Origin of the sequence: Aliisedimentitalea sp. MJ-SS2, assembly GCF_032586155.1 — a bacterium.
Lineage (GTDB): Bacteria > Pseudomonadota > Alphaproteobacteria > Rhodobacterales > Rhodobacteraceae > JAWHTC01.
In genome coordinates, this window is the sequence record NZ_JAWHTC010000006.1 from 56,894 (window position 1) to 114,160 (window position 57,267).

A 57,267-nucleotide genomic window follows, 5' to 3' on the forward strand; every position below is an offset into this window, starting at 1 on the left:
GATAAAGGACAAGACCATGACCGATCGCCTGCCCCATGAAAAAGGTTTCCATGTCAGCTGGGATCAACTTCACCGCGATGCCCGCGCGCTGGCGTGGCGTTTGGACGGCAAGGGCCCGGACAACGGAGCATGGAAGGCCGTGGTCGCGATCACCCGTGGCGGTATGGCCCCGGCGATGATCGTCAGCCGTGAACTGGATATTCGCATCGTCGATACCGTGTCGGTCAAATCCTACCACTCGGGTGGCGGCAAGGCTGATCAGCGACGCGAAGCACAAGTGCTCAAGGCCCCCGACACCGAGATGATGGGCGACGGCACCGGTGTCCTGATTGTCGATGACCTGGTCGATAGCGGCAAGACCCTGGAACTGGTCCGTGCGCACTATCCCAACGCACATTTCGCCTGTGTCTATGCCAAGCCCGAAGGTGAAAAACAGGCCGATACCTATATCACCTCGGTCAGCCAGGACACCTGGATCTTCTTTCCCTGGGACATGGCCTTGCAATATGTCGAACCCTATCGCGGCGTCGATTGATCCAACCGCTCATCAGAGCGGAGGCGCAATTTGCTGGAGACTGTCATGACCACGCGCACTGCCGCCACCTTCCCGCCCCCGGTGCCAGAGGCGTATCGCTGGCTTGACGGAGTCGAATTTCCCGCCGAACGACCGCTGATCAATGTCAGCCAGGCCGCCCCGGTGGCCCCGCCACCGCCGCCCATGCTCGACGCCATGGCCGAAATCGTCCGCGGCGACCCCGGGGCGCATCTCTACGGTCCCGTGCTCGGCCTGCCCGCCCTACGCGCCGAGGTCGCTTCGCAATGGTCGGCAAACTATGGCGGCTCGATCCGCAACACCCAGGTCGCCATCACCTCAGGCTGCAATCAGGCCTTCTGCGCCGTGATGGAAACTCTAACCGGAGAAGGAGATGAAGTTCTCCTCCCAACTCCTTGGTACTTCAACCATAAAATGTGGTGTGATATGTCCGGCATCACGGCTGTACCGCTGCTTACCGGTACAGGCCTGCTCCCTTATCCGGAGGTTGCCCGCAGCCTGATCACTGACCGCACCCGCGCTGTCGTGCTGGTCACACCCAACAACCCCGGCGGTGTCGAATACCCCGCATCCCTGGTCCGCGGCTTCTATGATCTCGCCCGCGAGTTCGGCCTGAAACTCATCGTCGACGAGACCTATCGCGACTTCCATTCGCAATCCGGTGCGCCGCATGATCTGTTTACCGATCCTGACTGGCATGACACTCTGATCCAGCTCTATTCCTACTCGAAATCCTATCGACTGACCGGCCATCGGGTCGGTGCCGTTGTAGCCTCTCAATCCACCCTCGCCGAGGTTGAAAAATTCCTCGATACCGTCGCAATCTGCCCCAACCAACTGGGTCAACGTGCCGCGCTGTGGGGCATGCAGAACCTGGGCCAATGGCTGGCCGGTGAGCGCGCGGAAATCCTCGACCGCCGCGCCGCCATCGAGGAAAGCTTCCCCCGCCTTGCCGCAAAGGGCTGGGAACTGCTGGGGGTTGGTGCCTATTTTGCCTGTGTCACCCACCCGTTTGACATCCCCTCAAATGAACTGGCGCCACTGTTGGTGAAAGAAGCCGGAATCCTTCTGCTGCCCGGCACCATGTTCCAGCCCGACAGCCATCCGGAAGGCAAGAAACAGCTGCGCATCGCGTTTGCCAATATCGACCGGGCGGGTATCACGGAACTTTTTGACCGGCTGGAACGGCTTGCTTTGTAAACCACCCTGAAACTGCCGCGCTGGCACCGGTTTTCGCGACATTTCGTACTCCACCGCGCTACACGGCTTCGCACGCGGTGAACCAGTCCGCGCAACCACCTGGCGTGGCGACATTAGTGCTTCACCTTGTTTTGGAAACGCTTTAGGTATCAACCGATCAAAAATTACAGGGCCGCCAAGGTCCAGATGAAAGGCCCGTATTCATGGCAAAAGGCAGCACTTCGAAAACCCTGGTCTGGATCCTCATGGCGCTCCTGATCTTCGGGCTTGGCGGCTTTGGCATCACCAATATGTCGGGCAATTTGCGCGTCATCGGCTCCGTCGGTGATCAGGAGATCAGCGTCGCCCGCTACGTCAGCGCCGTGCAGGAGGAAAGCCGCGCCTATGAGGCCCAGACAAAAAGCCCGCCGATCTCGTTTTCCAAAGCCCGCGAGATTCAGTTGGACCAGATCGCCCTGGCAAAACTGATCGCCTTTACCGCGCTCGACAACGAGGCCGCGCAGATGGGTATTTCCGTCGGTGACAAAAACCTTGCCGACGAACTGGCCCAGATTCCCAATTTCCAGGGGCTCGACGGCAAGTTCGACCGAGAGGCCTACAGCTTCTTCCTTGACCGGTCCGGTCGAACCGAGGCGCAGTTCGAATCCGAGGTACGGGCCGAGATGGCGCGCGGCCTGCTGCAACAGGCGGTGTTGACCGGCAACCTGGTGAACCCGACCTATGCCGATACGCTGATCACCTATCTCGGCGAACGCCGCGATTTCACCTGGGGACCGCTTGGCGCCACTGATCTGACCGAGCCCCTGCCCGCGCCCGACGATGTCGCGCTCTCGGCCTATCACAACGACAACGCCGCCCAATTCACCCTGCCCGAGCGCAAGCGCATCACCTATGCCTGGCTGAGCCCGGACATGATTCTCGATCAGGTCGAGGTGGACGAAGAGGTGTTGAAGAAACAGTACGAGGATCGCTCGGCCGAATTCAACCAACCGGAACGCCGACTGGTCGAACGCTTGGTGTTTTCCGATGACGCGGCGGCCGAAGCCGCAAAAGCCTCGATCGAGGCCGGCGAAACCTCCTTCGAAAAGCTGGTGAGCGACCGTGGCCTCGCCCTCGCTGACGTCGATCTCGGCGACGTGCTGCAATCCGACCTCGGGGATGCCGGCCAAGCAGTCTTTGCCGCCGACCCCGGCGCCGTGGTCGGCCCCTTCGCCTCGGGTCTCGGCCCGGCGCTGTTTCGAATGAATACTGTTCTCGCCGCGCGTACGACCAGCTTTGAAGAGGCCCGCGAGGCGCTGCGCGAAGAGCTCGCCCTCGACCGGGCCCGGCGTCAGATCGACACCGCCCGCGAAGACATCGACAACCTGCTGGCCGGCGGTGCAACCCTGGACGAGATCGCCGACGAGACCGACATGCAGCTGGGCCAGGTCGACTGGACCGCCGACAGTTCGGATGGTCCGGCCGGTTATGCCGCATTCCGCGACGAGGCCGCCAAGGTCACGATCGAGGATTTCCCCTCGATCATCGCGCTTGACGACGGCGCCATCGTTGCCCTGCGTCTCGACGAGGTACTGGCCCCGGAACTGCAGCCGCTCGACAGTGTGCGCGAGGCGGTCACCGCAGCCTGGACCCAAGCAGAAACCAGCGCCCGCCTCCAGGCCCTGGCCGAAGACCTGCTGGCCCAGATAACCGCTGACAGCGACATGGCCGCCCTCGGCCTGACTGTCACTCAGGAAAGCGAAGTCACCCGTGGCGGTTTCATTCCCGGCACCACGCCCGAGTTCCTCGACGCGGTCTTTGCGATGCAGCCCGGCGAAGCCCGCAGCCTTGCGACTCCCAGTGGGGCGCTGATTGTGCGGCTCGATGCGGTGCATGATCCCGACATGGAGAATTCCGACATCGCGACCCTGCAAGAGGTGCTGGCGAACCAGGCCAGTTCGTCCCAGTCGCAGGACCTGTTCCAGTATTTCATCAACGACGTGCAATCCCGTGCCGGTCTCCGCCTCGATCAGACCGCGATCAACGCGGTGAATGCCGGCATGCAGTGATAAGGCCCTGACATGGAGCTGACCCCGTCCTTTGACGACTTCGCCCGCGCCTACGAGGTGGGAGAGAACCAGCTGGTCTATACCCGTCTGGCCGCCGATCTCGACACGCCCGTGTCGCTGATGCTGAAGCTCACCGGCGCGGCGCGCGATGCCTTCATGCTCGAATCCGTGACCGGCGGCGAAGTCCGTGGCCGTTATTCGATCATCGGCATGAAACCCGACCTGATCTGGCAATGTCATGGCACACAAAGCCGCCTCAACCGCCATGCCCGTTTCGACAGCAAGGCGTTCGAGGATCAGGACGGCGACCCGCTCGACAATCTGCGCGCCCTGCTGGCGGAATCGAAAATCGATCTGCCCGAGGACCTGCCCGGCGCTGCCGCCGGTCTGTTTGGCTATCTCGGCTATGACATGATACGGCTGGTCGAGCACCTGCCCGATGTGCCGCCCGACCCGCTGGGCCTACCCGATGCGACGCTTCTGCGTCCAACTGTCGTGGCCGTGCTCGACGGGGTCAAAGGTGACGTAACGGTCTGTTCGCCGGCCTGGACCTCGGACGGTCAATCGGCCCGCGCGGCCTATGCCCAGGCGGCTGAACGGGTGATGGACGCTGTGCGCGACATGGAACGCGCTCTGCCGCAACAGGCCCGCGATCTGGGCGAGGCGCATGAAGATGCCCCACCAGTGTCGAACTTTGCCAAGCCCGACTATCTGGCGGCGGTGGAAAAGGCCAAGGACTATATCCGCGCCGGTGACATCTTTCAGGTGGTGCCCAGCCAGCGCTGGACCCAACCGTTCCGCCAGCCGCCCTTTGCGCTTTACCGCTCGCTGCGGCGTACCAACCCATCTCCCTTCATGTTCTATTTCAACTTCGGCGGTTTCCAGGTTGTCGGTGCCAGCCCGGAAATCCTGGTCCGCGTTTTCGATGACGAGGTCACCATACGCCCCATCGCCGGCACCCGCCCGCGTGGTGAAACCCGAGAAGAAGACCTGGCGCTGGAACAGGACCTGCTTGCCGATGAAAAGGAACTGGCCGAACACCTGATGCTGCTGGACTTGGGGCGTAACGACACCGGCAAGGTCAGCAAAATCGGCACCGTGCGTCCGACCGAGAAATTCATCATCGAACGTTACAGCCACGTCATGCATATTGTCTCAAACGTGATCGGTGAGCTCAGCGAAGATCACGACGCGCTTTCAGCGCTTCTGGCTGGCCTTCCGGCGGGCACCGTCTCGGGCGCGCCCAAGGTCCGCGCCATGGAGATCATCGACGAACTCGAGCCGGAAAAACGCGGCGTCTATGGTGGCGGTGTGGGTTATTTCAGCTCGGGCGGCGACATGGATGTCTGCATTGCCCTGCGTACGGCGGTGGTGAAGGACGAGAACCTCTATATCCAGGCCGGTGGCGGCGTCGTCTATGACAGCGACCCCGAGGCCGAGTACCAGGAGACGGTGCACAAATCCAACGCCATCCGCCGCGCTGCTGCGGACGCCGCGCGTTTCACTGGCAATGGCAATGCCTAGTCATGGTGCGTGAAATCACGCACCCTACATTGCGCAACCTCGTAGGGAGTGTGCTTGCACGCACCGTTCCACCATGTCCCGCCTGATCCTGTTCAACAAACCTTACGGCGTGCTGACCCAGTTCACCGACAACAGTGAAACCCCGCGCCCGACCCTGGCGGATTACATCACCGAGGAATCCGTCTATCCCGCCGGGCGTCTTGATCGCGACAGCGAGGGCCTGCTGCTCCTGACCGACAATGGCAGGCTCCAGGCCAGTATCTCACACCCCAGACACAAGATGCCCAAAACCTACCTCGTGCAGGTCGAGGGCACCCCGGACGACGCCGCGCTCTCGGCCCTGCGTCGGGGTGTCACCCTCAAGGACGGTCTCACCAAACGCGCTAAGGCCCGCCTTGTCCCCGAACCCGACTGGCTCTGGCCCCGCAACCCGCCGATCCGGGTACGCAAGTCCATCCCCGACAGCTGGCTCGAGCTGACCATCACCGAAGGCCGTAACCGCCAGGTCCGCCGCATGAGTGCCGCCGTGGGTCACCCCACCCTGCGCCTCATCCGCACCCGTATCGGAGATTGGCAACTGGGCGACCTCGCCCCAGGTGAATATCGCGCGATCACGGTCAAACCGTAGGGTGCGTTTAACTTACGAACCGCACCGCGCGTCGCGTTAAGTTGTTTCTGAATCGAATCTTGCGCCGCCGTTCGCGGGACAGATACCCGACGGATAGCAGACGGATTCCATACACTGCTATTTCACCGAAACTGCCGCGTTAACCTGTTCTCAGGGCTGTACCGTCAGCAACTGGCTTATCGGGGCCAGGGTGATCTGCCGGGCCCGGTCCTCCAACCCCCACAACAAGAGCGCCGTCACCGTGTCTGGTCTGAGTCGCGCCACCATCACCACGCCCCCTTCATTGGCCGCGTTCAGTGCCCCGTAATTGAGGAACCGCCGGATCGCACTGGTTTTCTGACCCTTGCCGTCAACATCGCGGAACACCGCTGCCGAGGGCACGCCGTTCTTGGCCGCCAGCTTCTGCGCCGTATTCAAGCCCTTGGGAAACAACAACAAACCATGGCCACTATCGGACAGGATACGGGCCACCTGATCGCTGACCTTACGGTCGAACTGAATGCCGTCGCCGGGTGCCTCCATAACGCCCACCGCCTCGGGCACCCGGCTTAGAAGCACAGGCATCGCCACCTCGACATCACTGGGCTTTGAGCCCTTTTCCAGCGCAACCATCGCCAGCACCTCGAACCCGGCCGAACGATAGCGTGCCATCACCTCCGCAGCATCGACTCGGCTGGCATCGACGGCAAAACTCAACGGATAGGGAAAGGTCGACAACGCCTCAACCCCGACCGGCCCTTCGCCTTCGTCGATCAGCACGATCGCCATTTTCGGAAGGTCCGCAGGCCCTTGAAAATCAACGGCAAATTTTTTGATTGGCGGCATGGCCGAGGTTTTTTCTCCACCCGATTCTGCGGCTGTAGCACCACCGTTATCCGCAATTCCCGCGCCCAGTGTCGGCAAGCGACGGGTCTGCACCCCGGTATTGCGCTCCAACAGGTTGGTCGCTGGCTTGCCGATACGGATTGTCGCCACCTGTTCGTCTTTCGGCTCGTCCTTAGCCACCGGAAGCGGGCCCGGTTCGGCTTCTGCATCCGGTTGCGATGGAACATCCGGTTCGGCGGTCCCGGAGTCAGGTTCGGCCTCAGCCACTTGCGACGCCGGCGCGGGCGTCGGCTTTACCGTCTGTTCATCTGGCGTCGCTACGGTCCCAGGCGCGGGCACTCCCGTCGCCTGTGGATCGGAACCGGCCACGTCAACCTTGTCGGCCTCAGTATCTTGCGTTGCAGGTTCCGGCTCAACCTCGATCACCGGGTTGTCTTGCACTGCTTTCGCAGGTGCCGGATCAGCAGGCACCACTGCGGTCGTGTCGGGTGTGGGATCGATTGTCGGGGCCGTCGTCTCGACGGGCGTCGTCGGGCTGTCTTCCTGGCCCGTCTGCGGCGCTTGCGGTTCGGCAGGCGCATCGACCTGCACCGCCGGTGCTGGCGCAGTATCTGCGTCCGGCTCGGGCGTCGGTTCGCTTACCTCAACGGGGTCCGGCGTATCGGAAACGGCTGGTTCCGGGTCTGCAGGGGCCGCGAACGCGCTGTCTTGGGTCTCGACCAAAGGCGCCTGAGGTTGCGACGGTTCGGTTGAAATCGACAGTTCCGGCTCCGCTGTTGGCGGCTTCGGCGCGGCATGTTGCGTGCCAGTTTGCACCGGAGCATCACGGGTTGCGGCGGTCACTTGCGGGGCACCCCCTGCATCACCGGTTGGTACACTTGGTGCCTGTCCCACGCTGCCTGGCTGCGGTTGCTCCGATGGCCTTGTATCGGCACCTTCCAGCGAGGCGAGCGTGTCAGGTTCAGGCGCTGTGACACGCGGGGCGCTCCCGGGGGCGGCGACGGGTTCACTGGCCGGCAGGCTGGCCTGTGTATCGTCCCGCGCGCCATTGAATTCAGACCCGGCGGGCACGTCCACCGCCGTTGCTTCCGGTTTTGACCCCCGTATCACCGGGCCACCAGCGATCAGCGACAAGCCAACAGCGCCGCCAACCGCGACGACAAGCCCGAGGGCTGCTCCACCCAGAAATCCCCTAGCCACTGCTTTTTCCTCACTTTTCCTGTCCTTCGGGACAGTGCGCCCCCTTGACGGTGACGGGCAAGCCTGAACATGTATACCGCGACCCGGGCCCCGGCCTCCAGCCCCTCAGTTACGAAAGTCGGCAAGATGCTGCTCTTGATAGATAATTACGACAGTTTCACCTACAACCTCGTGCATTATCTTGGGGAACTAGGTGCCGAAGTGGTGGTTCGGCGCAATGATGCACTGACCGTACAGGATGCAATGGCTATGAAACCCGCCGGTATTCTGCTTTCTCCCGGGCCTTGTGACCCGGATCAGGCAGGAATTTGTCTGGCCATGACCGCCGCAGCGGCTGAAACCAAAACGCCGCTAATGGGTGTTTGCCTGGGACATCAGACCATCGGCCAATCTTTTGGCGGTAACGTCGTGCGCTGTCACGAGATCGTCCATGGCAAGATGGGCCAGATTAGCCATACCGGCAAAGGGGTCTTTGACGGGTTACCCAGCCCGTTCCAAGCCACGCGCTATCATTCGCTGGTCGTCGACCGGGAATCCCTGCCCAGTTGCCTTGAGGTGACCGCCGAGCTGGACGACGGCACCATCATGGGCCTGCAACACCGCGAGTTGCCGATTCATGGCGTGCAGTTCCACCCCGAATCCATCGCGTCCGAGCACGGCCACGCGATGCTGCAGAATTTCCTTAACGAAATGAAGGTGCCGGCATGAGTGATCGCCTGAAACCCCTGATCGGCGCCGCCGCCGACCGCCCCCTGAGTGGTGACGAGGCGACCCAGGCCTTTACCATTCTGTTCAATGGCGAGGCCACGCCAAGCCAGATCGGTGGGTTGTTGATGGCGCTCAGAACCCGCGGTGAAACGGTCGAGGAATATGCCGCCGCCGCTGCCGTAATGCGCTCGAAGTGCCACGCCGTGACCGCGCCTGCGGGTGCGATGGACATCGTCGGCACCGGTGGTGACGGTAAGGGCACGCTCAATATCTCGACTGCCACAGCCTTTGTCGTCGCCGGAGCAGGCGTGCCCATCGCCAAGCATGGAAACCGCAATCTCAGCTCGAAATCCGGCGCGGCGGATGCCTTGGGCGAAATGGGAATCAACGTTATGATCGGCGCGAAAGTCGTTGAAAAAGCAATGGAAAGCTGCGGTATTGCCTTCATGATGGCGCCCATGCACCACCCCGCCATGGCCCATGTCGGTCCCACGAGGGCCGAGCTTGGCACCCGTACAATTTTCAACATCCTCGGCCCCCTGACCAACCCTGCGGGCGTCAAGCGCCAACTGACCGGTGCGTTTTCCCGCGATCTGATCCGTCCCATGGCGGAAACCCTTGGTCAGTTGGGATCCGAGCGCGCCTGGTTGGTGCATGGCTCCGATGGCACCGACGAGATGACCATAACCGGCGCCACCTGGCTGGCCGCGCTGGAGGAGGATGGCAGCGTGCGCGAGGCTGAATTACATCCCGAGGATTTCGGCCTGCCGGTACATCCGTTCGAAGACATCCTTGGCGGTACTCCTGCCGAAAACGCTGAAGCGTTCCGCGCTCTTCTGGACGGCGCCCCCTCGGCCTATCGCGACGCGGTTCTATTGAATGCTGCGGCCGCGCTGAACGTGGCGGGTAAAGTCGATGATCTACGTGACGGAGTTGCCATAGCCCGCGAAAGCATTGATTCCGGCGCGGCCAAGGCCAAGGTCGAGTGCCTGGCCCAAGCGACGCAAAGCGTCTGATGCAATTCGACGTCAGCCGTCTGGGCGATTGGGCCGATTTGTCCTTCTTTGCCGATGATCTGCCTGCCATTGAGGCAACACTGGCGCGGGAAGACGATCCGATCTACCCGCCCGCAGATCGGGTTTTTGCCGCGCTGGAACACACGCCACCTGACGCGGTCAAGGTGTTGATCTTGGGCCAGGACCCCTATCATACACCCGGCAAGGCCGACGGGTTGGCCTTTTCAATCCCCTCGGAATTTGGCGGAAATCTTGCAAGCTTAGGGAGCATTTTCAAGGAGTTGCGTAGCGACCTTAATGTAACAAGAACATCCAGCGAACTGAGGGATTGGGCCGATCAGGGCGTATTGTTGCTCAACACCGTCCTCACCGTGCCCGAAGGTCGTGCCAATGGCCACAAGTCGGTCGGCTGGTCGACACTGGTACATCAGGTGCTTGGCCGGTTGGATGCTCAACCCCGGGCACTTCTGCTCTGGGGCAAGCCCGCGCAAGCCCTCGGAAAGCGTATGAAAAACCCTGATCACCTACGGATCGAATCCCCGCACCCATCCCCCCTCTCAGCCCATCGTGGTTTCTTTGGCTCACGCCCGTTTTCACAGGTGAATGCGTGGTTGCAGCGGCGCGGCGACAAGGCCATAAACTGGGGCGATCCAAAGCCGGAGGCCCCATGACCGAAACCGTTCTCGACAAGATCAAGGCCTACAAGCTTGAAGAAGTGGCCACTGACAAACTCGCCAAACCGCTCGAAGCGGTCGAGGCCGAGGCCAAGGCCGCAAGCCCCGTGCGCCCCTTTGCCGATGCGCTTTTCGATGCGTCGCGCGAAGGCTACGGGCTGATCGCCGAAATAAAGAAGGCCAGCCCCTCTAAAGGCTTGATCCGTCCCGATTTCGATCCGCCCGCCCTGGCCCGGGCCTACGAGGCAGGCGGTGCCACTTGCTTGTCGGTGTTGACCGATACGCCCTCTTTCCAGGGTGCAAAGGACTTCCTTGTCCAAGCCCGTGCGGCCTGCTCGCTACCCGCCCTGCGCAAGGATTTCATGTATGACACCTACCAGGTGGCTGAGGCGCGTGCCCTAGGGGCCGACTGTGTCCTGATCATCATGGCCAGTGTTAGCGACGCCCAGGCGATCGAGCTTGAAGAGGCAGCCTTTACATGGGGCATGGACGTACTGATCGAGGTCCACGACGAGGCCGAACTGGAACGCGCCAGCGCGCTGAAATCGCGGCTGGTGGGGATCAACAACCGTAACCTCAAGACTTTCGAAACCACGCTGGATACCACGCGTCGTCTTAGCAAACTGGTCCCTGCCGACCGGATGATCGTCTGCGAAAGCGGTCTGTTCAGCCCGGACGACCTTGCCGATATGGCCCGCTATGGCGCGCGCACTTTCCTGATCGGGGAAAGCCTGATGCGGCAGGACGATGTCGCCGCCGCTACCAAGGCTCTGCTGGCCCGCCCACTCAGCCCCGGAGGTATGTGACATGGTCGAGAAAGCAAATGAACTCAGCCACTTCGACGCCAAGGGTGATGCCCATATGGTCGACGTCTCGGACAAAGCTACCACCGCACGGGTTGCTGTGGCCCGTGGTCAGGTCTCCATGGCGCAAGAGACCTTTGCATTGATCTCGGAAGGCCGCGCCAAGAAGGGAGACGTCCTTTCAGTGGCGCGTCTGGCGGGTATCATGGGCGCCAAGAAAACCCCGGACCTGATCCCGCTTTGCCATCCGCTGGCAATCACAAAGGTGGCGGTCGAACTGACGCTTGATCCCGATCTACCCGGTGTGCAGATCGAGGCCACGGTCAAGACGACCGGCCAGACCGGTGTCGAGATGGAGGCGCTCACTGCCGTGTCGGTCGCCGGGTTGACCGTCTATGACATGGTCAAGGCTGTGGACAAGGCAATGGTCGTTTCCGACATCCGCGTTGCCCTGAAAGATGGCGGCAAATCAGGGCGTTACGAGGCATCATGATATCCGTTGATGAGGCCCTCGGCCATCTCTTCTCGCTGACTTCGCCGCTCGAGGTCGAAACCGTCCCGCTGATCGAGGCTGCGGGCCGGGTGCTGGCCCAGCCGGTCCGGGCGGGCCGCAATCAGCCGCCCTTTTCGGCCAGCGCGATGGACGGCTATGCCATTATAGGCGACGAGGCTGATCTGCATGCGCAATTCAAGGTGATTGGCGAAAGCGCCGCCGGTCATGGCTTTGACGGCACGGTAAAACCCGGCACCACCGTGAGAATCTTCACCGGCGCGCCCGTGCCCGAGGGTGCCACCCACGTGGTTATCCAAGAAGACGTCGAGCGGCGCGGCGACCTGATCACCATCACCGCCCCGCAAGACGGACACAATATCCGTGCTCTTGGCAATGATTTCCGCGTCGGCGATGCGGTCGACGCCCCCTGCCTTTTGTCGCCCGAAGATGTCGCCCTTCTTGCCGCCATGAACTTTGCCGAAGTGCCAGTCACTCGCCGCCCTGTGGTGGCGCTGATCTCGACCGGGGACGAGTTGGTCATGCCCGGGGAAACCCCCGGACCTGATCAGATCATCGCCTCGAACACCTTTGGCCTGCATGCCCTGCTCTCCAAGCTTGGCGCCGAACCGCGCCTGCTGCCAATTGCCCGCGACAACCGTGACAGCCTTGAAACCACGTTTAAGCTGGCTGAGGGCGCCGACCTGATCGTCACCATCGGTGGGGCCTCGGTGGGTGATCATGACCTCGTTGGCGACGTGGCCGAAGCGATGGGCATGGAACGCGCCTTCTACAAGATCGCCATGCGGCCCGGCAAACCGCTGATGGCCGGGCGGATGGGCGATGCGGTGATGGTAGGTCTGCCCGGCAACCCGGTTTCGGCCATGGTGTGCGGCCATATCTTTTTGGCTCCAATGATCCGCGCCTTTCTGGGGCTTGGCACCGCGCCCACCCCGGCCCGAACTGCGCGCCTGACCCGCGCCATGGGACCCAATGGCCCACGCCAGCATTACCAACGCGCCTTGGTCGACGGCAACGCGATCACCGTCTTCAACCGTCAGGACAGCTCGCTTCTGTCGGTGCTCTCGCGCGCCAACGCGCTCGCGATTTCTCCGCCTCATGCCGAGGAAATGCCCGAAGGCAGCGACATCGCCTATATCCCGTTCTGATTCCGTTCCGTTTCTTGTCTGTATCGGCCCTACCCCCGGTTTGTTCTCAAAATTATTGACACAAACCGGGAACATGCGTAGAACAAACGCCAATACACGCCCGAAATGGGCCGAAAAACGGAGGCAGGGACATGCTAACCCGCAAACAGCTCGATCTATTGGCATTTATTCAAAAACGGCTTCAGCGTGACGGCGTACCGCCATCGTTTGACGAGATGAAAGAGGCGCTGGACCTTCGGTCTAAATCCGGCATTCACCGTCTGATCACGGCGCTTGAGGAACGCGGCTTCATCCGCCGACTGGCGCATCGCGCACGCGCCATCGAGATTGTCAAACTGCCCGAGTCGTTGGGTGGGGAACCCACCGGGTTCCAACCCCGAGTGATCGACGGCGACCGCCCCGATGCGCCGCCCCCACCTGGCGCGATGACCGTGGAAAGCGCCGCGGCCGAATTGCCACTGATGGGCAAGATCGCCGCCGGTGTCCCGATCGAGGCGATCAGCCATGTGGAAAACAACGTGACCGTACCGCAATCCATGCTGTCAGGCAGCGGCGAGCATTACGCGCTCGAGGTCAAGGGCGATTCGATGATCGAGGCGGGGATCAACAGCGGCGACGTTGTGATCATTCGCGAGACCAACACCGCCGACAATGGCGACATCGTCGTCGCCCTCGTCGAGGATCACGAGGCCACGCTGAAACGCTTTTTCCGCAAGGGTGGCAATGCCATCGCGCTCGAAGCCGCAAACCCGGCCTATGAAACCCGCATCCTGCCCGATGACAAGGTCAAGGTGCAGGGCAAGCTGGTTGGCCTGATCCGCACCTACTAGCCACTACCGCGCGCGTCTGCGCTGCTGATTCCACAACCGCTCGCCACTAACCTCCCGGGCGGTGACGATTCTTGGGCCTTTTCCTGTGTCCGGATAAATCGCCAGCGCACCCGAGCGGCGCAATCTGCGTGCGTCATACACCTCGCAAGGCAACGGGCCGTCGATGCGCTTATTGCTCACCACGACCTCTCCGGCGGTGCACACCAACCCTTGCAAAGCTGAATTCTCGGTCACGTGGCGAATTTTCCAGCTGTCGCCCACCATCGACCAGCGCGCCGCTGCCAGTTCCTGATCGACCGGATCACCATCATTCTCAAGCCAATTCCTGGCGACAAACCCTGCGCCGCGCGGTTTGCTCAGGGCTCGGCCTTTCTCAGTCAGGATTCCAACTAAGCCACCGCTACCGGCGACCAGGACCGCGGGACGCGGCGTCAGTACCCACAGTGCCATGGCAAGTATAATCGGGGCACAGCCGACAAACCGCAGCCGCCCATGCCAGATCACCACTATCAGGGCCCCGATTGCAAATAGCGGAAGAACCGTCCAACTCGGGCTTGGCACCGCACCGCGCGTGCCTTCCAGTTCCGCAACAAAGGCGGCCACCCCAAGTATCCAGTCAACGCCAAGCCCGACGCATTTTAACGCCGGTGCCTCGAGCCCGAAAGGCAACAGGATAGCAGCCAAAAGCGCCGCCGGGATCACCAACACCCCCATAAAAGGCACCGACAACAGATTGGCAATCAGCCCGAAATGAGAAATCTGATTAAAATGCGCCGCCGCAATCGGCGCCGTGGCCAGCCCCGCAACTGCTGAAGAAATTGCTGTAGCCGCAATCGGTCTCATCCAACCTGGCCCAAGTCCGATTTCCGCCTCGCGCAAATATCGGAAAACGGCCACCAGGGCCGTGGTGGCGGCAAAAGACATCTGAAACCCTGGCCCAAGCAGCGCCTCGGGCCAAAGCACCAGCACGATCACTGCCGCCAGCGCCACAGCCCACAAGGATATGACGCGGCGATCCGCAACCACCGCCAAGAGGGCCACACCAACCATGACAAAGGCGCGTTCGGTGGCGATATTGCCCCCCGACAAGGCCAGGTATCCAGCAGCCACTACCAACGCCATCAAGGCCGCCAGTTTCTTCACCGGCACCCGCAGCCCCAACCCAGGCCAGAGGTTTAATCCCAGGCGAAATACAGCAAAGACGAACCCGGTCAACAACCCCATATGTAACCCGGAAATAGCGAGCAAATGCGCAAGGTTGGTAGTGCGCAGGTTCTGCAAGGTCTCCTGCCCGATCCCGGTTCTATCTCCAGACATGATCGCAGCGGCAAAGGCCCCGGTATCGCCGGGCAGCACCGCTTGCACCCGCGCCGACAATCCCAACCGCGCTCGCAGTAGCCACTGCGCCCAACCTCCAGAAGTCTCGGGTGCGACCAGGATCAGCAACGGTGTGCGCGAATACCCCACCGCTCCCAGTTTCTGAAACCATGCGTGACGCTGGAAGTCGAATCCGCTGGGCTCGACCGGCCCCGACGGGGGCGAAAGGTTCGCCGTTACTATCACCCGCGCACCGGGTTCTAGCGCGACTCCGCCTTCCCCGTGCAGAGAAACACGCACCCGCTCCGGTGTCCTGTCTGGGGCCACCTTCGACAGGATCACCTGATCCAAAAGTACACGCATTGCACCGCTGCCGGACCGATCAATCCCGATGACCCGCCCCTCGACCGGGCCGTAGTAACGCCAACCCAACACAGGGTGCTGCACCACGTGTGCCCGCGTCATGGCCAGGCCGAACCCGACCGCGCCGATACAGATCGCCCACACTAATGGGACCCAGCCCGATCTCCAACGCAACGTCGCCACGACTTGTAGAAGAATAGCTATCGTCAACCAGGGCAGCCATCCAAGCCCGGGCTCAAAACCGAGTCCGAAATACAGGCCGATCCCAAACGCCAAGAAGACCGGCACCCAGGCAAACAAATGGCCTCGCTGCCGCAGCAACACCATTTCGAGACCGGCTAGACGGCGCATCCCTTGTTCTTCCCCCGTCGGAAAGATAGACAAGCTCAAAACCTATCCCGACCATGGTTACCGAAAGATTAACGCCTGATGTCCCAGCCGATCGTCACCCGTTTTGCGCCCTCACCAACCGGTTATCTCCACATTGGCGGTGCCCGCACCGCGCTGTTCAACTGGCTGTATGCCCGCGGCCGCGGCGGTAAATTCCTGTTACGCATCGAAGACACCGACCGTTCTCGCTCGACCCCCGAGGCGACCGAAGCGATCATCAAAGGTATGGAATGGCTTGGCCTTGACCATGATGGTGAAGTGATAAGCCAGTTCGAACAGGCTGCGCGCCACGCCGAGGTCGCCAACCAGATGCTCGCCGATGGCAACGCCTACAAGTGTTTCTCCACGCAAGAGGAAATCCAGGCTTTCCGCGAGGAAGCCAGGACCGAGAAGCGCTCGACCCTGTTCCAGAGCCCCTGGCGTGATGCCGATCCCAGCACCCAACCAGATGCCCCCTTTGCCATCCGGCTCAAGGCCCCACGCGAGGGGCAAACGGTGATCCGTGATCAGGTCCAGGGCGACGTGACCATCCGCAACGACCAGCTTGATGACATGATTTTGCTGCGCAGCGACGGCACCCCGGTCTACATGCTGGCCGTGGTGGTGGATGACCATGACATGGGCGTGACCCATGTGATCCGGGGAGACGACCACCTCAACAACGCCGCCCGCCAACAATTGGTTTACCAGGCAATGGGCTGGAACGTTCCGGTCTGGGCGCATATCCCGCTAATTCATGGGCCCGACGGCAAGAAGCTTTCCAAGCGCCACGGCGCGCTTGGCGTCGAGGAATACCAGGCTATGGGTTACCCGGCAGCAGGCATGCGCAACTATCTCGCGCGGCTGGGCTGGAGCCATGGCGATGACGAGTTCTTTTCCGACGCGCAGGCGAAAGCGTGGTTCGACCTAAGCGGAATCGGCAAATCGCCGGCACGGTTCGATTTCAAGAAGCTTGAAAACATATGTGGCCAGCATATTGCAGCCACCGAAAATGCTGCACTGCTGCATGAGCTGATGGCATTTCTGGCTGCCACCGGGAAACCCGCGCTGAGTGACACAAAAGTATCACTATTCGAAAGCGCCATGAGCGTGCTTAAAGAGCGCGCCAAGACCTTCCCGGAACTGATTGATAAAGCATCATTTATTACCAGTGACCGACCAATCCAACCGGACGAGAAGGCAGCTAAAAACCTTGACGTTGCATCCCGTGGTATACTGAATGAATTGACGCCGCATCTGCAAAATGTTAGCTGGTCCCGAGACGATCTAGAACGGGTCTTGAACCAGTTCGCCGAAAACCGAGGCACCAAATTCGGTAAGCTTGCCGGGCCCTTGCGGGCCGCCCTAGCGGGCCGCGCCGCAACCCCAAGCGTGTTTGACATGATGTTGGTGCTGGGCCGCGACGAGACAATCGCACGCCTCTCGGACGCCGCGACAGGGTAAGAAATTTACCTTCTGTTCAGCCTGTTTGAATAGGAAATACCCCGCGCCCACGCATGCGGGCCATACAGGAATTGATGGAGGAAACGCGATGACGGACAGCTCGAAAACAGCCACATTGACTATTGATGGTCAAACCTACGAGTTGCCGATGCATTCGCCAACCGCCGGTCCAGACGTGATCGATATTCGCAGGCTCTATGGTGAGGCCGGCGTGTTCACCTATGATCCCGGCTTCACTTCGACCGCGTCCTGCGACAGCACCATCACCTTCATCGATGGCGCCAAGGGCGAACTCCTGCACCGCGGCTACCCGATCGACCAACTGGCTGGAAAATCGCATTACCTCGAAGTGTGTTATCTGCTGCTTTACGGTGAACTACCCACCGCAGCAGAACTGGAAGATTTCGAAAACACCATCACCCGTCACACCATGATCCACGAGCAGATGCATAACTTCTTCCGTGGCTTCCGCCGGGATGCCCACCCGATGGCCACCATGGTGGGCGTGATTGGTGCGATGTCAGCCTTCTATCACGACTCGACCGATATTTCTGACCCGCGGCAGCGTGAAATCGCATCGCACCGAATGATCGCGAAGATGCCGACCATTGCCGCGATGGCCTACAAGTATTCGATCGGGCAACCGTTCGTCTACCCGCGCAACGATCTCGATTACGCGGCCAACTTCCTCTACATGTGCTTCTCGGTTCCGTCTGAGGACTATGTGGTCGACCCGATCCTGGCCCGTGCTATGGACCGTATCTTCACCCTTCATGCGGATCACGAACAGAACGCTTCGACCTCAACCGTGCGTCTGGCATCGTCGTCCGGGGCCAACCCGTTCGCCTGTATCGCCGCCGGCATCGCCTGTCTCTGGGGCCCGGCCCATGGTGGCGCCAACCAGGCCTGCCTTGAGATGCTCAAGGAAATCGGCAGCGTCGACCGAATCCCCGAATACATTGCCCGCGCCAAGGACAAGAACGACCCGTTCCGCCTGATGGGCTTTGGCCACCGGGTTTACAAGAACTTCGATCCGCGCGCGACGGTGATGAAACAGTCCGCTGACGAGGTGCTTGACCTTCTGGGCGTCGAGAACAATCCCATCCTTCAGGTCGCCAAGGCGCTGGAACAACAAGCACTGGAAGATCCGTATTTCGCCGACAAAAAGCTGTTCCCGAACGTGGACTTCTATTCCGGCATCATTCTCGAGGCGATGGGCTTTCCGACCTCGATGTTTACACCGATCTTTGCGCTGTCACGCACCGTAGGCTGGATTTCCCAGTGGAAGGAACAGCTGTCGGACCCGGCCCACAAGATTGGCCGTCCGAGACAGCTATACTTCGGTGAAACCGCCCGCGACTATGTCGACGTGGAAGACCGCTAATTGATAAAACGCCCCGGCCAAAGCCGGGGCGTTTTCATTTCGTAGGTGTTGGTTTGGGCAGCTCTAGCGTCCTTCGAAATGGGCCGGACGTTTTTCCAAAAACGCCACAACCCCTTCCATGAAATCGCGGCTCCGCCCCGCCTTGCCCTGCAATTTCGCCTCATTGGCCAATTGCCCGTCCAGCGAATTGTCCCATGCCTCGCGAATGGCCCTCTTGGTCAGCTGGAACGCCCGCGTCGGCCCCTTGGCCAGATGCTCGGCCCGGGACCGCCAGCGCGCCTCAAACTCTTCATCTGAAACACATTCCCAAATCATGCCCCAGTCGTCGGCCTGGCGCGCGGTGATCTTGTCGGCAAAAAGCGCGGCCCCCATGGCCTTGGCCCCGCCCATGTTGCGAGGCAGCCAATAGGTGCCGCCAGCATCAGGGATCAAGCCGATCCGGGTAAAGGCCTGCAGGAAATAGGCGCTCTCAGCGGCAATCACCACATCGGCCGCCAACGCAAGATTGGCCCCTGCGCCGGCTGCAGCACCGTTAACTGCCGAAATCACCGGCAAGGAATGGTCCGAAATAGCCCGCAGCATCGGATTGTATTCATCTCTCAGCCCCCGCTCCAGATCGAGCCCACCAACGCTGGCATCCCCCAGATCCTGGCCCGAGCAGAAGGCGTTTCCGGCCCCGGTCAGCACGATCACCCGCGCGCCGTCGGTTTCCGCATGGCCCATGGCATCCGTGATCTCGGCCCGCATCTGCGCAGTCAACGCGTTCATCTTATCCGGACGGTTCAGCGTGATGACGCAGATATTGTCAGTTACGTCATAGGTGATGGCTTGGTACACCATGGCCGTGGTCTCCTGTTGCGAATGTCCATGATCCTGCCCGAAAACCCCACCCCGGCAGAAGGGAAACCCGACGTCACCCTTTCATGATTTCGTCAAGTCGCTTGGCTTCGTCCACGCTCAGAGCTTCTTCCCCCCGGGCCGGAATCCGGGAGCGGCGACGCAGGTAGAGCACCCCGCCAAGCGCCGCGATTACCATCATAACCGGCCCTGCCAGATACAGCACCTTGTTCGACCCAGACGCCGTGGGCTTCAGCAGCACATATTCGCCGTAACGATCAACCAGGAAACTCATGGTCTCTTCATTGCTGTCCCCGGCCAGCAAGCGTTCGCGTACCTCGATCCGCAGATCACGTGCCAGGTCGGCATTGGAATCGTCGATGTTCTCGTTGCGGCAGACAAGGCAGCGCAGCCCCTTGGAAATCTCGCGTGCCCGCGCTTCAAGCGCCGGGTCGTCCAGCATCTCGTCCGGTTCCACAGCCCAGACCGGGCTGGCCAGCACCATCAAGATCAGGATCAGACGTTTCATTCTGCCGGCACTCCCACGGCTCTGGTCTTGCGCGCACCCGCGGCAACACGGTAGCGCCGGTCGCTCAAGGACAGCGCCCCGCCAAGTGCCATCAGAATCGATCCACCCCAGATCCAGTTCGCCAGCGGTTTGTAATAGGCCCGCATCGCCCAGCCGCCGCCGGCTTGCGGATCGCCGATCACAACGTAGACATCCCGCAGGAAGCCGTTGTCAATGGCGGCCTCGGTCGTGGGCTGTCCACTGACCGGATAGACCCGTTTCTCGGGGGTCAGGGTCGAGATTTCGCGACCATCCTTAGACAGGGTCACGATCGCCAAGGTCGAGATATAGTTCGCCCCCGGCAAACGCTCGACCCCATCAAGGGTGATGGTGTACCCTGCCAGATCATAGCTTTCGCCTTCCTGGACCACGCGGATATCTTCGGCCTCCCAGGCCAGCAATCCTGCAACCCCGACCATGGTCACGCCCAGCCCGGAATGGGCCACCGTCTTGCCCCAATCGGCCCGCGGCAGACGGAACAGGCGTTTGCCGCCCGCACTGCGCGCCCACAGGTCGACCAGAGACCCCGCCACCAGCCAAGTTCCCAGCATCAGGCCAATCGGCCCTAGCCCGGATTTCTCGGTCTGAATCGCCCAAAGAAGAGCACCAACAGCCACCGCCAGGATCATAGCGGGGATCAGTTTTCGGATCACGCGGCCCAGTCGCGCCCGTTTCCAAGGCAACATGGCGCCGATGGGGAGAACAAGCCCCAGTGCCACCATGAAAGGGGTGAAAGCCTGATTGAAGAACGGCTCGCCCACCGACAGTTTGCGGTCAAAGAACATCTCACTCACCAGCGGCCAGATCGTGCCAACAAAGACGACAAAGGCAGCGACACCAAGAAGGATGTTGTTGACGACCAGAGCCGATTCCCGGCTGACCATGCCGAACACACCCTTCGCCTCCATCACTGATGCGCGCGCTGCGAACAGTGTCAGCGCCCCACCGACAAAGACGCACAAGATCAACAGAAGGAAGACGCCGCGCTCAGGGTCGGTCGCAAAGGCATGCACCGAGGTTATGATACCCGAACGGGTGATGAACGCTCCGATCAGCGAGAAACCGAAGGCGATGATCGCCAGCAGAACCGTCCAGCTCTTCAGGGATTCGCGTTTTTCAACAACAATAGCGGAGTGAAGAAGCGCCACCGCCACCAGCCAGGGCATGAAGGAGGCGTTTTCCACCGGGTCCCAGAACCAGAATCCACCCCAGCCCAGCTCGTAATAGGCCCACCACGACCCCAGACCGATACCGATGGTCAGGAAAATCCACGCCGCCAGCGTCCACGGACGGACCCAACGGCCCCAGGCCGCATCGACCCGACCTTCGATCAGGGCAGCGACAGCAAAGGAAAACGCCATCGAAAGGCCCACATAACCGAGGTAAAGAAACGGCGGGTGGAAGGCGAGGCCCGGATCCTGCAACAGCGGATTCAGACCGCGCCCGTCGAACGGTGCCACTTCGGTGCGCAGGAACGGGTTCGAAGTGAACAGGACAAAGGCCAGGAAGGCGACGCCGATCATCCCCTGAACCGCCAGGATTCGCGCGCGCAACGTAGGTGGCAGGTTGCCGCCAAACCATTGCGCCATGGCTCCAAACAAAGTGACTATGAGCACCCACAGCAGCATTGAGCCCTCGTGGTTTCCCCAAACACCGGTGACCTTGTAAAGCATCGGCTTGGCCGAGTGGCTGTTGGTCACCACCAGTTGCAGCGAGAAATCCGAAGTGATGAATGCGTACATCAAGGCGCCAAAGGCAAGCGCCACCAACAGAAATTGCGTATTAGCCGCTGGTTCCGCCACAGCCATCCAGCCGGGCCAGCGCTTGTGTGCGCCGATGAGGGGGACCACCGCCTGAATGCAAGCGATCATGAGGGCCAAGATAAGGGCGAAATGTCCGAGTTCTGCTATCATAAGCCCGTTATAGGCGGGCACGCGGCAAGGTCCAATCCCAATCTTATGTCCGGCCTGTTCACTTTGTCGCGGGTTATCGCCCCTGATCAGCGTCACGTGCCCAATCCGCCAGCGCCGGGTTGTTGGCAGTCTCCAGACTATCCAATGTCAAAACCGCATCTGCGCCGGTACCGGCCATGGCCGGTCGCTGGGCACCGCGTTCCAGGGAGTCCAACGTCTGCAAGTTCCCCACCACCCGCGGAGTCATTGCCAGGGTGCGGGTAACATGGCGCTGGAACTCCTGCCCCTTAGCCTGATGTCGCGCGCCGAAATAGAAGCTGACAATCGCGCCCAACAACCACCACAGCGGTTCGGGCACCAATGCAACCCCCTGCATTCGCGCGGCAAACCAAACCGGGTCAACCATGGCCGACACGAACAGCCCCAGCGTACCAAGCGCCAGGGCCGGCCGCGGCAGGCGGTTGATGGCATCCATCACCCGGTCAAACAGCCCCCGTACAGGTTGGTTGAATTCGTCACCGAATTGGGCCAGCGCAGCACCCTGTAGCTTTACCTCCCGAGCCGAGGCAGCTTCGGCATTTTCTTGAAACACTTCGGCCGTTTCCTTCACCACGTTGCGGCCATTGCCGAAGACCAATGTAAACGCACGTTCAATCAGCCCCATCGCGCCACTCTTTCGCGAAATTCCTGATCACTCAGGTGATACTCAGGCGAAATGAACTCCTCGGCCCGCCTTATCCACCCGCCCTTACCGCCTTTGCGGGTGCGGGCGAATTTGCGGGACTTGGCCCGTCGATCCGCCAGCCGGAAGTAATAGTTCCGCCGGGCGATTCCATAAGCGTCGGCGAAGTGATTCGGCGCCTCGCGCGCCGCTGCCTTGGCCGCCTGCACAGTGATCGGGCCGATCACACCGTCTATGCTGATCTCGTGGCCCATCTGCCTGAGCAGCCGCTGCAGGATCTTGACCGCGTTGGCGCCGGCGTTGACATACATGTCGAAAACGCTGGCCTGCAGCACCTTGGGCAACGCGTTGACACGTAGTTGCTGAAAGTAGTGCTGGATGAAAACCTCGACGGCCTGCCCTCGGCTCAGTGCTTGCACATCACGCGCATCGATATCGCCGTCGCGGTCCAGATCCAAACCTAGGCGCTGCATCGTATGAATGGTCACGCCGTAGTTTGTCGCCCCGCCGGGATCGTCCGGATCATTCACATAGCCGCCCTCGCGGGCGACGATCTCTTCAGCAATGTCTTGAACAGATTTCATACCAAAGGCCCTTCCCGAAGTTGCGGGAAAAGCGTGCGACGAATTGGTTAACCACGAATTTAGCTATCGCCCGGCTCTTGGTAGACACCCTGTTCTTTTAGGGCATCCACAACTTCACGCGGCATGTAGCTCTCATCGTGTTTGGCAAGGATTTCAGTAGCTTGGAATACACCATCCACGTATTTCCCGGTGCCGATCATGCCCTGGTTCTCGGCGAACAGGTCCGGCAGAACTCCGGTATAAGCCACCTTGATACTGCCACCGCCATCGGTGACGTTGAAGGTCACGGTCTCACCCTGGCCGCGCACAAGCGTCCCCTCTTCTACCAGTCCGCCAAGGCGGAAGGTCTCGGTCGCCGCCGGCGGTTCCTCGGCCACCTGCGTGGGCGAGCGGAAAAAGTTGATCCCGTCGCGCATGGCATAGCCGATCAGACCAGTGGAAATCGCCAGAGCCACGGCGGCCAAAACGATCACCTGAACCCGGCGTTTCTTCTTCAAACCCTTCATAAACGACCTCCTTCTGGCCTCTTATGGGAAGCACGGCGCAAGCATCAGACCGCGCGTCTCTTCATGACCTAACATCAGATTGGCATTCTGCAAGGCCTGCCCACTGCTACCTTTTGTCAGATTATCCAATGCACCCACAACAATGGCCCGGCCCGCAATCCGATCACCAGTCACCCCGATGTGGCAAAAATTCGATCCCCGCACATGGTGCGTGCTGGGGACCTCGCCAAAGGGCAGCACCATGATGAATGGCTCATTCACATAGGCCGCGCTCAGCGCCGCATGCACAGCGTCGGCCTCGCCGTTGACATAGGTGGTCGCCAGAATACCCCGGTTGGCCGGGATCAGGTGCGGGGTGAACTGCACTTTGACGTCACGGCCTGCCAAAAGGCTGAATTCCTGGTCGAACTCGCCAAGATGCCGGTGCGTGCCGCCAACGGCATAGGCGTTGTACCCCTCCGAAAGCTCGGCATGCAGCAGGTTTTCTTTTAGCGACCGCCCGGCCCCCGACACGCCGCATTTCAAATCGAGAATGATGTCATCAAGCCCTATAACACCAGCGGAAATCAGCGGCCGCAGAACATATTGCCCAGTGGCTGCGTTGCAGCCCGTTCCAGCCACCAGCCGTGCATCCCTGATGCCGTCGCGATAGAACTCTGTCAGCCCATAAACCGCTTCTTTCTGCATCTCGACTGCCGAATGCGGGTTGCCGTACCATTTTTCATAGGCGTCCGGATCACGCAGCCGAAAATCGGCGCTCAAATCGACGATCTTCAAATCATTCGGCAGGCCAGAAATCACCTCTTGCGAGGTCTTGTGCGGCAGTGCGCAGAAACACAAATCGATCTCGCTGAAATCAATCTGGTCAAACGAAACCATGTCGGGCAGGTCCAGGTGGCGCAGATGCGGGAATACCTGAGCAAGGCTCTGACCGGCCTTGGAAAAGGCCCCAAGCGCGGCGATTTCCATCCCGCCATGGGTGGAGATGAGCCGGATAAGTTCGGCGCCGGTGTAACCAGAAGCGCCCAGAATGGCGATTTTATGGGTCATGACGAACCCTTTCTCATGTCTTGTTGTGTGTGTCTGTGACAAAAATCAAGTTGCAGCTCAAGCTGCTTCGAACTCGATTCTTCGTCGCAAAAACTGAGTCGCGCGAGTCGACACCGTCCTGGCATCACCGGTTGTCAGAAATTTCGACACCTCACCCTGCCCCTTCATCTTGGGGTGCCGCTCAAGGTAGTCGGCAAGGCTTTCTGCCACCAGCTTGGCCTGGCTATAGACACTGACATCCGCGCCCAATGCCTCCTGGAATTCCTTTTCCATCAACGGGTAGTGAGTGCAGCCCAGAATTGCCGCCTGCGGATCCGGCATCTTGCGTTTAAGGGCATCCACGTGGCTACGCACCAGCGCCTCGGCCAGAATCATGTCACCGTCTTCGATGGCATCCACCACCCCGCCACAGGCCTGCGCCTCGACATCCACACCAATCGCCCTGAAGGCCAACTCGCGCTGAAACGCCCGGCTCGCCACCGTCGCTGGCGTGGCAAATAGCGCAACATGTTTGACTTCGACTTCTCTCGGTGGGGAATTGTCACCCCATTGCCGCTCCGTCAACGCCTCGATCAGTGGTACGAACACCCCCAGCACCCGCTTGTCCGCTGGAATCCAGCTTTCCTGCATCCGCCGCAGCGCCGCCGCGCTCGCGGTGTTGCAGGCCAGAATGACCAGGTCGCAGCCCTCGTCCCAAAGCCGTTTCACTGCCTTGCAGGTCAGGTCATAGACATCATCGGCATCCCGCACCCCGTAGGGCGCATGGGCATTGTCACCGAAATAGACAAAAGGCTGGTCCGGCATCCGGGCGCTCACCGCGTCCAATACCGTCAGGCCTCCTAGGCCGCTATCAAAAATGCCTACTGCCATCCGTTCATCGCGCCAAGCGCGCCCTGTCCATCATCACGAGACACGGGGTGGTCTCGGGAATAGCACATAAGACGAATTCGCCCGGAAATCCATGACCCAGTTTGCGTCCAATGCGCGCGCTAAAACGTGTTGCACGGATCACGCGGCTCACCGGCTATTGCAGACGCAAATCACGGCGCATTTTGGTCAACGCCAACGGGACATGTCGCATGAGACGGGGCACAAAAATTGCCATCCACGCTGGACCGTGGTTCTATTGTTTCAATCTGGAAAGATTGCATAACTCATGGAGATTTGAATGAAGCAGGTCATAACATCGCTTTGGGGCGCCCTTGTTCTTCTTGCTTTCGGACTCGCCACTCCAGCCATGTCCGGCGTGGTCTTTGAGGTCGAGACCACATATGTCGTGATCAATCACGAGGAACAGTATTCGATTTTTCCGGCGGACCGAAAACCGCCGGCAGGCTGGAAGAAAACTGGCAAGGCCTGTCGCGTGAACGAATGCCTGAAACACATTGAGAGGGTTTGGACCGATATGCGACCGTTATCGATCCGCAAATCGGTCGAAAATCAGCTCAGCCAGCATTTGAAAAAGAAGTAACTACTCAGCGGCAATCTTCGTTGTGCCTGGAATGTGTTGCAGCAGCTCAGCACGCCGGTTTGCTGCCTGTTCGATATTGGCCATTTTCACCGGACCAAATCCGCGGATCGACAGGGGTAATTCGGCCAGCTCTACGATCATTGCCATATTGTCCGCATTCGCGCGCGGCAGCCATTTGGCCATATCCGCCTCGTAATCCTTGATCAGGGCGCGTTCCAAGCGACGTTCCTCTGTTCTACCAAAGGGATCGAACACTGTGCCGCGCAGCCGTTTCATCTTTGCCAGCAGCCGAATCCACTTGTCCATCTTGGGTCCGTATTCCTTTTTCAGCGGACGCCCGCCCGGCCCGTCCTTGGAGATCATCGGTGGCGCCATGTGATAGGACATCCTGAAATCGCCTTCGAACTGCTCTTCTGCCTTTTTCCGCGTCGCGAGGTGCAGCCGCGCCACCTCGTATTCATCCTTGTAGGCCAATAGTTTGTGATAGCCCTTGGCGACGGCCTCTTTCAGTGTCCCATCCTCAATCCCGTCCACAAGCTCACGGTACTTCCGGGCCAACCCGGCGCCCTGATACGCGGTCAGGTGTTCTGCACGGAAGGTAATCTTGTCTTCCAATGTCTGGGGCAACTCCACAACCGTCGGTGCCAGTAGCTTCTGCACCTCTTGCGGGTGAAGCACGGCCCATCGGCCGAAATCAAAGGCTTTCTTGTTGCGTTCAACGGCGGCATCGTTCAGCTCAATGGCCGTCATGAACGCGGCCCGAGACAGTGGGATCAGACCCAACTGCCACGCCGCGCCGCACAGCATCTGGTTCGAAAAGATCGAATCCCCCAGGAGCTTCTCCGCAAGCAGCGAAGCATCGAACATGGTCAGGCCGTTACGCAACCGCGCCTCAAGCGCTAATGTTAGCCGGTCGCCAGGAATCCTGAATTCAGCATTTCGGGCAAAATCTCCTGTCATGATTTCGTGTGAATTGACAACAGCACCGGTTTTCCCGGACTTGGTCAATCCGATGGTTTTGGCCCCGGCGGTCACGACCAGATCACCACCTATCAATGTGTCAGCCTCGCCGGTAGCAACACGGACAGCAGAAATATCATCCGGTTTTTCGCCAATGCGCAAGTGAATGTGCACCGCTCCGCCCTTTTGGGCCAGGCCCGCCATCTCCATCATGCCAGCTGCTTTGCCGTCGACATGCGCAGCCATTGCAATCCCAGCACCGATGGTCACTACGCCTGTGCCCCCCACGCCAGTCAGCACGATGTTGAACGTACCGTCGATCTTCGGAAGTTCCGGTTCCGGCAGGTCCGGCAGATCAATTTCAATTGTTTGCTGCTTGCGGATCGTCGCCCCTTCTAGCGTCACGAAACTGGGACAGAACCCCTTGAGACAGCTGAAATCCTTGTTGCAGCTCGACTGATCAATCGCCCGCTTACGACCCAGCTCGGTCTCGACCGGTACGATGGAAACACAGTTCGACTGGAGGCCGCAATCACCGCACCCCTCGCAGATATCGGTATTGATGAAGACCCGCTTGTCGATATCCGGAAAGGTGCCACGTTTGCGGCGACGGCGTTTTTCGGCGGCGCAGGTCTGCACATAAAGAATGGCCGACACGCCATTGATCTTGCTGTACCTTTCTTGCACTTCTTCCAGTTCAGCTCGCTCGACCTTCTCGATGTTTTCCGGGAAGGTACCAAGGTTGATTTCTTCCTTCTCATCGTAGACCAATGCCACGTTGGTCACGCCGAACGCCTTCAACTCTGCTGCGATCTGCTGCGCTGACAACCCCCCTTCATGGGTTTGCCCGCCTGTCATCGCCACTGCGTCGTTAAACAGAATCTTGTAGGTCATGGTCGTACCGCTAGCGACTGCGGCGCGGATAGCCTGAAGGCCGGAATGGTTATAGGTGCCGTCACCTAGATTCTGGAACACGTGGGTGCGGGTTGAAAACGGTGCCTCGCCAATCCAGTTCGCCCCTTCACCGCCCATATGGGTGTAACCCAACGTATCACGCTCCATCCACTGCACCATGAAATGGCAGCCAATCCCGGCATAGGCGCGGCTGCCCTCTGGCACCTTGGTTGAGGTGTTATGCGGACAGCCGGAACAGAAATAGGCCAGCCGCGAAGTGATCTCCTCGGCATTGTCGGCGCGCTTGGCCTCATCGAGCTCGGCCAGACCCGCTTTGACTCCGTCGGTGCCTCGGCCTTCTTCGATCAGGATATTACCCAGCTTCTCGGCGATCATCACAGGATCCAGGGCCCAGCGAGTCGGGAACAGTTCCTCGCCGCCCTGCCCCTTGTACCAACCGTAAACCCGCCGCCCTTGGCGATTGTCGAAAATCGCTTCCTTTATCTGCACTTCTAGAAGTTTGCGTTTTTCCTCAACCACCACGATCAGATCGAGCCCCTCGGCCCAGTCATTGAAGCCCTTCATGTCCAGTGGCCAGACCTGGCCGACCTTGTAAGTGGAGATTCCCAGCCGCTCGGCCTCGCTCTCGTCTATCCCCAACAGCGCAAGGGCATGTTCCAGATCCAGCCAGTTCTTGCCATGGCTCACCAGCCCGATCTTGGCGCCCGGTTTGCCCCAAACCCGCTTGTCTATCTTGTTCGCATGGGCGAAGGCCTCGGCCGCGTGACGCTTGTAGTCGATCAGCCGAGCCTCCTGCTCGATGCGATCATCCAGCAGCTTGATATTCAGCCCCCCATCGGGCATTTCGAACTCTGGTGTAACAAATTGCAGCCGATCCGGATCGCCGTCGACCACCGCAGTCGCCTCGATCGTGTCCTTCATTACCTTGAGTCCGACCCAGACCCCGGCAAACCGGCTCAGAGCGTAACCATATAGACCGTAGTCGAGGATTTCCTGGACGCCGGCAGGACTCACCACTGGCATATACGCGTCGATTAGTGCCCATTCGCTTTGATGCAGCACAGTTGAGCTTTCGCCCGTGTGGTCGTCCCCCATCGCGACCAGAACACCGCCATTGGGCGAGGTGCCCGCCATGTTGGCATGGCGAAACACATCTCCGGTCCGATCCACTCCCGGTCCCTTGCCGTACCAAAGACCGAAGACACCATCGAACTTGCCTTCGCCGCGCAACTCGGCTTGTTGGCTGCCCCACAGGGCCGTTGCCGCCAGATCCTCGTTCAACCCTGCCTCGAACTTTACGTCGTAATCCGTCAGAAGCGCCTCGACCCGGCCCATCTGCATATCCACCGCACCCAAGGGTGAACCACGGTACCCGGTGACATAGCCGGCCGTATTCATCCCCCCAGCCATGTCGCGGTGTTTTTGGGTCAGCATCAGCCTGACCAATGCCTGCGTGCCATTCAGCAGGACTTGATCCTTGTCCAGATCGTATCGATCCTGCAAACTCACGTGTTCCCTGGTCATCGCGCGCCTCCCCTGAAATGGCCTTAAACATGGGCCGCTCCCTGACCCGAAGTATATGCGGATTTTAGGTCATAAACTTTGACCTACCAATCAAAATTTGTCATTCTAACGCGACGTAGGGGTGATATCAGGCAAATTGCGCAGAGATTGCTTGCCAACAGCGCCCGGCAACAAGAAAGTTACGAGTATGGATTGGGACAAGCTAAGAATATTTCACGCGGTGGCGGACGCGGGTAGTCTGACTCATGCTGGCGATGCCTTGCATCTCAGCCAATCGGCGGTATCCAGGCAGATCAGGGCGCTGGAAGAAGCGCTCAACACCACTCTGTTTCACCGCCACGCACGCGGACTGATTCTCACCGAACAGGGAGAATTGTTGTTCGATGCGACCAAGGCCATGGCCAAGCGCCTCGACACTGCAACCGCGCGAATCCGTGACAGCGAAGAGGAAGTCTTCGGAGAATTGCGCGTCACCACGACCACCGGTTTCGGTACGCTTTGGTTGGCCCCACGCCTGACGGCGCTTTACGACAAGTATCCCGACCTCAAGATCGACCTCATGCTAGAGGAGCGGGTTCTTGATCTGCCCATGCGCGAGGCCGATGTCGCAATCCGCATGAAAGAGCCAAGCCAGGCCGACCTGATCCGCAAACGGTTAATGACAGTACGCATGAGACTGTACGCGACGCCCGACTATCTGGAACGCGAGGGGACTCCGGCAGGATTGGATGACTTCGGCACCCACCGTTTGATCAGTATGAACGTCGACACCGCACAGGTCGGTGCCGGGGCTTCGCTGGTGCAGCATTTGCTCACCTATGAAATCGCGTCAATGTTGACAGTCAACAATTACTTCGGCGTTTTGCAGGGGGTTCTGAACGATCTTGGGATTGGCGTTTTACCAGATTATGTGACGCGCGATTTTCCGAATCTCGTGCGCGTTCTGCCGGAAGTCGAATCGGGGGAAATCCCTGTTTTCCTCGCCTTTCCGGAAGAACTGCGCCATTCCAAGCGGGTTGCCGCCTTTCGTGAATTCGTCCAAGACGAGATCATCGCATATCGTAAACAGGTTAAAAATCAGGCAGTTGCGCCCTGAATCCATGCTGTCATGCGGAAAACGCATACCAGCCATGCTGCACCTGCGGCATAATAATCCTTGAATATGAGCACACCGCCGCTTATTTCATCACTCGACGGTGATGCTTGCATCACTTTCATACCTCCCTGTTGGACTTCGGCCGAGCTTATTGCTCGGCCTTTTTTTTGACCACTCCTCACCGTTTGGATCGTGGCTCTTGGTGAAGTCGCTTGATGTGGTGCAAGCTCTCGAGAATTGAAACCGTTAAAAATCATTGGCACAGCGTACGTAAGTTGAAAGCTGCGTCTTTTCCGGCTCCGCTTCGTTTGAAGATGTTTCCGCAAAAGTACAGGGCATGCTTCGCACTTGGCGCGTCGCGGCTGCACTAACCACAGCGTCAAGCAAAGTTACTTTGGCCAGTGCCAGAGACGCCTTGCCCCCGGCTTCCGCCGGAAATGTCGATATGCTCTATTGTGGAACATTTGAACCGTTCGCGGGTGGTCGATGATGCCTTCACGCACCCGCTGGTCGCATGTCACCTTGCTTGCAACGAATATGGGGGAGCGGCCTATTTAGGCGTACCGGTAATGTGGGTTCAAGGTCGCCAATTCACGTTGGTACTCTGTGCGCTTGAAATCAATCACCGCACCTGGTGTGCATCCGAACTGGAAGGGCTGAATGCAGGTGCGCAGCGTATCCGCGAACTGTCATCGAAAATCCCACTGCTCTGACTCGACTTGCCTCAGCCTTCGATCACCGGCAACCCACCTGTCGAGCGCGGCGACAACCACTCGGCTCCGGTTTCATGGATCACGACATTTTCTTCATGCACCAGGAACAGCCCAGGCACCGTCTCAATTCCCGGTTCCAATGTGATCACCATGCCCGCCTCAAGTACGCTGTGATCGTGTGGGCTCAGAGACAACCCCTCGGTCAGTTGCATTCCCAAACCGTGGCCCAACCGCCCAGCCGTTTCGCCCGACCCAACAATACCAGCCATAACCTGCCACAGTTCGCAGGCTGTTACTCCGGGTTTAGCCGCCTCGAACGCGGCCTCCGTCGCCTCGAGCAACCGGTCCCAAGCGTCCCGAGCGCGTGCATCCACATGGCCAATGGCGACATTGCGGTCATAATCGCAGAAATACCCATCCCACACCGCGCCGGTGTCCAGCATCAGGACATCACCTTCCTGAAGAGGCTGCGCCCCCGCCGGGGAAATCACATCCGCATAGCCCATCGGCCCAGCTCCACCCGCAAGATACGGCACCCAATCAGCCCCTTCCTGGAGCAAAAGCGCCTGAAAGCCGCGGAACACCTCTTCCATCGGAGCACCGACGCGTACCACTTCTTCCAGCCGGTCGAACGCACGGCCTGCAATGGTGCAGGCCTTAGCAATCTTGGCTATCTCCTCCTCGGACTTGATCGCCCGCAGACCGGCCATCAAGCCGCCATCGGTGACAATCTCCACACCCGCTGCCTCAATCCGACGAAGATCCTGCAAAGGCATCCGCAACGTGCTTTCTGCTCCCATCGGCATACCCACCGGCCCACCCTGCGCCATTTCGCGCAACGCCTCACTCAGCAGGCTGACACCATCATCGCCGGGATCCGGCGCGGCCCAGGTGCGGATATCACTGATCCAGCTCTGCGCCATCAACGCCTGGCCGATCGACGGGATCACCGCCACCGGATCGCCAGACACCGGCACAATCAGAAACCAGGGGCGACTAGGGCTTTCCCAAAACCGCGTCAGGAACCCAGTGAAATAGCGCACTTCCGGCTCGGTGGTCAGAAAAAGCGCAGTCAACCCCGCCTTCACCATTGCCGCCTGCGCCCGCGCCACCCGCGCACGGTACTCCTCTTCCGGAAATCCGCGCTTCGGACTCATTCCGGTGCCTCACTGAGAATGCACAGCACCCGCGCCTCCGGCCCCAGCGGCTCCCCCGCCAGTAGCGCCGCCAACCCGGCCCCGCCTGACGGCGTGCTCTCAAGCCCCGCCTCTGTCAGCACCGGCATCGCCGCTTCGGCCTCTTCCTCGCTGATCAGCGTGAACCGGTCGGCATCACGCGCCAGTCCTTTCAACGCGATCAGCGACGGCTCCTTGCAATCCAGCCGGCCCATCGACGACACCGGCCCCTGTGTCTCGACACAACGCCCAGCCTTAACGCTTTCCAAAAGCGCCGGGGCTGCTTCGGGCTCTACAACGATGATCTTTGGTTCGCTGCCCCATTTCTCTCGGAAATAGGCGGCGCAGGCCCCGGCCAGCCCGCCAACACCAGCCTGCAAGAAGATATGGGTCGGTGGCTCACCCATCTCGCGTACCGTCTCGTCGGCCAGTGCCAGATAGCCTTCCATCACTCTGAAGGGCCGCTCCATGTAGCCCGGCCAAGAACTGTCCGACAGAAGCTCCCAGCCGTTCTCCTCGGCCGCTTTTTGCGCGGCCGCCATGCTTTCCTCGTAAATCGCGCCTTCACGCACCACCGTGGCCTCGAACGCCTCGAGCCGGTCTTGGAAATCTTGCGGCACGCTCTCGGCAAGATAGATTACCGCCTTGGCCCCAAATGCCAGCGCGCCCGCCGTCACCGACAGCCCATGATTGCCTGCACTGGCGCAGACATAAGTCCGCCCCTTGGCCTTGCCCTCCTCGGCATCACGGGCAATGGCATAGGCCGCGCCAAGCGCTTTGAACGAGCCAAGCGTCATACGGAACCGTTCATCCTTGACGAACACCTCGCCCGCGCCGCCGAAATCCTCCAACCGGGTCAGCGGCGTCGCTTCGGCCAGCGGGCAGCGCGCCAACAGCGCCCCCACCGCATTTGCATCCACGCTCGGAAACGGCACCTCGCTCAGGCTGTCGTGATCCAGGCCCTGTCCGCTGTGTGGATTATCGTAAACCTGCATGTTCGTTCTCCCCCCAAAATCGCTGTCACCTTCCGCATTTCTCATCGGACCCGCAACCCCTGTCGCACCGCCCTTTTCCGCCTTTCCGAAAAGACTCCTCTGCACTACGCCACAACACCGATTTCACCCGCAATCCCCGTCCGGCCATGTCCTTTTGCGCCAGCCCAGGTGAAAAAAGCGTCATTCCCGCTTTCCTGCGCGGTTGCGCCCCTTCCATGCCGCGCGCCCATGGCTTAAGAGACCCGCAATCGCGCCATTTGGGGAAGAGCACATGACCGAACCCGCCATCACCGAAGAGCTGATCGAAGCCCACGGATTGAAGCCCGACGAATACGAGCGAATTCTCGAAATCATCGGCCGCGAGCCCACGTTCACCGAGTTGGGCATCTTCTCGGCGATGTGGAACGAGCATTGTTCCTACAAATCCTCCAAGAAATGGCTACGCACCCTGCCCACCCAGGGTCCGCAGGTCATCTGCGGCCCCGGCGAAAACGCCGGTGTAGTCGATATCGGTGACAACCAGGCCGTGATCTTCAAGATGGAGAGCCACAACCACCCTTCGTACATCGAGCCCTACCAAGGTGCGGCCACCGGCGTGGGTGGCATCCTGCGCGACGTCTTCACCATGGGCGCCCGGCCCATCGCGGCGATGAACTCGCTCAGCTTCGGTGAGATCGGCCACCACAAGACCAGACAACTGGTGCACGGCGTTGTCGAGGGTGTGGGCGGCTACGGCAACTGTTTCGGCGTCCCAACTGTGGGCGGTGAGGTCCGGTTCGACCCGGCTTACAACGGCAACTGCCTTGTAAACGCCTTTGCCGCCGGCCTGGCGGACGCGGATAAGATCTTCTACTCGGCCGCCTCAGGCATCGGTATGCCTGTTGTCTACCTCGGTGCCAAGACCGGCCGAGACGGCGTCGGCGGCGCAACCATGGCCAGTGCCGAGTTCGACGAAAGCATCGAGGAAAAGCGCCCCACGGTTCAGGTTGGCGACCCCTTCACCGAGAAACGCCTGATGGAGGCCACGCTGGAGCTGATGCAAACCGGCGCGGTGATCTCGATCCAGGACATGGGCGCGGCGGGCCTGACATGTTCTGCTGTGGAAATGGGCGACAAGGGCGGCCTCGGTGTCAAGCTGCAACTCGACGATGTGCCGCAGCGCGAAGAGAACATGACCGCCTACGAGATGATGCTCTCGGAGAGCCAGGAACGCATGCTTATGGTCCTGCGCCCGGAGAAAGAGGCCGAAGCCCGCGCAGTGTTCGAGAAATGGGACCTCGATTTCGCCATCGTCGGCGAAACCATCCCCGAAGACCGCTTCCTCATCCTGCATGGCAACGAGGTTAAAGCTGACCTGCCGTTGGCGACCCTGTCGGGCAGCGCCCCCGAATATGACCGCCCTTGGGTGCCGACCGAAGCGGCTGATCCGCTGGATACCTCCACCGTCCCGGGGATCGACCCCATTGACGGGCTCAAGGCGCTGATCTCCTCCCCCAACTATGCGGCCAAACAGTGGGTTTACGAACAGTACGACACCATGGTCATGGCCGACACCGTGCGCAACCCGGGCCTTGGCGCGGGTGTGATTAGGGTGCATGACACCGGCAAGATGCTGGCTTTCACCTCGGACGTCTCGCCCCGTTACGTCAAAGCCAACCCCACCGAGGGCGGCAAACAGGCCGTGGCCGAGGCCTATCGCAACCTCACCGCAGTCGGCGCCACGCCGCTGGCCTCGACCGACAACCTCAATTTTGGCAACCCCGAAAAGCCTGAGATCATGGGCCAGTTCGTCGGCGCGATCAAAGGCATCGGCGAGGCGGTTGCCGCCCTCGACATGCCGATCGTGTCGGGCAACGTCTCACTCTACAATGAAACCGACGGCACCGGCATCCTGCCCACGCCGACCATCGCCGCTGTTGGACTAATCAAATCGGAAGAAGATGCGATTCTCGATGGCGCCCGCGATGGCCACGTCGCTTTGGTCATCGGTGAAACCAACGGCCATTTAGGACAATCCGCCCTTCTGGCCGAAGTCTTCAACCGCGTCGAAGGTGATGCCCCCAGCGTCAACCTTGAAGCCGAGAAGAAACACGGCGACTTCATCCGCGCCAATGTCGAGCTGATCAAGGCGTGCACCGACCTTTCCGACGGTGGTATGGCGCTTGCCGCTTTTGAGATGGCTGAGGCTGCTGGTGTGGGCGTTCAGCTTGATGAGGCGGACACAGCTCAGCTCTTTGGTGAGGACCAGGCGCGTTACCTCGTGGCCTGCAACTTCGATCAGGCCGAAGGGCTGATGCTCGCCGCTGGTCAGGCCGGAGTACCGATAGCCAGCGTCGGCCGCTTTACCGGCGGCAATGTCCGTATCGGCGGTTCCGAAGCCTCACTGGAAGAGCTCTCTGCGCTCTACCGTTCCGCATTCGAAGAGGCCGTGGGCTGAGCCCCGTTCTGCCAGAGCTAACCCCGGATTGCGCAACCTGCGCGGCCTATTGTTGTGTCGCGCTGGCTTTTGATCGTGGTGACAGTTTCGCCATCGACAAGCCGGCAGGTACCCCTTGCCCCAACCTCAACCGGCGTCTTTGTGCAATCCACGAAGATCTTGACCAACAGGGTTTTTCGGGCTGCATCCGCTATCAATGCGCCGGAGCCGGACAGCGGGCGCTTGCCTTGCATGGCAGCGCAAGCTGGCAGGATGACCTCACCCGCCTCGCCGCACAAAGTGATACATTCCGCCACCTGCGTATCCTGCATGACCTAATTCAACTTCTGATCACCGCACAGGTCCTGCCTTTACCGCCAGAGACCGAGGCAGAACGCCAATCGCTTCTCAGCGCACTCTGCCCAACTGAGATGACGTCAGAATCGGCCGCCCACCTCGCCACCGGTCCGCTGCCTGACATGGTGCGCGGTTACCTCAAATCACTCGCCGCGTTCGCAGCAAGCAATCCTGCGTCAAATACATAGCTTTTCGTCGCACCGGGCGCTTCACGCCTTGCACCGCCCTGACACGCCGCCTAAATTAAACCCAACAGGATTGATAAGGAATACCCACATGGCCGTTCATGCCCAGGAACTCGAAGACCTGCTCCGCGCCGCTTTTCCCGATGCCGAGATCGCTGTTGATGGCGCCGATGGCCGTCACATGTCGGCCATGGTTGTTGATGAGAGCTTTCGTGGCAAGAACCGGGTCCAGCAACAACGCGCCGTCTATGCCGCTTTGAAGGGTAAGATGGACGGCTCAGACGGTGAACTGCACGCGCTGGCCCTGACCACCCGCGCACCGGACTAATCCAAGAACATCCCTCTATCGAACAGGAAAACCAAAATGAGCGACGCAAAAACCCGGATCGACGAAACCGTCAAAGCCAATGACGTGGTGCTTTACATGAAAGGTACCAAGACGATGCCGCAATGCGGGTTCTCGTCCCGCGTGGCCGGCGTGCTGAACTACATGGGCGTCGATTTCGCCGATGTTAACGTGCTGGAAGACGAAGCTATCCGCCAGGGCATCAAGGACTATTCCGACTGGCCTACCATTCCCCAGCTCTACGTCAAGGGCGAGTTCGTCGGCGGCTGTGACATCATCACCGAGATGACCCTCTCGGGCGAGCTCGACACCCTGTTCGAGGAAAGCGGCGTCACTTACGACAAGGACGCCGCCAACAAGATCCGCGAAGCCAACGGATAGATGATTCCGTAGGGTGCGCATTCACTGCGCACCTTACCCCCGCTTTGCGATCTTGAGCCAGATCCCATCCTTTCCGCGCACCGTCAGATGCGCCACCGGCATGGCCGGGCGTTCGGGCACCAGTTCGAACCGATAGGCCCGCACCATCATCGACAGCAATAACGGCCCTTCGACCATGGCAAATCCCGATCCTGTGCAGACCCTCTGGCCTGCGGAAAACGGGATATAGGCTTTACGCTGGCAATCCTTGCCATTCGGCGTATGCCAGCGGGCTGGATCGAACTCGTCCGGGCGCTCCCACAACCGCTCATGGCGATGCAGGTGCCAGGGTGACAGAACGATCTGGCTGCCCTCGGGCACATCGCGATCCCGGAAATGCTCGGGGCATGATGCTTCGCGCACCATCATCGGCACCGGTGGATAAAGCCGCATTGCTTCGCGGAACACGTCGCGGCTAAGCTTCAGCTTGGACATCGTTGAAAAAAATATCTTTTCCGGCTCGAGCTCGAACTGCGCCTCGACGGCGAGCTTGTCCTGCCATTCGGGATGCATTGCCAACAGATAAAGCGACCAGGCCAGCGCGCTGGCGCTGGTCTCATGCCCTGCAAGGAAGAAGATCGCCACCTGGTCGACCATTTCCTCGGTATCGAACACATCACCCGTCAGCGGATCAGCCGTGGTCATGATCTTGGTGGCAAGATCATCCGGCGCTGTCCCTGCCGTGATCTCGTCCATCCGCTGGGCGGTCAGCCGGGTGATCAACCCGCGAATGTCGCGCGCCGTGCTCTTGGTTTGACGGCTGTGAAACCGTGGAAACCAGCGCGGCAAAGGCAGCACCGCCCCAAGGTTCAACACTGGTTGCGCCCGTTGGTGCTCCTTGAACTTGGAAAACACCGCCCCTGCAATCTCGTGCTCAATCGGGATCGAGAACAGTGTGCGGAAAATCACGTCCGCCGCCGCGTGGCTGGTCTGGGCCTCGATTTCTTGTGGCGTTCCGTCGGCCAGCGCCTCCAACCGCGCAACTGCCGCCATCCCAGCATCCCACATGGCTGGGAAGACATCACGTAACCGTCCGCCCTCGAAGGCCGGGTCGATGATGCGGCGCTGACGTTTCCAGGTCTCGCCGTTGGTGATGAAGACCGAATTGCCCAACAGCGGCGCCAGCCCTTCGCGGATACGGTTAGATTTCGGAAAATCATCAGGTCGTTTGCGCAGCACTAGATCCACCAATGCTGGGTCATTGCACATGTAGGAGCGAAAAAACGGTGTGCGGAACTCGGCCATCCACGCGCGATAGAGCCGTGTGGGCTGGGCCGAAAGAATGTCCTGACGGAACAGTTTCGCATATCGTCTAAGGGATACTTTTCCTTGTCTCGCCGGGGGTTTGGGAGGCAATGCTGTCATTGGGCACCTACACTGGTGTACTTATTGACGGGCATCTCGATCCGGCTTTTCGAAGCGTTGCGACCGGTATATCGTACGCCCAACGCGATTGGGCCTGCCGTGATCCGGAAATAGTCGTAATCCCCCACCCGATCAAAGGCACAGAGATACTGGAAGTGTAGCCTGAAAAATCGCCAGCGCAGCTCCTTCCAGCGTTCTGGGCTCAACGTCTGGGTAAAGGCAGCGGAAAACACCAGTGGCCAGCGCTTGCCTTGCTCCGGCGCCACACCCGACACCGAAACCGGATCGCACAGCGCAAAGGCACAACCATCGCCGGGTGCAGTGACATCAACCCAGGTCAGCTCGTCGCGCTGGCATAGAAATAGAAGGTCACCCCGAAGCCGTGACGCTTGCGGCAAGAAAGACACCATTGGCACCACCTGCCCCAGCGACAGGAAGGACAGCACCGGTCCGCGCTCGGGCACCCGCCCCTCCCGGATCAGATCGGCCAGGATTGACACTGCCAGATGCGCACCCGAGGAATGGCCGACAACCAGCACCTCGTCACTGTCGCCTTGCAGCGCCTCGGCAATCCGATCGGCAAACGCACCCATTCGGGCCTCCAATTCGGGTGGATTGGCGCCCTTGGATTGGGCCGAATAGGCATAATCATGCATCAGGTAATAGGCAAAGAATTTGCTATCGCGTTTGCGGAACCACTCCAGAACGAAGGGTACGATCACCAGCCCACCCCAAGCCGCCCACGGATGGATCAGCGCCAGACCACGTCCGATCCCCCAGGCCAACACCAGCGCCAATAAAAGCTGCACCAATAGGAACACCACCGGGTAGAGCGCCGCAATCACCGGCCCCTTCCTGAGCCGCATTAGGCGGCGCAAGGCCCCGCTGGCGATATAGGTCCATGCAGTGCGGGCCAGCTGCACATAGGTGGCGATTACCCCCAATCCCATGGACTCGCGCACGATATCGGACCAGACCAGCACTTCGAAATCGGCCTCGGTTTCGTGCCCGTCCATGCGGCCCGTCACGTGCCATCCATAAGGCCCGTCCCCCTGTTTTGCCGATAATTCGATTTCGTATTTGGATATCTCTGCCTGCGCCGCGCCTTCCTTGCGAAAAAGCTCACGATAGCGGCGCGGGTGTATAGGGTCATAGCCAGGAATATAGAATACCCGGCGGCGGACTACACTGCTCTGGCCCTCGTTACCCATGGGGCATGCCTTCGGCTCTTTCCACGTATGTGTATGACGTTACCTGATCACTGGGGGAAGAAGAAGGTTGCATTGCATCATGAACCGGGGTCAAGTTATCAGCTCAGCCCACCAAGTACAGCGCGCGCTGCGCGCAGCCCCGGTGGCTCGGACCCACGGCCCAACCGCTCCATGGTCAATTCCAGGGCTTCGCGCTGTGCCTCGGGCGCATCCAATACCTTCAGCAACGCTTCGGCCATCGGTGCCGGCTGACATGCCTTCCCGATGAACTCGGGCACCAACCGCGTCTCGGAAACCAGTGACACAAGCGTCACCGTGTCGACCTTAAGCATCCGCGGAATTATCTGCCGCGATAGCCAGCCCATGTCATAGCCGATCACCATCGGCGTCCCCGCGGCCGCCAATTCCAGCGAGACCGTCCCCGACGCCGCCAGCGCCGTGTCCGCTGCCCGAAATGCCGCCCGCTTCACGTCGGCAAAACCCGCTTCATCCTGCCCACGCGGGTCGAGCAGAACCGGATTACCTGGCCATTCTGCAAGGATATCCTGCAACATTGCGGCCACGGGTGGGGCCGCAGGGATCACCGCTCGCAATCCGGGCCGTGCAGCAACCACTTTCTCCAATGTCTGTCCGAACCGTCCGGCAAGGCGCGACACCTCCCCCCGGCGCGAACCGGGCAGGATCAGCAGCATCTCACCGTCAATGCCATGTGCATCACGGAATGCTGTGGCCTCGGCCTCGCTTGCCACTGGCTCACTCACCACCGGATGCCCGACAAAATCGCATTCCATCCCGGCAGCCTGCATGTAAGGCGGCTCGAACGGCAACAGCGCCAGAACCTGATCTATATGACGCGCCATCTTCGCCGCGCGGCCCGCCCGCCAGGCCCAGACAGATGGCGCCACGTAATGCACCGTGCGTATGCCGCTGACGGGTTTGACCTTCTTTGCCACCCGCAGGCAGAAATCCGGGCTGTCGATGGTGACCATCACGTCCGGTTGCCATTCCAAGACATCCGCCACCACTTGGTCCCGGCGCCTGAACAGGTGGCGCAACCTGGGCAGCACCTCGGCCAACCCCATCACGCTCAGCTCGTCCATAGAGAACAGGCTTTCCAGCCCCTCTGCCGCCATCCGCGGCCCGCCAACGCCCTTGAATTCCACGTCCGGGGCCAGTTCCTTGAGCCCTGCCATCAAGGCCCCGCCCAGCTTGTCGCCAGACAGTTCCCCGGCGATCAGGTAGACCTTCACGGGCTCACCCAGAGGAACATCCCCATCGCATCGAGGATTGCCAGGGTCTGGGTCTGATCCAGCACAATCACCCCGCCCGATTTGATCACTATACCGTCCAATCCCGCCTCGGCCGCACGAATGGCCGTACCGGGGCCGATAGTGGGCAGATCGGCGCGGGTGTCTTGTCCGGGTTTGGGCGCCTTGTAGAGGATGGCACCGGCGCCTGGCGCATCATGCACCATGCCCGACAGCTCCGCCAGCCACGTTGCCAATTCCTCGGACAGACCGCCAGTGCTGACCATCATCTCATCGGCCCGTGCGGGCCGCTCGTAGTCCAGTGCCAGCGCCGTCAGCATCGCGTCGGTCCCGGTCTCGTTCTCACGGGCGATCACATCGCCCTTACGCATCACGCAAGCCTGGCCTAGATCTGCGCGCCCCATTTCGGCCAGAACTTCCTCGGCCGCATTGGCGTCATGGCGATGTCCTTCCCGTGGATTACGAACCGTCAGAACACCGGGTGACGGCAGCAGGTGCGGGGCCAGCTCATGCGCAGCACGGATGGTGAACCCGGTTTGTTCGAATATCGACAGCACCACGCGCAGCGCACCGTCATCGCCCTTTTGCAGCGCCTCCATAAACAGTGGTACCAGCGGCTTGGTTTCATCATCCAGCGCCGCTGGATCAAGCGCGGGCCGGTCGATGGACCCACACAGGCAAATCTCGCTCACCCCGGCCTCTCCCAGTGTCAGTAACAGCGTGCCTAGGGTTTCCAGCCGGAACCAGTGATCGACATCCAAGCCCTCGGGCCGTCTGTTGCCTTCGAGCGAACATACCAATGGTGCCTGGTCCTGCACCGCTGCCACTCGTCGAGGCAGATCGCCTCCCCCTGCTATCAGCGCCAGCATCGCCTCACCCCGGAGTCAGGAATGACCGGTCACTGCCGGCGGTCACGAACTCGACAATCTGGCGGACATAGTCGCTTTCCGTCTCTTCACCCAAACGGCGCGCGCGGTCCTGAAACGCACCGTCACCTTGCGCCAGCATCTGGAATGCCGCGCGCAGAGCGGTAATGTCGCTTCGGTCCACTCCGCGACGCTTTAGCCCAACGAGATTCAACCCATCCAGTTCGCCGCGCGGCCCCTGCACCAATCCATGCGGGATCACATCATTGGTCACCATGCTCAGCGCGCCGATGATCGCCCCCCGACCGATCCGCACCCATTGGTGAATGCCGCACAACCCGCCGACGATGACGTCATCCTCGATCAAGCAATGCCCGGCTATGGCCGAATTGTTGACGATGATCACCCGATCGCCGATCTGGGCGTCATGGGCCACATGGCACCCGGCCATGAACAACCCATCATCGCCAATCCGGGTGATGCCGCCGCCGCCCTCGGTGCCGGTGTTCATGGTAACGTGTTCACGAATGCGGTTTCGCGCGCCGACGATCAGGCGGGTCTTTTCCCCATGGAATTTCAGGTCCTGCGGGATTTCGCCGATCACCGAGAATGGAAAGACAACCGTATCTTCGCCAATCTCAGTATCACCGGTCACCACCACATGCGATTTCAGCACGACCCTGGGGGCGAGTGTCACATCCGGCCCAACCACGCAGAATGGGCCGATGATGCAACCCTCGGCAATCTCGGCCCCCGGCTCGATCACGGCCGAAGGGTGTATCTGCGCCGTGGCGCTCATCCCTGGCCGCCTGCATTGAAATCGACGTAAGCCGCAAACTCTGCCTCTGCGGCCACCTCATCGCCAACAACGGCGCGGCCGTGGAACTTGAAAATCTTACCGCCGGGCTTGCCACGCACTGTGGTGACATGCATTTCCAGTACGTCGCCGGGCACCACCTTGCGGCGGAATTTGCACTTGTCGACTGACATGAAATAAATCAGCAGGTCGGTGTCGATGATGTCCATTCCCACCCCCAGCATGACACCAGCGGTCTGAGCCATGGCCTCAATAATAGTGACGCCGGGCATGATCGGAGTGCCGGGGAAGTGGCCTTGGAAATGCGGCTCGTTCATGGTGACATTCTTGATGCCACGGGCGCTTTGAAATCCGTCGATATCCTCAACCTTGTCCACCAGAAGGAACGGATAACGGTGCGGAAGAATACGTTGAATAAGCCCGATATCCGCGCTTTTGAGATCTGCCATGATTTGTCCCTTCCTGTGCGGCCTGCCCCAGTGAGTCGTGGAAGCAATTTGCCTTCGTTTTGCAAGGATTTGCCGTCAAAGGCTTTAGCAATTCGGCCAGGGCGGGGCAAGCCGGACCGCCGCGTGAACCGGTCAGTCCTGCGCCGGTGCCTCTTGTGATGGATTGGTCGTGTTATTCGGTTGCGCGGGCTCGGATGGCGTGGTCGCCGGGACCGCGATGTTGCCCCCATCCCCAATCGCCAGATCGATCCGGCGCACCGCCTCGCTGGTTACGTCGACGGCCTCGGCGCGCCACAATACCGCCCGCAAGTCCAGAAGAACAGCAGCCCTGCTTGCCGCCATCATTTCCTCCAGAACCGGACCCGCCACCGTCAGAAACTGACGCTGGGCATTGTCGGCATCCGCTTGCCAGGCATTGGCCTTGGCGACTTGTTCGTTACGGATTCGCTGGACCTTTTCGTGAAATGCGTCCGCCTTGGCCCGAAACACCTCGGGTTCCAACTCGGATCGCTCCTGCGTCAGGGCCAGTTCCTCGGCCTCCAACTCGCCTTCCATCTGACGGTTTTCCTGGGACAATTCATCGTGCCGCGCCTTCAGTTCCGCCTGGACACGTTGCCCGAACCGGGTTTCTGCAAACAGACGGTTCGGGTCGATCAGCAGAATCGCGCTGTCAGGCAACCCAAACTCCTGCGCCCTCGTCCCCTGCGCCGGAAGAACCGTCAAAACGGCAGCGATCCCCAGCATCAGCCATTTGGCCACGCAGGTGATCGCGGTTGTTTTCCTTCGATGCCTTTTGGTTCCGACCGTGTTCACCGGCCCAACCTCAGAACTCGGTCGAAATGGTCAGCTCGAACAGCTGCTCCTGGTCCCAGGCCTGTTTCTTGAGCGGCTTGGACCAGTTCATCCGCAGCGGCCCGACCGGGGTTTTCCAGAACAGAGAGAGCCCCAGCACCTGCCGTGCGCCGCCATTAACCACAAACGTGCCGGGCGCCGCCGTGCGGTCCAGCCCCCAAACCGAGCCGATGTCGTAGAACACGCCGCCCTGGAGCCCGTATTCTTCAGGCAGGCCAAGCGGGAAGATCGCCTCGAACTGTGCCGTTGCATAGTAATTGCCGCCAAGGGCCTCGTTATAGGTGGCACCAACACAGCCGGCGGTATCACATTGCCGAGGACCAATCCCGTCGGCGTCAAAGCCGCGCATGATATTGTTGCCATAGAGGAAGCGGTCAATCGCGCGCGAGGCAGTTCCGCCACGATGGTTCAACATACCGGCCGCAAACGTGGCGCGCAGAGTCACTTCCTCGTTCAGAACCTTGGTCTGCGCGATAAGCTTGGCCGTCGACTTGACGAATTGCACGTCACCGCCCATGCCACCGAAATCCTGAGTGAAATCGACAAAGTAGCCTGCATTCGGATTTAGCCCACCACGGCGGGTGTCATACGAGAACGAATAGCCGATCGAGCTTGAAGTGCGGTAGCCAAGTTGCGCTTCGGTCGCAAGGATACTGGGTTGCGGTGCTGGCAGCGGAGGGGCGGGAAACGTTGGTCCGGAGCCAACGTAGTTGCGCATCTGCGAATGATCTAATTTGTAGTTCAAACCCACGCGCGCGTTTTCACTGATCGGGAACTCCAATCCGAACCCGAGATAACCGCGCTGCGTATCATATGGCGCAGAAAGGGTACTATCCGTCACCGCATACCCGAGGTTGAAATGCAGCGCGACATCGCGACCAAGAAAGGCCGGTTCGACAAAATCAAAATTGTAGCTCTGCTTGTCGCCAGCCCCCGAAATCCCCATGTTCAACTGTTGCCCACGACCCAGGAAGTTGGTTTCGGTAAACTCGACCGCAAGACCAAAACCGTCATCGGTGGAGTAGGATCCGCCAAAGCTCAACGACCCGGTGGTTGTTTCTTCGACGTCCACGTCGACCACGACCTGATCCGGCGAAGAACCTTCACGTGCGTTCACATCCGCCTTGCCGAAATAGCCAAGCGCGCGAATACGCTCGGCGCTTTCACGGATTTCACGCGGGTTGAACGGATCGCCCTCGACGATCTTGAACTGACGCCGCACCACCCGGTCCAGCGTGGTAGCGTTGCCTTCGATGTCGATCCGTTCGACAAAAATCCGCGGCCCTTTGGTCAGAATAAACTCTACGTCCAGGGTCAGGTCGCGATCATTGCGGGTGATCCGCGGCTCGACCCGCAGGAAGTCGATGCCCTTTTTGATGGCATAGCGCTCCATCCGGGCAATCGAATTCTCCACCAGGCTGGGCGAATAGACCACACCCGGCCGGACTTTGAGGATCGAGTGGAACTCATCAGCGTCCGCCGCATCCATATCCGAAGTCGTGGTGATCTCGCCAAATCGGAACTGCTGACCCTCTTCCACGTTGAAGGTCAGAAGATAACCGTCACGCTCACGCATCAACTCGGCATTAACGCCAGTTGTGCGGAAATCAACGTAACCTCGGCTAAGGTAGAAATCGCGCAGCACCTGTTGGTCGAACTGCAGACGATCCTCGACATAGCTGTCCTTTTTGATCAGCGCACGCAAAAGCCCGGCTTGCTTGGTCTCAAGCACACGGCGCAGGCGACGGTCCGAATACGCACGGTTGCCGACAAAGCCGATACGTTCGATCTCGGTCACACCGCCTTCGAAAATCTCGAATACCAGGTCGACCCGGTTGTCGGACCGACGAATGATTTTCGGGTTGATCCGAGCCCCGATCCTGGCGTTCTGATTATAGGCTTCGGCCAGAGTTTCCGCGTCGCGTTCGGCTTTGGTCGGGCTGAATACCAGACGCGGCTTGGATTCGATGAACGCTTCCAGATCATCGTCCTTTAGCCGCCGATTACCTTCAAACCGGATGCGGTTGATGGTCGGAAACTCTTTGACCGCAATCACCAGCTTGCTGCCACGTGGCTCAATCGTCACACTCTCGAAAAGGCCCGAGCCCAAAATCCGTTGATAAGCATCGTTCAACTGCGATGCAGACACCGTCTCACCGCGGGCGATTCCCGCGTAAGACAGGATGGTTCCGGCCTCGATCCGCTTGTTCCCTTCGATGGAAACGCTGCTGAAACGATAGCTCTGCGCATCTGCGGCTTGTGGCAGCGCCGCGAAAAGCGTTGTAATTGCAAGAAAAAGCGCAACGGTGAGTTCTTGAATTTTCACTGCATGGCCTGTGCGAGCCGATTGCCGACTCTGTTTTTTTTCTGTCATGGTTCTACCCGATCAGACACCCCTTTTGAAACCTGACTAAAGGGTATGGAGGGTCTTGTCAAAACCATGAAAAAGGCGCCCCGAAGGACGCCCGTCAACTTACCGAAGTTTTGCCTTCCACTGCCCGCTCAGAGCGAGCCGATCCAGGCCCCGGCCAGCAATGCCAGCCCGATGGTGCCAATATAGAGAATGCGGTCCCAATTCAGATCCCACAACAGGTGCAATCCGCGATATCCGTTTGTGATCGTTTGCATCGGTTCACTCTCTTCCTAGGTTCGTCTTGAAACCGAATGTGCAGGGCGAATATGTCAAACGCAGGCAGCAAATTGGGCAAGAATGTGGCATTCACCACATTGACCCCGGTTATTAGCCCGTTTCACACCATATCTTGTGGTTGCGTCAGGGACAAAACAGATCGTTCGACAGAGCAAACAGCATCACCGATAGCACCAGAGTCAGCCCTAATGTCATCAGAATACGCAGCGCTTTTTCCGACGGTGGGCGTCCGACAACGGCTTCAAACGCATAGAAAACCAGATGCCCGCCATCCAGAACCGGGATCGGGAACAGGTTCAAAAGCCCCACCGCAGTGCTGAGCACGGCAATAAACCAGACAAAGCTTTCTCCTCCCTGGCTGGCCATCTGGCCGGACACTTGGGCGATGCCGATCGGCCCCGACATGTTGCAGCTGGAAATCGCCCCGGTGATCATGTGCCACAGGCCTGAAATCGAGCCGGTAATGATCCGCCAGGTCTGTTTCACCCCACCAGTCACAGCAGCGCCCAGCCCCGCCGTTTCGGTGGCCGGTTCAAAGAACATGCCACCGGCGATGCCGATCCGCCAATAGGTCTTGAAACCGCCATCATCCTGCGGTTCGTCCACCCGACGCGGCACAAGCGTGAAATCCATCACCGTACCGGCGCGCCAGACCTTCAATACCATCGGTTGGCCGTTGCCGCCCTCGACCCGTTCTTTCAACTGGCTGAAGGCAAAAATCTCCGTGCCATCGATACTGGTGATCACGTCACCCACTTCCAACCCGATATCAAAAGCCACCGATTGCGGCGCCAGTCGTGTCACGATCGGTGGATTTGGATAAGGCCCGCCCACGGTAATCTCGGCCCCATCGCGGCGCACGCGATACTCAAGCGTCGGTTCGACTGGCAATGCGTCGTTGAAAGCCCCAAGAGCGACAGGATCATCAAACCCGGGAAGCGCCTGCCCTCCAATAGAGATCAGCTCGTCGCCGGGAACCAATTCCTGCACCTCCGCCGGCAACGGGCGCAATTCACCCACGGTCAACGGTTCGCGGGTCTGGCCCTGGGTCAGAATCACACCGGTGAACACGATAATTGACAGCGCGAAATTGAAAACCGGTCCAGCAGCCACCGTGGCCGCCCGCGCCCAGAGTGGCGCCCCCGACATGGTGTGGCGTCGTTCCTCTTCGGTCAGGTCGGCCACCACCTCTTCATCGGTGCCGGCCGAGGCCGCATTGGCATCGCCCAGGAACTTTACGTACCCACCAAATGGCAGCGCCGCGACTTGCCAACGAGTGCCGTGCTTGTCCATACGCGACCACAGCACCGGGCCAAACCCAAGGCTGAACACCTCGGCCTTGATCCCCGACCAGCGGCCAACGATATAATGGCCGTATTCATGCACGGCCACGATGACCGACAGGGCCACCACAAAGGCGATGATGTAAAAAGCGGTACCGCTTAGTTGCGGGAAGATTGCTGCGATATCCAAAGCTTTGCCCTGTTCTGCGCCCGGCCCCTACAGCCCAGCGGCGATGAATTCTGTTGCGCGGATACGGGCCATGTGGTCCGCCGCTGCGACGTTATCAAGGGTCATTTCGGCATCAATGAGGCCCAAATCCGACTCCAGCGCGGAAAGTACCTTATCAACGACAACGGTCATTGCGGTAAATTTGACCCGACGCGCGATGAAAGCATCCAGCGCGATTTCCTTGGCCGCGTTGAACACGGCCCCCGACAGCCCCCCCCGTGTCATGACGTCACGCGCCAGTCTCAATGCCGGGTAGCGTACTATGTCCGGCGCGCTGAAGTTTAACTGCCCGATCTGCGCAAGGTCCAGCCGATCCACCGGAAGATCCGCCCTTTCCGGCCAATTCAGCGCATAGCCGATAGCATGGCGCATGTCGCTTACACCCAGATGCGCCATCAATGCACCATCACGAAACCGCACCAGCGCATGGACAAGGCTCTCGGGATGCACCAACACTTCGATCATCTCCGGATTAATGCCGAAATACTCGCGGGTTTCGATCACTTCCAGTGCCTTGTTGAACATCGAAGCCGAATCAATGGTGATCCGTTGCCCCATGTCCCAATTCGGGTGTTGGCTGGCCTGTTCCACCGTCGCTTCGGCCAGTTTTTCCAAGGGCCAGTTGCGAAATGCCCCGCCGCTGGCAGTGATGATGATCCGCTCGACCGCCTCCATCTCTTCGCCCACCAGCGCCTGAAACACTGCCGAATGCTCACTGTCTACCGGCAACACAGTCGCGCCATGGGTCTTGGCCGTCTCCATCAACAAGGATCCCGCGGTCACCAGCGATTCCTTGTTGGCCAACGCCAATGTTGCCCCGTGTTCAACTGCCCGCAGGCCGGGTTTCAGCCCTGCAGCGCCGACGATCGCGCTCATCACCCAATCCGCAGGCCTTTCGGCGGCTTCCATCAAAGCTAATTCACCCGCGGCAGCCTGAACCCCTGACCCGCTCAAGGCGTCCTGCAAGTCACCCAGCAACTCCTCGTGTGCAGTTACTGCCAGGTCGGCTTTCAGCCGGATAGCATCCTCGGCCAGCCGGGCAATGTTGCGCCCACCGGAGAGGGCGACAACATCAAACCCGTCCGGCTCGCGCGCTATCAGGTCGATCGTCGATTGCCCGATCGACCCCGTGGCACCGAATATGGAAACCTTTCTCATCCCAGACCCGCAACCATGAGCCAGAGTGTGACCGCCACAGATGCGCCCAACATGGCATCGAACCGGTCCATCACGCCACCATGGCCGGGAATCAGGTTGGAACTGTCCTTGATCTTCATCTTGCGCTTGATCGCGCTTTCGGCGGCATCGCCCATCTGGCTGGCGAAGGACAGCACCGCCCCTGCCAACATCATTAATGACACCGAATGCTCATAGGCGCTGGCATACCACAAGCTGACCAATGCTGCCGCGATCCATCCGGCGATGATCCCGGCCCAGGTCTTCTTTGGGCTCACTTTAGGCCAAAATTTCGGCCCGCCGATGATTCGGCCTGCGAAATACCCGGCAATATCAGTGGCAATCACAACACCGACCAGCCACAGTGCCGGAGGCAGCCCGCCTTCGTTGCGCAGGGTCACCAGCCCGTAAACCCCAAGGAAAATCAATGCGGTATAGCCACCAACGATCAGCGGGTACTTTCCCGTGCGCCCGATCAGAACAATCAGAAGCAGGCCAAGGATGATCACTGCCACCCCGCCCGGCACGAAAAGCGCGGCGGCTAGCGCAAATCCGGCCAGTGCTGCCTCTTGCCGCGCTGCCGTCTCGTGCCTGGGGCGCACCATGCGCATCAACTCCCAAACGGCCAACCCACCGATCAACACGCCAAGGGCGGCAAACACATAGCCGCCCAGCCACAGTGCCACGGCGCCCACTGCGACCATCGCCAACCCCGAGGCCACGCGCGGCGCCAGATCGCCCCATTTCCCAGTATCGCTCATGTCTTCACCCCTCCGAACCTGCGGTCACGGGCACCGTATTTCGTCACCAGACCGGCAAAGATATCAGCCGAGAAATCCGGCCACAGCGTGTCGATGAATTCATATTCGGCATAGGCCGACTGCCACAGCAGGAAATTCGAAATCCGCGCTTCTCCCGACGTTCGGACCACCAAGTCAGGATCGGGCAAAACACAAGTATCCAAATATTTTGGCAGGGTTTCTTCATCCACTGTCTCCGGATCCAGCCGCCCGGCCGCCACATCTTGGGCCAGCCGCTTGGTGGCCCGTGCCACCTCGTCACGGCCGCCGTAATTCAGTGCAATCGTCAAATGCACCTTGTCATTGTCGGACGTCAGTTCTTCCAACTCGTCCATCAGCGCCTGCAGCTTCTTGTCGAGCCGCACCCGGTCGCCGATGAACCGCACCCGCACACCCTCTTCCTTGAGCGCCCGGGTTTCCTTGGTGATGTAACGGCGAAACAAGCTCATCAGCCCGGCCACCTCGACCTGGGTCCGCTTCCAGTTTTCCGTCGAAAACGCGAATATCGTCAGGTACTTGACGCCCAGATCGGGGCAGGCCTCGACAATCTCACGCACCCGACGCGCACCCGCATGATGACCAAAAAGCCGCGGACGTCCGCGCTGCGTAGCCCAGCGGCCATTGCCGTCCATGATGATGGCCACATGGCGTGGGCCGGATGCGGGTTTCGAGCCTGTGTCGTCTTTCGCGGCCATGGCCCACCCTTTCGATTTGGTCTCTGACCATTCGCGGCTGAAACCGCCCTCAGGACGGTCTCCCAGACGCGGCTTACACCTGCATGATTTCTTCTTGCTTGTGCTCCAGCGCCTCGTCGACCAGCTTGACGAACTTGTCGGTCAGCCCCTGGACTTCGTCATGCCAGAACCGCTGATCGTCCTCGCTCATGTCGTCCTTGTGCTTCTTGATTTGTTCCATGCCGTTATGACGGACATGACGGATCGCAACGCGTGCGCTTTCAGCATATTGCGCAGCGACCCGGGTCAACTCGCGGCGGCGCTCCTCGTTCAATTCTGGAATGGGCAGCATCACGATCGTGCCGTTGGTTTGCGGATTGATCCCCAAGCCGCTGTTCATGATGGCTTTTTCCACGGCGCCGACCAGCGACTTGTCCCACACGTTGATCGTCACCATGCGCGGTTCGGGCACGTTCACGGTACCCACCTGATTCAGCGGTGTCTGTGCGCCATAGGCATCTACCGTCACCGGATCCAGCATCGAAGCACTGGCCCGACCTGTCCGAAGCGAGGCAAACTCGGTCCTCAGCGCACCCATCGCCCCCGTCATCCGACGTTCCAGATCATCGGTATCCAGCATGAATTCTTCGTTGGACATGTTTTGCTCTCCCCTGGTCTTATGCGGGCTTCCGGCGACCGTTTTGCCCTATCCGCCCACCGTTGTATAGGTGCCTTTCCCGGCCAGGATGCCACGGAACCCGCCCGGTTCATCCAGCGAGAAGACGATGATCGGCAGGCTGTTGTCGCGCGCCAACGCTATGGCACTGGCATCCATCACCTTCAGGTGCTTGGTCAACACGTCATCATAGCTGATCTTGTCATACCGTACCGCATCCGGGTTGCCCACTGGATCCTTGTTATAAACCCCGTCCACCTTGGTGCCCTTGAAAATCGCTTCGCAGGCCATCTCGCTGGCCCGCAGCGTCGCCGCGGTATCGGTGGTGAAATAAGGATTTCCGGTGCCTGCAGCAAAAATGCAGACCCGCTTCTTTTCCAAATGCCGCACCGCACGGCGGCGAATGTAAGGCTCGCAAACCTGGTCCATCGGGATCGCCGAAATAACCCGTGTGAACACGCCCAGCGATTCCAACGCCGCCTGCATACCTAGAGCATTCATTACTGTTGCCAGCATCCCCATGTAATCAGCAGTCGTCCGCTCCATCCCCTGCGCACTGCCCTGAAGGCCACGGAAAATGTTGCCGCCACCAATCACCATGCAGATCTCGACCCCCATATCGTGGACCGATTTCACCTCTTCAGCGATTCGCTGAACCGTGGGCGGATGCAGCCCATAGCCCTGATCCCCCATCAGCGCCTCACCCGATATTTTCAACATCACACGTTTGAACGTGGTCTCGGTTTCGGGCGCGGCGGGATCGCTCATGGCATACTCCATCTGGGCAGCTTTGTGAAATTTGCCGCAAGATGTCGGAAATCGGCGCCGGTTTCAATCGGCTTTCGGCAACGCATTGCGGCCTTGCGCGTAAATCCCGGATCGGGCAAGCCCAAGGCATGATCAACCTTGACGACATCCCTGCCGACCGCCCGGTGCTGATCGCCGGCCCCACCGCCAGCGGTAAATCCGCGCTTGCGCTGGAGATAGCCGAGACACAAGGCGGAACCATCATCAACGCCGACGCGCTGCAGGTCTTTGCCAACTGGCAAATTCTGACCGCCCGCCCACCGCATGAAGACTTGATCCGAGCGCCCCATGCGCTTTACGGCCACGTCCCCGCAGATGTCGACTATTCCGTCGGCCACTGGCTGCGTGATTTAGATTCCTACCTGTCAACGACCCGTCCGATCATCGTCGGCGGGACCGGGCTCTACTTCACCGCCCTAACCGAAGGTCTCGCCCAGATCCCTCCGACGCCGCCGGATATCCGCGCCCACGCCGATACGCTTGGCCGCGAAGAGATGCTGGCTGCGCTGGATCCCGAGACCGCCGACCGCATCGACCGATTGAACCGGATGCGCGTGCAACGCGCCTGGGAGGTGCAGCGTGCCACAGGTCGCGGGCTGGCGGACTGGCAGGATGACACGCCGCCGCCAAGGCTGCCTCTCTCCGCCATCACCCCCTTGGTGATCGACGCCCCCAAGGAATGGCTGACCCCGCGGATCGAACGGCGTTTCGATCTGATGCTCGATGCTGGCGCCCTTGACGAAGCGCGGGCCAACCTGGCCCACTGGGACCCGAACCACCCGTCGTCTCGCGCCATCGGTGCACCCGAACTCATTGCCCATCTGCGCGGCGAACTGTCCCTGAATCAGGCCCGCGATGCCGCCATCATCGCCACGCGCCAATACGCCAAGCGCCAACGCACCTGGTTCCGGGCGCGGATGAAGGAATGGAACGCCCTGCAGGCGGCTTGACGATTTACATCATTTTTGGACAATACTTGGCGATGTCCAACGCAATTCCTGTCACATTCCGTACAATATTAAAATGAACGACGACATTCCACGCACGCACCCTCTGGCCCGGATCTCTGGTGGCGAAAGCTGGAGAATGTCCCTGCCCCACAGCACTGATTACGCCCGGCTCATTTGGCTGGCACGAGGCCACGGACAAATGATGATGGATGGGATACAACTTGCGGCATCGCCGAATATGGCGATCTTTGTTCCGGCCGAAACTCTCTTTTCGATGAGCGTTACCGGACCGCTTTTTGGAACGATGCTGTCGATCCCGGTTGGAGCTGACATCCCGTTGCCCCAGCATGCCCACGGGATACGGGTGCCATCCGCTCAAACTCAATCCGAATTGACGACATTGCTGGATGATATGATGCGCGAGCAGCAACGTGGCCTTGATTTTCACGCCCAGGCTGCTCGTGCTTACGCGATACTGATTTCGGTTTGGCTACGCCGCACCAGTCTGGTGGCGCCCCCTTTACCCGACCTGCGCGCAGACCAACGCCTGTCCCAGCGGTTTGCCCGCTTGATTGTGCGCGAATTTCGCAATGGCAAGCCGATGTCCTGGTTCGCCGAGCAGCTCGACGTGACCCCGGGCCATCTCAGCCGCGCCTGCAAACATGCCAGCGGTCAAAGTGCCTCAAACCTCCTCACCGGGCGGGTCTTGCATGAAACACGCCGACTGCTCGCCGACAGCTCGTACAAAATCGGTCGGATCGCTGCATATCTTGGATTTCGCAGCGCTTCGCATTTCACCCGTTTCGTACAGAATCAGACCGCCGCCTCACCCACGCGGTTGCGTATCGATGCCCCCCGCAGACGCGACTCTTCAGCCTAAGCCGTACCTGTCACAATAATTTTTGTGCATTTTCAACGGCTCGCACCCGTTTCTCATAAAACCGCTACGCGCCTTCAAAACTGACGCCATTGTCGGTTTACGACCCCGAAAGTGTCGTTTTTTTGATCCGAAATGCCGAAACCCACCGTTGACGGCACGGGGGTAAACATGCGGGAATGGTCCTCGCAATATTGGGGGAGAGTATTGCGAGCGGGGATGCCTCGCCTCTGCCCCAGATACGAATGAATAATGTCTACCGTGTCACAGGGAGAACAAGATGACGCAAATCACCGAGAATTCGAAACCGGTCCACAAGGCAGCTCTGATGCACGCTGAAGAAGTTAAGGCGGGCAAACTCAGCCGTCGTGAGTTTCTGACGCGCACCACCGCTCTTGGTGTGTCCGCCGCAGGCGCCTATGGCCTTCTAGGACTCGAAACCCCTGCCCATGCCGGCTCGCATGGAGTTAAGCGCGGCGGCACAGCTCGCATTCAAATGGAAGTTCGCGCATTCAAGGATCCACGCACATTTGACTGGACCCAAATTGCCTTCGTCGCCGCTGGCACGCTGGAATACATGGTCGAGTACAACAACGACGGTACCTTCCGCGGCATGTTGGTCGAAGGCTGGGACGTCAACGAAGATGCAACCGTTTACACTCTGCATGTCCGTCAGGGCGTCAAGTGGAACAACGGCGACGACTTCACTGCCGAAGATGTTGCTCGTAACATCGAAGGCTGGTGCGACAAGTCGGTCGAAGGCAACTCGATGGCCGGCCGTATGGCTTCGCTGATCGACGCGGACTCGGGCAAGGCCCGCGACGGCGCGATTAAAGTGGACGGCAACAAGGTTATCCTGACCTGCTCGACCCCAGACATCACCATCATCCCGGGCATGGCTGACTACCCGGCTGCGGTCGTGCACAAAGATATCGACCCCGCCGCAGGCTATGAGGCGCTCGTCGGCACCGGCCCGATGAAAGTCGATAGTGTCGAGGTTGGCGTCAAGGCCGTGATGAAAAAGACCGACCACGCCTGGTGGGGTGACACCGCGTTCGAAGAAGGTGGCTTCTATCTCGACACCATCGAATGCATCGACTATGGCACCGATCCGGCAGCCTGGGTCGCTGGTGCCGAAGCCGAAGAGGTCGACATCTTCTGGGAAACCGTGGGAGACTATGTCGACATTATGGACGGTCTGGGTTGGAACAAGTCGGAAATCGCGACCGGTTCGACCATCGTGATCCGCCCCAACCAGCACGCCAAAGACGAAGATGGCAATCTTCTTTACGGCGACAAACGTGCGCGTCAGGCCATTTCAATGGCGGTCGACAACGCGATCTGCCTGGAACTCGGGAACTCGAACAACGGTATCGCGGCCGACAACCACCATGCTGCTCCGGTCCACCCGGAAACCGACCCGAACGTCGGTCGTCTGCCGCATGACCCGGCCAAAGCGGCCGAGCTGTGGAAAGCCGCCGGTATGGCCGACAAGGAGATCGAACTGCACTCGATCGACGATGACTGGCGCAAGAACACCACCGACGCGGTGGCGGCTCAGCTGCGCGACGCAGGCATCAAGGTCAAACGGACGATCCTTCCCGGTTCGACGTTCTGGAACGACTGGGCCAAGTATCCCTTCAGCTCGACCAACTGGAACCACCGTCCGCTGGCCACCCAGGTCTGGGGTCTGGCCTACCGTTCGGGTGAAGCCTGGAACGAGTTCGGTTATGAAAACCCCGAGTTCGACGCGCTGCTGGCCGAGGCCAATGCGATTGCGGATGCCGATGCGCGCCGCGCGGTTGCGGCTAAGTGTCAGGCGATCCTGGTCGAAGACGGTGTGACGATCCAACCGTACTGGCGTTCGCTCTATCGTCACTACAACGACAACGTGGGCGGCTGCGACATGCACATCGCCTACCTGCCGCAGATCTACAAGTGGCACTCGAAGGCCTGATCTGCAAATACTAACAGGGCGCGCCACATCGGCGCGCCCTTTCCTTCCGGCGGGACGAAAACAACAATCCGCCGAAAACAGGCAGGCCTAAGAATCTGGCCGCCATGCCACCAACAGGGGCAACCATGGGACTCTTTATTCTACGCCGGGTGGGCGTGATGATACTGACGGCTTTATGCCTGACGTACATCGTCTTCTTCCTCACCAACCTCTATCCGAACCTTGAAAAACTGGCCAAGACCCAGGGCAACTTCCGCATGTCGGACGAAGCCGTGGCCTCGTGGCTGGAAAAGGGCGGATACCTGCAATCCACACCCAAGAAATATGCCGAATGGCTGGGCGTGGTTCCCTCTTACCGACACACTGATGCCGAAGGGGCCGTTACCGGGCGCTGCATCTATCCCGGAGTCGACCCCGAGAAAGCAGGCCGTTATTGCGGCATTCTCCAAGGGTACTGGGGCTTTTCATCCGTGTTCAAGGACGAGGTCGGCGCGATCATTGGCGTCCGGCTGGGACTTACCGGCAAGCTGATGCTCTGGGTCATGCTGCTGATGGTCCCATCGGCCCTGATCGTCGGCGTGTTGGCCGGGATGCGCGAAGGTTCGCGCACCGACCGCACGCTCTCGACCATGTCAATCGCTACCACGGCGACGCCGGAATACGTCTCGGGTGTGATTTTCATCGCATTGCTGGCGAGTTCGAAATACGGGCTTTCTCCGATGCTGGCCGAGGCCGGGCTGATCGAGGGCAAAACCCTGTTCAAGGGCACCGCAACAAGCGCAATGAAGTCGGCGAATTTCAACAATTTCTTCCTGCCGGTTCTGACCATTTCTCTGTACGGCATGGGCTATATCGCCCGGATGACGCGGGCCTCGATGGCCGAGGTGATGACCGCTCAATACATCCGGACCGCCCGCCTGAAAGGCGTCAGCTTCCGCAACATCGTGATGAAACACGCGCTTCGCAACGCACTCATCGCGCCCTTCACCGTCATCATGCTTCAGATACCCTGGCTTCTGAACGGCGTCGTCATTGTCGAGACGCTATTCAACTACAAGGGCTTCGGCTGGACCCTGGTTCAG

General features: G+C 60.1%; 54 protein-coding genes (2 of these 54 only partly in view). 26 read left to right on the forward strand and 28 right to left on the reverse strand.

The window, feature by feature from the left end; genetic code table 11:
- The 6 genes from RXV86_RS20285 to RXV86_RS20310 form a co-directional block, all read left to right on the forward strand.
- A protein-coding gene (locus tag RXV86_RS20285; protein WP_316302357.1) for a LysE family transporter crosses the window boundary here: on the forward strand, nt 1-5 show its 3' end. Its footprint begins 610 nt before the window's first position; 5 of the gene's 615 nt are visible here — the last part of the coding sequence; its start codon lies off the left edge, out of view; the stop codon is at nt 3-5.
- A gap of 11 nt (nt 6-16) precedes the next feature.
- A complete protein-coding gene (gene gpt, locus RXV86_RS20290) occupies nt 17-535 on the forward strand; it encodes a xanthine phosphoribosyltransferase (RefSeq protein WP_316302358.1) in 519 nt (172 codons plus the stop codon).
- 45 nt (nt 536-580) lie between these two features.
- The gene (locus tag RXV86_RS20295) at nt 581-1,753 is read left to right on the forward strand and encodes an aminotransferase (RefSeq protein ID WP_316302359.1); all 1,173 of its coding nucleotides are present in this window, start codon (nt 581-583) and stop codon (nt 1,751-1,753) included.
- A 203-nt stretch (nt 1,754-1,956) separates the two neighbouring features.
- The gene (locus RXV86_RS20300) at nt 1,957-3,801 is read left to right on the forward strand and encodes a peptidyl-prolyl cis-trans isomerase (RefSeq protein ID WP_316302360.1); all 1,845 of its coding nucleotides are present in this window, start codon (nt 1,957-1,959) and stop codon (nt 3,799-3,801) included.
- A gap of 12 nt (nt 3,802-3,813) precedes the next feature.
- Nucleotides 3,814-5,325, forward strand: coding sequence for an anthranilate synthase component I (trpE, locus tag RXV86_RS20305; protein ID WP_316302361.1), 1,512 nt, complete (start codon nt 3,814-3,816; stop codon nt 5,323-5,325).
- Between the two features lie 73 nt (nt 5,326-5,398).
- Nucleotides 5,399-5,953 (forward strand): rRNA large subunit pseudouridine synthase E, encoded by a 555-nt coding sequence (locus RXV86_RS20310; RefSeq protein ID WP_316302362.1) that lies wholly within the window; start codon nt 5,399-5,401, stop codon nt 5,951-5,953.
- Nucleotides 5,954-6,103: 150 nt separating this feature from the next.
- On the opposite strand, the gene RXV86_RS20315 is transcribed toward RXV86_RS20310, so the two are convergent.
- Nucleotides 6,104-7,978, reverse strand: a complete 1,875-nt coding sequence (locus RXV86_RS20315; RefSeq protein ID WP_316302363.1) for a divergent polysaccharide deacetylase family protein — start codon at nt 7,976-7,978, stop codon at nt 6,104-6,106.
- Nucleotides 7,979-8,104: 126 nt separating this feature from the next.
- Between RXV86_RS20315 and RXV86_RS20320 the strand changes: the two genes are divergently transcribed.
- The 7 genes from RXV86_RS20320 (at nt 8,105) to lexA (ending at nt 13,668) form a co-directional block, all read left to right on the forward strand.
- The gene (locus RXV86_RS20320; protein ID WP_316302468.1) at nt 8,105-8,686 is read left to right on the forward strand and encodes an aminodeoxychorismate/anthranilate synthase component II; all 582 of its coding nucleotides are present in this window, start codon (nt 8,105-8,107) and stop codon (nt 8,684-8,686) included.
- Nucleotides 8,683-9,702: an anthranilate phosphoribosyltransferase gene (gene trpD, locus RXV86_RS20325; RefSeq protein ID WP_316302364.1), complete on the forward strand. Its 1,020-nt coding sequence runs from the start codon at nt 8,683-8,685 to the stop codon at nt 9,700-9,702. Before RXV86_RS20320 ends, trpD begins: the two co-directional genes overlap by 4 nt.
- On the forward strand, nt 9,702-10,373 hold the full coding sequence (locus RXV86_RS20330) for a uracil-DNA glycosylase (protein ID WP_316302365.1): 672 nt from the start codon (nt 9,702-9,704) through the stop codon (nt 10,371-10,373). Before trpD ends, RXV86_RS20330 begins: the two co-directional genes overlap by 1 nt.
- The gene (gene trpC / locus RXV86_RS20335) at nt 10,370-11,182 is read left to right on the forward strand and encodes an indole-3-glycerol phosphate synthase TrpC (RefSeq protein ID WP_316302366.1); all 813 of its coding nucleotides are present in this window, start codon (nt 10,370-10,372) and stop codon (nt 11,180-11,182) included. Before RXV86_RS20330 ends, trpC begins: the two co-directional genes overlap by 4 nt.
- A 1-nt stretch (nt 11,183) precedes the next feature.
- Nucleotides 11,184-11,672: a cyclic pyranopterin monophosphate synthase MoaC gene (moaC, locus tag RXV86_RS20340; RefSeq protein ID WP_316302367.1), complete on the forward strand. Its 489-nt coding sequence runs from the start codon at nt 11,184-11,186 to the stop codon at nt 11,670-11,672.
- Nucleotides 11,669-12,838 (forward strand): gephyrin-like molybdotransferase Glp, encoded by a 1,170-nt coding sequence (glp, locus tag RXV86_RS20345; protein WP_316302368.1) that lies wholly within the window; start codon nt 11,669-11,671, stop codon nt 12,836-12,838. Before moaC ends, glp begins: the two co-directional genes overlap by 4 nt.
- Before the next feature lie 131 nt (nt 12,839-12,969).
- Nucleotides 12,970-13,668 (forward strand): transcriptional repressor LexA, encoded by a 699-nt coding sequence (gene lexA / locus RXV86_RS20350; RefSeq protein ID WP_316302369.1) that lies wholly within the window; start codon nt 12,970-12,972, stop codon nt 13,666-13,668.
- 3 nt (nt 13,669-13,671) lie between these two features.
- Here lexA and RXV86_RS20355 read toward each other — a convergent pair whose 3' ends face one another.
- Nucleotides 13,672-15,699 (reverse strand): ComEC/Rec2 family competence protein, encoded by a 2,028-nt coding sequence (locus RXV86_RS20355; protein WP_316302370.1) that lies wholly within the window; start codon nt 15,697-15,699, stop codon nt 13,672-13,674.
- Nucleotides 15,700-15,777: 78 nt separating this feature from the next.
- Between RXV86_RS20355 and gltX the strand changes: the two genes are divergently transcribed.
- Both gltX and gltA read left to right on the forward strand, forming a co-directional pair.
- Entirely contained in the window at nt 15,778-17,181 is a 1,404-nt protein-coding gene (gltX, locus tag RXV86_RS20360) for a glutamate--tRNA ligase (protein WP_316302371.1), read from the forward strand.
- A gap of 88 nt (nt 17,182-17,269) precedes the next feature.
- Complete coding sequence (gltA, locus tag RXV86_RS20365) at nt 17,270-18,565, forward strand: citrate synthase (protein ID WP_316302372.1); 1,296 nt, start codon at nt 17,270-17,272, stop codon at nt 18,563-18,565.
- 63 nt (nt 18,566-18,628) lie between these two features.
- On the opposite strand, the gene RXV86_RS20370 is transcribed toward gltA, so the two are convergent.
- The 8 genes from RXV86_RS20370 to murI all read right to left on the reverse strand — a co-directional run bounded on the left by RXV86_RS20370 (nt 18,629) and on the right by murI (nt 25,575).
- The gene (locus RXV86_RS20370) at nt 18,629-19,405 is read right to left on the reverse strand and encodes an enoyl-CoA hydratase-related protein (RefSeq protein ID WP_316302373.1); all 777 of its coding nucleotides are present in this window, start codon (nt 19,403-19,405) and stop codon (nt 18,629-18,631) included.
- A 73-nt stretch (nt 19,406-19,478) separates the two neighbouring features.
- Complete coding sequence (locus RXV86_RS20375) at nt 19,479-19,931, reverse strand: cytochrome c-type biogenesis protein (RefSeq protein WP_316302374.1); 453 nt, start codon at nt 19,929-19,931, stop codon at nt 19,479-19,481.
- A complete protein-coding gene (locus RXV86_RS20380; protein ID WP_316302375.1) occupies nt 19,928-21,883 on the reverse strand; it encodes a heme lyase CcmF/NrfE family subunit in 1,956 nt (651 codons plus the stop codon). The genes RXV86_RS20375 and RXV86_RS20380 overlap by 4 nt, the downstream gene beginning before the upstream one ends.
- 73 nt (nt 21,884-21,956) lie before the next feature.
- Nucleotides 21,957-22,547, reverse strand: coding sequence for a holin family protein (locus RXV86_RS20385; protein WP_316302376.1), 591 nt, complete (start codon nt 22,545-22,547; stop codon nt 21,957-21,959).
- Complete coding sequence (locus tag RXV86_RS20390; RefSeq protein WP_316302377.1) at nt 22,538-23,149, reverse strand: holin-associated N-acetylmuramidase; 612 nt, start codon at nt 23,147-23,149, stop codon at nt 22,538-22,540. Before RXV86_RS20390 ends, RXV86_RS20385 begins: the two co-directional genes overlap by 10 nt.
- Nucleotides 23,150-23,208: 59 nt before the next feature.
- Nucleotides 23,209-23,655, reverse strand: a complete 447-nt coding sequence (gene ccmE / locus RXV86_RS20395) for a cytochrome c maturation protein CcmE (protein WP_316302378.1) — start codon at nt 23,653-23,655, stop codon at nt 23,209-23,211.
- A gap of 21 nt (nt 23,656-23,676) precedes the next feature.
- Nucleotides 23,677-24,705, reverse strand: a complete 1,029-nt coding sequence (gene argC / locus RXV86_RS20400; protein WP_316302379.1) for an N-acetyl-gamma-glutamyl-phosphate reductase — start codon at nt 24,703-24,705, stop codon at nt 23,677-23,679.
- Nucleotides 24,706-24,762: 57 nt separating this feature from the next.
- Nucleotides 24,763-25,575 carry a glutamate racemase gene (murI, locus tag RXV86_RS20405; RefSeq protein ID WP_316302380.1) on the reverse strand — a complete coding sequence of 271 codons (813 nt, stop codon included), beginning with the start codon at nt 25,573-25,575 and terminating at the stop codon, nt 24,763-24,765.
- Nucleotides 25,576-25,873: 298 nt separating this feature from the next.
- Between murI and RXV86_RS20410 the strand changes: the two genes are divergently transcribed.
- On the forward strand, nt 25,874-26,176 hold the full coding sequence (locus tag RXV86_RS20410) for an MbtH family NRPS accessory protein (protein ID WP_316302381.1): 303 nt from the start codon (nt 25,874-25,876) through the stop codon (nt 26,174-26,176).
- Here RXV86_RS20410 and RXV86_RS20415 read toward each other — a convergent pair whose 3' ends face one another.
- A complete protein-coding gene (locus tag RXV86_RS20415) occupies nt 26,177-29,575 on the reverse strand; it encodes an indolepyruvate ferredoxin oxidoreductase family protein (protein ID WP_316302382.1) in 3,399 nt (1,132 codons plus the stop codon).
- A 187-nt stretch (nt 29,576-29,762) separates the two neighbouring features.
- On the opposite strand from RXV86_RS20415, the gene RXV86_RS20420 reads away from it, so the two are divergent.
- Complete coding sequence (locus tag RXV86_RS20420; RefSeq protein WP_316302383.1) at nt 29,763-30,671, forward strand: LysR family transcriptional regulator; 909 nt, start codon at nt 29,763-29,765, stop codon at nt 30,669-30,671.
- Between the two features lie 455 nt (nt 30,672-31,126).
- Nucleotides 31,127-31,384 carry a hypothetical protein gene (locus RXV86_RS20425; protein WP_316302384.1) on the forward strand — a complete coding sequence of 86 codons (258 nt, stop codon included), beginning with the start codon at nt 31,127-31,129 and terminating at the stop codon, nt 31,382-31,384.
- Between the two features lie 11 nt (nt 31,385-31,395).
- On the opposite strand, the gene RXV86_RS20430 is transcribed toward RXV86_RS20425, so the two are convergent.
- Together RXV86_RS20430 and RXV86_RS20435 are read right to left on the reverse strand one after the other, a co-directional pair.
- Entirely contained in the window at nt 31,396-32,541 is a 1,146-nt protein-coding gene (locus RXV86_RS20430) for a Xaa-Pro peptidase family protein (protein ID WP_316302385.1), read from the reverse strand.
- Nucleotides 32,538-33,554, reverse strand: a complete 1,017-nt coding sequence (locus RXV86_RS20435) for a pyridoxal-phosphate dependent enzyme (RefSeq protein ID WP_316302386.1) — start codon at nt 33,552-33,554, stop codon at nt 32,538-32,540. The genes RXV86_RS20430 and RXV86_RS20435 overlap by 4 nt, the downstream gene beginning before the upstream one ends.
- A gap of 271 nt (nt 33,555-33,825) precedes the next feature.
- Between RXV86_RS20435 and purL the strand changes: the two genes are divergently transcribed.
- The 4 genes from purL (at nt 33,826) to grxD (ending at nt 37,239) form a co-directional block, all read left to right on the forward strand.
- Nucleotides 33,826-35,991, forward strand: coding sequence for a phosphoribosylformylglycinamidine synthase subunit PurL (gene purL / locus RXV86_RS20440; RefSeq protein WP_316302387.1), 2,166 nt, complete (start codon nt 33,826-33,828; stop codon nt 35,989-35,991).
- 227 nt (nt 35,992-36,218) lie between these two features.
- Nucleotides 36,219-36,515, forward strand: a complete 297-nt coding sequence (locus RXV86_RS20445) for a hypothetical protein (protein ID WP_316302388.1) — start codon at nt 36,219-36,221, stop codon at nt 36,513-36,515.
- Between the two features lie 88 nt (nt 36,516-36,603).
- On the forward strand, nt 36,604-36,840 hold the full coding sequence (locus RXV86_RS20450; RefSeq protein ID WP_316302389.1) for a BolA/IbaG family iron-sulfur metabolism protein: 237 nt from the start codon (nt 36,604-36,606) through the stop codon (nt 36,838-36,840).
- Between the two features lie 36 nt (nt 36,841-36,876).
- The gene (gene grxD, locus RXV86_RS20455; protein ID WP_316302390.1) at nt 36,877-37,239 is read left to right on the forward strand and encodes a Grx4 family monothiol glutaredoxin; all 363 of its coding nucleotides are present in this window, start codon (nt 36,877-36,879) and stop codon (nt 37,237-37,239) included.
- A 33-nt stretch (nt 37,240-37,272) separates the two neighbouring features.
- Here grxD and RXV86_RS20460 read toward each other — a convergent pair whose 3' ends face one another.
- The 15 genes from RXV86_RS20460 to pyrH all read right to left on the reverse strand — a co-directional run bounded on the left by RXV86_RS20460 (nt 37,273) and on the right by pyrH (nt 52,362).
- Nucleotides 37,273-38,643 carry a cytochrome P450 gene (locus RXV86_RS20460; RefSeq protein ID WP_316302391.1) on the reverse strand — a complete coding sequence of 457 codons (1,371 nt, stop codon included), beginning with the start codon at nt 38,641-38,643 and terminating at the stop codon, nt 37,273-37,275.
- Nucleotides 38,640-39,854: a hypothetical protein gene (locus RXV86_RS20465; RefSeq protein WP_316302392.1), complete on the reverse strand. Its 1,215-nt coding sequence runs from the start codon at nt 39,852-39,854 to the stop codon at nt 38,640-38,642. The genes RXV86_RS20460 and RXV86_RS20465 overlap by 4 nt, the downstream gene beginning before the upstream one ends.
- A 98-nt stretch (nt 39,855-39,952) precedes the next feature.
- Entirely contained in the window at nt 39,953-41,104 is a 1,152-nt protein-coding gene (gene lpxB / locus RXV86_RS20470; RefSeq protein ID WP_316302393.1) for a lipid-A-disaccharide synthase, read from the reverse strand.
- Complete coding sequence (locus RXV86_RS20475) at nt 41,101-41,991, reverse strand: UDP-2,3-diacylglucosamine diphosphatase LpxI (RefSeq protein ID WP_316302394.1); 891 nt, start codon at nt 41,989-41,991, stop codon at nt 41,101-41,103. The genes lpxB and RXV86_RS20475 overlap by 4 nt, the downstream gene beginning before the upstream one ends.
- Before the next feature lie 4 nt (nt 41,992-41,995).
- The gene (gene lpxA, locus RXV86_RS20480) at nt 41,996-42,787 is read right to left on the reverse strand and encodes an acyl-ACP--UDP-N-acetylglucosamine O-acyltransferase (protein WP_316302395.1); all 792 of its coding nucleotides are present in this window, start codon (nt 42,785-42,787) and stop codon (nt 41,996-41,998) included.
- Nucleotides 42,784-43,254, reverse strand: coding sequence for a 3-hydroxyacyl-ACP dehydratase FabZ (gene fabZ / locus RXV86_RS20485; protein WP_316302396.1), 471 nt, complete (start codon nt 43,252-43,254; stop codon nt 42,784-42,786). Before fabZ ends, lpxA begins: the two co-directional genes overlap by 4 nt.
- A 132-nt stretch (nt 43,255-43,386) precedes the next feature.
- The gene (locus RXV86_RS20490; protein ID WP_316302397.1) at nt 43,387-44,013 is read right to left on the reverse strand and encodes an OmpH family outer membrane protein; all 627 of its coding nucleotides are present in this window, start codon (nt 44,011-44,013) and stop codon (nt 43,387-43,389) included.
- 64 nt (nt 44,014-44,077) lie between these two features.
- Complete coding sequence (bamA, locus tag RXV86_RS20495) at nt 44,078-46,480, reverse strand: outer membrane protein assembly factor BamA (protein WP_316302398.1); 2,403 nt, start codon at nt 46,478-46,480, stop codon at nt 44,078-44,080.
- Nucleotides 46,481-46,608: 128 nt separating this feature from the next.
- Complete coding sequence (locus tag RXV86_RS20500; protein ID WP_316302399.1) at nt 46,609-46,734, reverse strand: hypothetical protein; 126 nt, start codon at nt 46,732-46,734, stop codon at nt 46,609-46,611.
- A gap of 145 nt (nt 46,735-46,879) precedes the next feature.
- Nucleotides 46,880-48,229 (reverse strand): RIP metalloprotease RseP, encoded by a 1,350-nt coding sequence (gene rseP, locus RXV86_RS20505; RefSeq protein ID WP_316302400.1) that lies wholly within the window; start codon nt 48,227-48,229, stop codon nt 46,880-46,882.
- 27 nt (nt 48,230-48,256) lie between these two features.
- Entirely contained in the window at nt 48,257-49,426 is a 1,170-nt protein-coding gene (gene dxr, locus RXV86_RS20510; RefSeq protein ID WP_316302401.1) for a 1-deoxy-D-xylulose-5-phosphate reductoisomerase, read from the reverse strand.
- Nucleotides 49,423-50,205, reverse strand: a complete 783-nt coding sequence (locus tag RXV86_RS20515; protein ID WP_316302402.1) for a CDP-archaeol synthase — start codon at nt 50,203-50,205, stop codon at nt 49,423-49,425. Before RXV86_RS20515 ends, dxr begins: the two co-directional genes overlap by 4 nt.
- Nucleotides 50,202-50,939, reverse strand: coding sequence for a polyprenyl diphosphate synthase (gene uppS, locus RXV86_RS20520; RefSeq protein WP_316302403.1), 738 nt, complete (start codon nt 50,937-50,939; stop codon nt 50,202-50,204). Before uppS ends, RXV86_RS20515 begins: the two co-directional genes overlap by 4 nt.
- A gap of 73 nt (nt 50,940-51,012) precedes the next feature.
- Nucleotides 51,013-51,576, reverse strand: a complete 564-nt coding sequence (frr, locus tag RXV86_RS20525) for a ribosome recycling factor (protein WP_316302404.1) — start codon at nt 51,574-51,576, stop codon at nt 51,013-51,015.
- 48 nt (nt 51,577-51,624) lie between these two features.
- On the reverse strand, nt 51,625-52,362 hold the full coding sequence (gene pyrH, locus RXV86_RS20530; protein WP_316302405.1) for a UMP kinase: 738 nt from the start codon (nt 52,360-52,362) through the stop codon (nt 51,625-51,627).
- Between the two features lie 128 nt (nt 52,363-52,490).
- On the opposite strand from pyrH, the gene miaA reads away from it, so the two are divergent.
- The 4 genes from miaA to RXV86_RS20550 form a co-directional block, all read left to right on the forward strand.
- Nucleotides 52,491-53,351: a tRNA (adenosine(37)-N6)-dimethylallyltransferase MiaA gene (gene miaA / locus RXV86_RS20535; protein WP_316302406.1), complete on the forward strand. Its 861-nt coding sequence runs from the start codon at nt 52,491-52,493 to the stop codon at nt 53,349-53,351.
- A gap of 73 nt (nt 53,352-53,424) precedes the next feature.
- Nucleotides 53,425-54,231 carry an AraC family transcriptional regulator gene (locus RXV86_RS20540; protein ID WP_316302407.1) on the forward strand — a complete coding sequence of 269 codons (807 nt, stop codon included), beginning with the start codon at nt 53,425-53,427 and terminating at the stop codon, nt 54,229-54,231.
- A gap of 277 nt (nt 54,232-54,508) precedes the next feature.
- Nucleotides 54,509-56,185: an ABC transporter substrate-binding protein gene (locus RXV86_RS20545; protein WP_316302408.1), complete on the forward strand. Its 1,677-nt coding sequence runs from the start codon at nt 54,509-54,511 to the stop codon at nt 56,183-56,185.
- A gap of 125 nt (nt 56,186-56,310) precedes the next feature.
- A protein-coding gene (locus tag RXV86_RS20550) for an ABC transporter permease (protein WP_316302409.1) crosses the window boundary here: on the forward strand, nt 56,311-57,267 show its 5' portion. Its footprint extends 129 nt past the window's final position; the window shows 957 of its 1,086 coding nt (coding positions 1-957); the start codon lies at nt 56,311-56,313; its stop codon lies off the right edge, out of view.

Excerpts from the sequence above, each read along its gene's own strand:
- trpD (WP_316302364.1), top strand. The coding sequence starts at position 8,683 with ATGAGTGATCGCCTGAAACCCCTGATCGGCGCCGCCGCCGACCGCCCC.
- purL (WP_316302387.1), top strand. The coding sequence starts at position 33,826 with ATGACCGAACCCGCCATCACCGAAGAGCTGATCGAAGCCCACGGATTG.
- RXV86_RS20465 (WP_316302392.1), bottom strand. The coding sequence starts at position 39,854 with ATGGGTAACGAGGGCCAGAGCAGTGTAGTCCGCCGCCGGGTATTCTAT.
- RXV86_RS20435 (WP_316302386.1), bottom strand. The coding sequence starts at position 33,554 with ATGCAGGTTTACGATAATCCACACAGCGGACAGGGCCTGGATCACGAC.
- frr (WP_316302404.1), bottom strand. The coding sequence starts at position 51,576 with ATGTCCAACGAAGAATTCATGCTGGATACCGATGATCTGGAACGTCGG.
- moaC (WP_316302367.1), top strand. The coding sequence starts at position 11,184 with ATGGTCGAGAAAGCAAATGAACTCAGCCACTTCGACGCCAAGGGTGAT.
- trpC (WP_316302366.1), top strand. The coding sequence starts at position 10,370 with ATGACCGAAACCGTTCTCGACAAGATCAAGGCCTACAAGCTTGAAGAA.
- ccmE (WP_316302378.1), bottom strand. The coding sequence starts at position 23,655 with ATGAAGGGTTTGAAGAAGAAACGCCGGGTTCAGGTGATCGTTTTGGCC.
- RXV86_RS20430 (WP_316302385.1), bottom strand. The coding sequence starts at position 32,541 with ATGAGTCCGAAGCGCGGATTTCCGGAAGAGGAGTACCGTGCGCGGGTG.
- RXV86_RS20515 (WP_316302402.1), bottom strand. The coding sequence starts at position 50,205 with ATGAGCGATACTGGGAAATGGGGCGATCTGGCGCCGCGCGTGGCCTCG.
- fabZ (WP_316302396.1), bottom strand. The coding sequence starts at position 43,254 with ATGGCAGATCTCAAAAGCGCGGATATCGGGCTTATTCAACGTATTCTT.
- miaA (WP_316302406.1), top strand. The coding sequence starts at position 52,491 with ATGATCAACCTTGACGACATCCCTGCCGACCGCCCGGTGCTGATCGCC.
- trpE (WP_316302361.1), top strand. The coding sequence starts at position 3,814 with ATGGAGCTGACCCCGTCCTTTGACGACTTCGCCCGCGCCTACGAGGTG.
- murI (WP_316302380.1), bottom strand. The coding sequence starts at position 25,575 with ATGGCAGTAGGCATTTTTGATAGCGGCCTAGGAGGCCTGACGGTATTG.
- RXV86_RS20460 (WP_316302391.1), bottom strand. The coding sequence starts at position 38,643 with ATGACAGCATTGCCTCCCAAACCCCCGGCGAGACAAGGAAAAGTATCC.
- RXV86_RS20355 (WP_316302370.1), bottom strand. The coding sequence starts at position 15,699 with ATGCGCCGTCTAGCCGGTCTCGAAATGGTGTTGCTGCGGCAGCGAGGC.
- argC (WP_316302379.1), bottom strand. The coding sequence starts at position 24,705 with ATGACCCATAAAATCGCCATTCTGGGCGCTTCTGGTTACACCGGCGCC.
- pyrH (WP_316302405.1), bottom strand. The coding sequence starts at position 52,362 with ATGAGCGATCCCGCCGCGCCCGAAACCGAGACCACGTTCAAACGTGTG.
- RXV86_RS20450 (WP_316302389.1), top strand. The coding sequence starts at position 36,604 with ATGGCCGTTCATGCCCAGGAACTCGAAGACCTGCTCCGCGCCGCTTTT.
- bamA (WP_316302398.1), bottom strand. The coding sequence starts at position 46,480 with ATGACAGAAAAAAAACAGAGTCGGCAATCGGCTCGCACAGGCCATGCA.
- RXV86_RS20370 (WP_316302373.1), bottom strand. The coding sequence starts at position 19,405 with ATGGTGTACCAAGCCATCACCTATGACGTAACTGACAATATCTGCGTC.
- RXV86_RS20500 (WP_316302399.1), bottom strand. The coding sequence starts at position 46,734 with ATGCAAACGATCACAAACGGATATCGCGGATTGCACCTGTTGTGGGAT.
- gltX (WP_316302371.1), top strand. The coding sequence starts at position 15,778 with ATGTCCCAGCCGATCGTCACCCGTTTTGCGCCCTCACCAACCGGTTAT.
- gpt (WP_316302358.1), top strand. The coding sequence starts at position 17 with ATGACCGATCGCCTGCCCCATGAAAAAGGTTTCCATGTCAGCTGGGAT.
- lpxA (WP_316302395.1), bottom strand. The coding sequence starts at position 42,787 with ATGAGCGCCACGGCGCAGATACACCCTTCGGCCGTGATCGAGCCGGGG.
- RXV86_RS20380 (WP_316302375.1), bottom strand. The coding sequence starts at position 21,883 with ATGATAGCAGAACTCGGACATTTCGCCCTTATCTTGGCCCTCATGATC.
- RXV86_RS20390 (WP_316302377.1), bottom strand. The coding sequence starts at position 23,149 with ATGAAATCTGTTCAAGACATTGCTGAAGAGATCGTCGCCCGCGAGGGC.
- RXV86_RS20295 (WP_316302359.1), top strand. The coding sequence starts at position 581 with ATGACCACGCGCACTGCCGCCACCTTCCCGCCCCCGGTGCCAGAGGCG.
- gltA (WP_316302372.1), top strand. The coding sequence starts at position 17,270 with ATGACGGACAGCTCGAAAACAGCCACATTGACTATTGATGGTCAAACC.
- RXV86_RS20300 (WP_316302360.1), top strand. The coding sequence starts at position 1,957 with ATGGCAAAAGGCAGCACTTCGAAAACCCTGGTCTGGATCCTCATGGCG.
- RXV86_RS20385 (WP_316302376.1), bottom strand. The coding sequence starts at position 22,547 with ATGGGGCTGATTGAACGTGCGTTTACATTGGTCTTCGGCAATGGCCGC.
- RXV86_RS20475 (WP_316302394.1), bottom strand. The coding sequence starts at position 41,991 with ATGCTGGCGCTGATAGCAGGGGGAGGCGATCTGCCTCGACGAGTGGCA.
- grxD (WP_316302390.1), top strand. The coding sequence starts at position 36,877 with ATGAGCGACGCAAAAACCCGGATCGACGAAACCGTCAAAGCCAATGAC.
- dxr (WP_316302401.1), bottom strand. The coding sequence starts at position 49,426 with ATGAGAAAGGTTTCCATATTCGGTGCCACGGGGTCGATCGGGCAATCG.
- RXV86_RS20320 (WP_316302468.1), top strand. The coding sequence starts at position 8,105 with ATGCTGCTCTTGATAGATAATTACGACAGTTTCACCTACAACCTCGTG.
- RXV86_RS20540 (WP_316302407.1), top strand. The coding sequence starts at position 53,425 with ATGAACGACGACATTCCACGCACGCACCCTCTGGCCCGGATCTCTGGT.
- RXV86_RS20545 (WP_316302408.1), top strand. The coding sequence starts at position 54,509 with ATGACGCAAATCACCGAGAATTCGAAACCGGTCCACAAGGCAGCTCTG.
- glp (WP_316302368.1), top strand. The coding sequence starts at position 11,669 with ATGATATCCGTTGATGAGGCCCTCGGCCATCTCTTCTCGCTGACTTCG.
- RXV86_RS20415 (WP_316302382.1), bottom strand. The coding sequence starts at position 29,575 with ATGACCAGGGAACACGTGAGTTTGCAGGATCGATACGATCTGGACAAG.
- lexA (WP_316302369.1), top strand. The coding sequence starts at position 12,970 with ATGCTAACCCGCAAACAGCTCGATCTATTGGCATTTATTCAAAAACGG.
- RXV86_RS20330 (WP_316302365.1), top strand. The coding sequence starts at position 9,702 with ATGCAATTCGACGTCAGCCGTCTGGGCGATTGGGCCGATTTGTCCTTC.
- RXV86_RS20410 (WP_316302381.1), top strand. The coding sequence starts at position 25,874 with ATGAAGCAGGTCATAACATCGCTTTGGGGCGCCCTTGTTCTTCTTGCT.
- uppS (WP_316302403.1), bottom strand. The coding sequence starts at position 50,939 with ATGGCCGCGAAAGACGACACAGGCTCGAAACCCGCATCCGGCCCACGC.
- RXV86_RS20310 (WP_316302362.1), top strand. The coding sequence starts at position 5,399 with ATGTCCCGCCTGATCCTGTTCAACAAACCTTACGGCGTGCTGACCCAG.
- RXV86_RS20420 (WP_316302383.1), top strand. The coding sequence starts at position 29,763 with ATGGATTGGGACAAGCTAAGAATATTTCACGCGGTGGCGGACGCGGGT.
- RXV86_RS20375 (WP_316302374.1), bottom strand. The coding sequence starts at position 19,931 with ATGAAACGTCTGATCCTGATCTTGATGGTGCTGGCCAGCCCGGTCTGG.